Annotated in this window: 49 protein-coding genes and 1 pseudogene (1 of these 50 running past the window's edge); 30 read left to right on the forward strand and 20 right to left on the reverse strand. The window is 68.3% G+C overall.

All coding sequences use genetic code 11. The features are described from left to right. The 5 genes from QCD75_RS11950 to QCD75_RS11970 all read right to left on the reverse strand — a co-directional run. Window positions 1-316 (reverse strand): hypothetical protein (locus QCD75_RS11950; protein ID WP_301228952.1); only part of this gene is annotated, 316 nt, incomplete at its 3' end. A gap of 255 nt (window positions 317-571) precedes the next feature. Further along, the gene (locus tag QCD75_RS11955) at window positions 572-1,918 is read right to left on the reverse strand and encodes an adenylate/guanylate cyclase domain-containing protein (RefSeq protein ID WP_301228849.1); all 1,347 of its coding nucleotides are present in this window, start codon (window positions 1,916-1,918) and stop codon (window positions 572-574) included. Next, entirely contained in the window at window positions 1,908-2,516 is a 609-nt protein-coding gene (locus QCD75_RS11960) for a PH domain-containing protein (RefSeq protein ID WP_301228850.1), read from the reverse strand. The genes QCD75_RS11955 and QCD75_RS11960 overlap by 11 nt, the downstream gene beginning before the upstream one ends. Next, window positions 2,509-3,501, reverse strand: coding sequence for a biotin--[acetyl-CoA-carboxylase] ligase (locus QCD75_RS11965; protein WP_301228851.1), 993 nt, complete (start codon window positions 3,499-3,501; stop codon window positions 2,509-2,511). Before QCD75_RS11965 ends, QCD75_RS11960 begins: the two co-directional genes overlap by 8 nt. 73 nt (window positions 3,502-3,574) lie before the next feature. Next, the gene (locus QCD75_RS11970) at window positions 3,575-4,465 is read right to left on the reverse strand and encodes an SDR family oxidoreductase (RefSeq protein ID WP_301228852.1); all 891 of its coding nucleotides are present in this window, start codon (window positions 4,463-4,465) and stop codon (window positions 3,575-3,577) included. Between the two features lie 274 nt (window positions 4,466-4,739). Between QCD75_RS11970 and QCD75_RS11975 the strand changes: the two genes are divergently transcribed. The 4 genes and pseudogenes from QCD75_RS11975 (at window position 4,740) to QCD75_RS11990 (ending at window position 10,225) form a co-directional block, all read left to right on the forward strand. Further along, window positions 4,740-6,323 (forward strand): acyl-CoA carboxylase subunit beta, encoded by a 1,584-nt coding sequence (locus QCD75_RS11975; RefSeq protein ID WP_301228853.1) that lies wholly within the window; start codon window positions 4,740-4,742, stop codon window positions 6,321-6,323. Between the two features lie 104 nt (window positions 6,324-6,427). Beyond that, complete coding sequence (locus QCD75_RS22370; protein ID WP_226759944.1) at window positions 6,428-6,616, forward strand: acyl-CoA carboxylase subunit epsilon; 189 nt, start codon at window positions 6,428-6,430, stop codon at window positions 6,614-6,616. A 98-nt stretch (window positions 6,617-6,714) separates the two neighbouring features. Continuing rightward, a pseudogene (locus QCD75_RS11985) lies at window positions 6,715-8,408 on the forward strand (DUF885 domain-containing protein). 353 nt (window positions 8,409-8,761) lie between these two features. Then, window positions 8,762-10,225, forward strand: coding sequence for a dicarboxylate/amino acid:cation symporter (locus QCD75_RS11990; protein ID WP_301228854.1), 1,464 nt, complete (start codon window positions 8,762-8,764; stop codon window positions 10,223-10,225). Between the two features lie 94 nt (window positions 10,226-10,319). Here QCD75_RS11990 and QCD75_RS11995 read toward each other — a convergent pair whose 3' ends face one another. Next, window positions 10,320-10,898, reverse strand: coding sequence for a hypothetical protein (locus QCD75_RS11995; RefSeq protein WP_301228855.1), 579 nt, complete (start codon window positions 10,896-10,898; stop codon window positions 10,320-10,322). A gap of 212 nt (window positions 10,899-11,110) precedes the next feature. Between QCD75_RS11995 and QCD75_RS12000 the strand changes: the two genes are divergently transcribed. The 3 genes from QCD75_RS12000 to QCD75_RS12010 are packed head-to-tail and all read left to right on the forward strand — an operon-like array spanning window position 11,111 to window position 14,822. Continuing rightward, on the forward strand, window positions 11,111-11,503 hold the full coding sequence (locus tag QCD75_RS12000; protein ID WP_301228856.1) for a YbjQ family protein: 393 nt from the start codon (window positions 11,111-11,113) through the stop codon (window positions 11,501-11,503). Between the two features lie 27 nt (window positions 11,504-11,530). After that, on the forward strand, window positions 11,531-12,277 hold the full coding sequence (locus QCD75_RS12005) for a TetR/AcrR family transcriptional regulator (RefSeq protein ID WP_441005476.1): 747 nt from the start codon (window positions 11,531-11,533) through the stop codon (window positions 12,275-12,277). A gap of 1 nt (window position 12,278) precedes the next feature. Continuing rightward, entirely contained in the window at window positions 12,279-14,822 is a 2,544-nt protein-coding gene (locus tag QCD75_RS12010; RefSeq protein WP_301228858.1) for an MMPL family transporter, read from the forward strand. An 83-nt stretch (window positions 14,823-14,905) separates the two neighbouring features. On the opposite strand, the gene QCD75_RS12015 is transcribed toward QCD75_RS12010, so the two are convergent. The 3 genes from QCD75_RS12015 to QCD75_RS12025 are packed head-to-tail and all read right to left on the reverse strand — an operon-like array spanning window position 14,906 to window position 16,763. Continuing rightward, on the reverse strand, window positions 14,906-15,859 hold the full coding sequence (locus tag QCD75_RS12015; protein WP_301228860.1) for a hypothetical protein: 954 nt from the start codon (window positions 15,857-15,859) through the stop codon (window positions 14,906-14,908). Next, window positions 15,856-16,599: a cytochrome b N-terminal domain-containing protein gene (locus tag QCD75_RS12020; protein WP_301228862.1), complete on the reverse strand. Its 744-nt coding sequence runs from the start codon at window positions 16,597-16,599 to the stop codon at window positions 15,856-15,858. Before QCD75_RS12020 ends, QCD75_RS12015 begins: the two co-directional genes overlap by 4 nt. Next, window positions 16,596-16,763, reverse strand: coding sequence for a hypothetical protein (locus QCD75_RS12025; RefSeq protein ID WP_301228864.1), 168 nt, complete (start codon window positions 16,761-16,763; stop codon window positions 16,596-16,598). The genes QCD75_RS12020 and QCD75_RS12025 overlap by 4 nt, the downstream gene beginning before the upstream one ends. A gap of 555 nt (window positions 16,764-17,318) precedes the next feature. Between QCD75_RS12025 and QCD75_RS12030 the strand changes: the two genes are divergently transcribed. The 4 genes from QCD75_RS12030 to QCD75_RS12045 all read left to right on the forward strand — a co-directional run bounded on the left by QCD75_RS12030 (window position 17,319) and on the right by QCD75_RS12045 (window position 22,240). Further along, a complete protein-coding gene (locus QCD75_RS12030) occupies window positions 17,319-18,614 on the forward strand; it encodes an alpha/beta hydrolase (RefSeq protein WP_301228866.1) in 1,296 nt (431 codons plus the stop codon). A gap of 159 nt (window positions 18,615-18,773) precedes the next feature. Further along, complete coding sequence (locus QCD75_RS12035; protein ID WP_301228868.1) at window positions 18,774-19,451, forward strand: Maf family protein; 678 nt, start codon at window positions 18,774-18,776, stop codon at window positions 19,449-19,451. A 157-nt stretch (window positions 19,452-19,608) separates the two neighbouring features. Next, window positions 19,609-21,441, forward strand: a complete 1,833-nt coding sequence (locus QCD75_RS12040; RefSeq protein ID WP_301228957.1) for an acetyl/propionyl/methylcrotonyl-CoA carboxylase subunit alpha — start codon at window positions 19,609-19,611, stop codon at window positions 21,439-21,441. A gap of 67 nt (window positions 21,442-21,508) precedes the next feature. Next, window positions 21,509-22,240 (forward strand): glutamine amidotransferase, encoded by a 732-nt coding sequence (locus QCD75_RS12045; protein ID WP_301228870.1) that lies wholly within the window; start codon window positions 21,509-21,511, stop codon window positions 22,238-22,240. 81 nt (window positions 22,241-22,321) lie between these two features. Here QCD75_RS12045 and QCD75_RS12050 read toward each other — a convergent pair whose 3' ends face one another. Beyond that, window positions 22,322-23,734, reverse strand: coding sequence for an MFS transporter (locus QCD75_RS12050; RefSeq protein WP_301228872.1), 1,413 nt, complete (start codon window positions 23,732-23,734; stop codon window positions 22,322-22,324). Window positions 23,735-24,021: 287 nt separating this feature from the next. Here QCD75_RS12050 and QCD75_RS12055 point away from each other — a divergent pair, with 287 nt between their 5' ends. From QCD75_RS12055 to QCD75_RS12075, 5 genes are all read left to right on the forward strand, one after another. Further along, window positions 24,022-25,458 carry an MFS transporter gene (locus QCD75_RS12055; protein ID WP_441005477.1) on the forward strand — a complete coding sequence of 479 codons (1,437 nt, stop codon included), beginning with the start codon at window positions 24,022-24,024 and terminating at the stop codon, window positions 25,456-25,458. A gap of 1 nt (window position 25,459) precedes the next feature. After that, on the forward strand, window positions 25,460-27,706 hold the full coding sequence (locus QCD75_RS12060) for a molybdopterin oxidoreductase family protein (protein ID WP_301228874.1): 2,247 nt from the start codon (window positions 25,460-25,462) through the stop codon (window positions 27,704-27,706). Then, window positions 27,703-29,259 (forward strand): FAD-dependent oxidoreductase, encoded by a 1,557-nt coding sequence (locus tag QCD75_RS12065; RefSeq protein ID WP_301228876.1) that lies wholly within the window; start codon window positions 27,703-27,705, stop codon window positions 29,257-29,259. The genes QCD75_RS12060 and QCD75_RS12065 overlap by 4 nt, the downstream gene beginning before the upstream one ends. A gap of 137 nt (window positions 29,260-29,396) precedes the next feature. After that, window positions 29,397-29,960, forward strand: a complete 564-nt coding sequence (locus tag QCD75_RS12070) for a hypothetical protein (RefSeq protein WP_301228878.1) — start codon at window positions 29,397-29,399, stop codon at window positions 29,958-29,960. A 64-nt stretch (window positions 29,961-30,024) separates the two neighbouring features. Beyond that, window positions 30,025-30,153 (forward strand): hypothetical protein, encoded by a 129-nt coding sequence (locus tag QCD75_RS12075; protein WP_301228880.1) that lies wholly within the window; start codon window positions 30,025-30,027, stop codon window positions 30,151-30,153. Window positions 30,154-30,279: 126 nt separating this feature from the next. Here QCD75_RS12075 and QCD75_RS12080 read toward each other — a convergent pair whose 3' ends face one another. Continuing rightward, window positions 30,280-30,762 carry a DUF805 domain-containing protein gene (locus QCD75_RS12080; RefSeq protein WP_301228882.1) on the reverse strand — a complete coding sequence of 161 codons (483 nt, stop codon included), beginning with the start codon at window positions 30,760-30,762 and terminating at the stop codon, window positions 30,280-30,282. Window positions 30,763-31,149: 387 nt separating this feature from the next. On the opposite strand from QCD75_RS12080, the gene QCD75_RS12085 reads away from it, so the two are divergent. Continuing rightward, the gene (locus QCD75_RS12085; RefSeq protein WP_301228883.1) at window positions 31,150-31,788 is read left to right on the forward strand and encodes a hypothetical protein; all 639 of its coding nucleotides are present in this window, start codon (window positions 31,150-31,152) and stop codon (window positions 31,786-31,788) included. A gap of 65 nt (window positions 31,789-31,853) precedes the next feature. Beyond that, window positions 31,854-32,546 (forward strand): hypothetical protein, encoded by a 693-nt coding sequence (locus QCD75_RS12090; RefSeq protein WP_301228884.1) that lies wholly within the window; start codon window positions 31,854-31,856, stop codon window positions 32,544-32,546. Between the two features lie 42 nt (window positions 32,547-32,588). On the opposite strand, the gene QCD75_RS12095 is transcribed toward QCD75_RS12090, so the two are convergent. Then, window positions 32,589-33,128 (reverse strand): flavodoxin domain-containing protein, encoded by a 540-nt coding sequence (locus tag QCD75_RS12095; RefSeq protein ID WP_301228886.1) that lies wholly within the window; start codon window positions 33,126-33,128, stop codon window positions 32,589-32,591. 180 nt (window positions 33,129-33,308) lie between these two features. Between QCD75_RS12095 and QCD75_RS12100 the strand changes: the two genes are divergently transcribed. Next, on the forward strand, window positions 33,309-34,766 hold the full coding sequence (locus tag QCD75_RS12100; protein WP_301228888.1) for an aldehyde dehydrogenase family protein: 1,458 nt from the start codon (window positions 33,309-33,311) through the stop codon (window positions 34,764-34,766). A gap of 217 nt (window positions 34,767-34,983) precedes the next feature. Here the strand turns inward: QCD75_RS12100 and QCD75_RS12105 are convergent, their stop codons facing one another. Continuing rightward, a complete protein-coding gene (locus QCD75_RS12105) occupies window positions 34,984-36,399 on the reverse strand; it encodes an NAD(P)H-quinone dehydrogenase (protein WP_301228890.1) in 1,416 nt (471 codons plus the stop codon). Window positions 36,400-36,542: 143 nt separating this feature from the next. Here QCD75_RS12105 and QCD75_RS12110 point away from each other — a divergent pair, with 143 nt between their 5' ends. Further along, the gene (locus QCD75_RS12110; RefSeq protein WP_301228892.1) at window positions 36,543-37,361 is read left to right on the forward strand and encodes a purine-nucleoside phosphorylase; all 819 of its coding nucleotides are present in this window, start codon (window positions 36,543-36,545) and stop codon (window positions 37,359-37,361) included. A 16-nt stretch (window positions 37,362-37,377) separates the two neighbouring features. On the opposite strand, the gene QCD75_RS12115 is transcribed toward QCD75_RS12110, so the two are convergent. Continuing rightward, a complete protein-coding gene (locus QCD75_RS12115) occupies window positions 37,378-37,860 on the reverse strand; it encodes an RrF2 family transcriptional regulator (protein WP_301228894.1) in 483 nt (160 codons plus the stop codon). A 131-nt stretch (window positions 37,861-37,991) separates the two neighbouring features. On the opposite strand from QCD75_RS12115, the gene QCD75_RS12120 reads away from it, so the two are divergent. Continuing rightward, window positions 37,992-39,740 (forward strand): phospho-sugar mutase, encoded by a 1,749-nt coding sequence (locus tag QCD75_RS12120; protein WP_301228896.1) that lies wholly within the window; start codon window positions 37,992-37,994, stop codon window positions 39,738-39,740. A gap of 18 nt (window positions 39,741-39,758) precedes the next feature. Here QCD75_RS12120 and nirD read toward each other — a convergent pair whose 3' ends face one another. Next, window positions 39,759-40,136, reverse strand: coding sequence for a nitrite reductase small subunit NirD (gene nirD, locus QCD75_RS12125; protein WP_301228898.1), 378 nt, complete (start codon window positions 40,134-40,136; stop codon window positions 39,759-39,761). A gap of 270 nt (window positions 40,137-40,406) precedes the next feature. Between nirD and nirB the strand changes: the two genes are divergently transcribed. The 6 genes from nirB (at window position 40,407) to QCD75_RS12155 (ending at window position 47,588) form a co-directional block, all read left to right on the forward strand. Next, entirely contained in the window at window positions 40,407-43,130 is a 2,724-nt protein-coding gene (gene nirB, locus QCD75_RS12130; protein WP_301228900.1) for a nitrite reductase large subunit NirB, read from the forward strand. Between the two features lie 2 nt (window positions 43,131-43,132). Then, window positions 43,133-44,167, forward strand: a complete 1,035-nt coding sequence (cobA, locus tag QCD75_RS12135; RefSeq protein WP_301228902.1) for a uroporphyrinogen-III C-methyltransferase — start codon at window positions 43,133-43,135, stop codon at window positions 44,165-44,167. A gap of 5 nt (window positions 44,168-44,172) precedes the next feature. Beyond that, window positions 44,173-45,372 (forward strand): uroporphyrinogen-III synthase, encoded by a 1,200-nt coding sequence (locus QCD75_RS12140; protein WP_441005479.1) that lies wholly within the window; start codon window positions 44,173-44,175, stop codon window positions 45,370-45,372. Between the two features lie 149 nt (window positions 45,373-45,521). Beyond that, window positions 45,522-46,382 carry an FAD-dependent oxidoreductase gene (locus tag QCD75_RS12145; RefSeq protein WP_301228903.1) on the forward strand — a complete coding sequence of 287 codons (861 nt, stop codon included), beginning with the start codon at window positions 45,522-45,524 and terminating at the stop codon, window positions 46,380-46,382. 168 nt (window positions 46,383-46,550) lie between these two features. Beyond that, window positions 46,551-47,291: a deoxyribose-phosphate aldolase gene (deoC, locus tag QCD75_RS12150; RefSeq protein WP_301228905.1), complete on the forward strand. Its 741-nt coding sequence runs from the start codon at window positions 46,551-46,553 to the stop codon at window positions 47,289-47,291. A 63-nt stretch (window positions 47,292-47,354) separates the two neighbouring features. Further along, entirely contained in the window at window positions 47,355-47,588 is a 234-nt protein-coding gene (locus tag QCD75_RS12155; protein ID WP_301228907.1) for a hypothetical protein, read from the forward strand. A 77-nt stretch (window positions 47,589-47,665) separates the two neighbouring features. On the opposite strand, the gene QCD75_RS12160 is transcribed toward QCD75_RS12155, so the two are convergent. Continuing rightward, window positions 47,666-48,499 carry a metal-dependent hydrolase gene (locus tag QCD75_RS12160; RefSeq protein ID WP_301228909.1) on the reverse strand — a complete coding sequence of 278 codons (834 nt, stop codon included), beginning with the start codon at window positions 48,497-48,499 and terminating at the stop codon, window positions 47,666-47,668. A gap of 3 nt (window positions 48,500-48,502) precedes the next feature. Further along, the gene (gene mfd / locus QCD75_RS12165) at window positions 48,503-52,195 is read right to left on the reverse strand and encodes a transcription-repair coupling factor (RefSeq protein ID WP_301228911.1); all 3,693 of its coding nucleotides are present in this window, start codon (window positions 52,193-52,195) and stop codon (window positions 48,503-48,505) included. A gap of 341 nt (window positions 52,196-52,536) precedes the next feature. On the opposite strand from mfd, the gene QCD75_RS12170 reads away from it, so the two are divergent. The 3 genes from QCD75_RS12170 to QCD75_RS12180 are packed head-to-tail and all read left to right on the forward strand — an operon-like array spanning window position 52,537 to window position 54,843. Beyond that, window positions 52,537-54,072 carry an SDR family oxidoreductase gene (locus QCD75_RS12170; RefSeq protein WP_301228913.1) on the forward strand — a complete coding sequence of 512 codons (1,536 nt, stop codon included), beginning with the start codon at window positions 52,537-52,539 and terminating at the stop codon, window positions 54,070-54,072. A gap of 48 nt (window positions 54,073-54,120) precedes the next feature. Then, on the forward strand, window positions 54,121-54,618 hold the full coding sequence (locus QCD75_RS12175; RefSeq protein WP_301228915.1) for a DUF2505 domain-containing protein: 498 nt from the start codon (window positions 54,121-54,123) through the stop codon (window positions 54,616-54,618). Window positions 54,619-54,621: 3 nt separating this feature from the next. Next, entirely contained in the window at window positions 54,622-54,843 is a 222-nt protein-coding gene (locus tag QCD75_RS12180; protein WP_301228917.1) for an SCO4848 family membrane protein, read from the forward strand. An 18-nt stretch (window positions 54,844-54,861) separates the two neighbouring features. Here QCD75_RS12180 and sufU read toward each other — a convergent pair whose 3' ends face one another. The 3 genes from sufU to QCD75_RS12195 form a co-directional block, all read right to left on the reverse strand. Beyond that, the gene (gene sufU / locus QCD75_RS12185; protein WP_301228919.1) at window positions 54,862-55,332 is read right to left on the reverse strand and encodes a Fe-S cluster assembly sulfur transfer protein SufU; all 471 of its coding nucleotides are present in this window, start codon (window positions 55,330-55,332) and stop codon (window positions 54,862-54,864) included. Window positions 55,333-55,344: 12 nt separating this feature from the next. Next, entirely contained in the window at window positions 55,345-56,658 is a 1,314-nt protein-coding gene (locus tag QCD75_RS12190) for a SufS family cysteine desulfurase (RefSeq protein ID WP_301228921.1), read from the reverse strand. A gap of 204 nt (window positions 56,659-56,862) precedes the next feature. Further along, window positions 56,863-57,671: the 3' portion of a helix-turn-helix transcriptional regulator gene (locus QCD75_RS12195; protein ID WP_301228923.1), read on the reverse strand. 1,906 nt of this gene lie beyond the right edge of the window; only the last 809 of its 2,715 coding nucleotides appear in the window; its start codon lies beyond the right edge, outside the window — the gene reads right to left on this strand; its stop codon occupies window positions 56,863-56,865.

A 57,671-nucleotide genomic window follows, 5' to 3' on the forward strand; every position in this document is an offset into this window, starting at 1 on the left:
CCGCCGCACCCGGCAGCTTCTTATCCCCGCCCAGGCGCAACTGAGCCGCCGACACCTGATTCAACGTCGAGCCCGCACTGTCATCAACAAACACCGTCCCGGCATCCTGCAACACATCAAACGTCGCCGACGCCGGCGTCACCGCCCCATCCAACACCCGCGACGGATAATTCAACCGCCCCACCGCATTCTTCGACTTCGACACCACCCACACCCCGCCATCATTCAACTCCACCTCAGTGGTCTTAAACCCCGGATAAATGATGGCGCCGGTGATGAGGACGGCGGAGGCAGCAACAATGCCGGTTCCGGCCATCAGGTGTTTGCGGCGGGCGGTCAGCGGGCGTGCCGGGACCGCGCGGCGCGTTTTTGGCCGCAGGGCTGCCAGGAAGGTCTTCATGTGTGCGGTATCCCCCAAAGTCACGGCAGCCAAAGCATGGGGCATCGCCCGCTGCTGGTGCCAGATAGCTCGACTATCCCATATTAGCTATCGATTAGAGAAACCCTGCCGGGGTCGTCACCCGCGGTGCCGGCATCGGTGCAGGTCAGGATGCCTTCGGTCCGGGACCAGCTAGTCCAGCACCAGCCCGTGGCCGCTGCCGCGTTGCAGCTCCACCGGGTGGATTTCGCCGAAGCCGCGGACGTCCTCGGCGGGGCGCGGAAGCAGCACAAACCGTTCGTCCTGTTCGAGTGCGGACGCGGTCATGGAATCCACCAGCACGGTTCCGGGATCGGCCAGCGCGGTGAGCCGCGCCGCCAGGTTCACGGTCGGACCGTAGATATCGCCCAGCCGGGAGAGGATGCGGCCCCACACCATGGCCACGCGGGCCTGGGGCAGAATCTCATCCTCTGTGAAGGCCTGGCACAGCGCGAGGGAGATTTCGGCGCCCGCTGCCGGGGTCTCGGCGATGTACAGTACTTCGTCGCCGACCGTCTTGACCAGCCGCCCGCCGCCCACCGAGATGATTTCGGCGCACTTGTTCTCAAAGCGCTGGACCAGCTGGGCGAGGGTTTTTTCGTTCATCCTGCGGGACAGGCTGGTGTAGGAGACGAGGTCAGCGAAGCCGACCGCCCGTGCCAGCGGCAGCGGGGCGTCGTCCTCATCGCCTTCGCGGCCTTCCTCGCTGGACGCGAGCCCGGCCTCGGCGCGCACGGCCAGGCGCTGGACGCCGGCGTTGAGCTGGCGGCGCCAGGAGTAGACCAGCATTTCCTCCAGGGCGTCCACGAGGGACGGCAGTTCACTGACCAGGCGTTTGCGGGCCACAGCGTCGGTGACGCCCTGCTGGTGGACCATGTCCTCGACGAGGGCTTCGATCTGCCAGACCACCATGCGGTCCGTCATCTGGCCGATGGCGCGGGTGACGGAAATCGCGGCTTCCTCGGTGAGCTTGCCGGCGCGGACCAGGTCCACGATGGTGTTCAGCGCCGACTGGTCGCGCTCCGTGAAGGCAACGTCCTCGTCGCCGATGTTGGGGAAGCCCAGGGCGCGCCAGAGTTTGCGGGCGGACAGCAGGGACAGTCCGGCGCCGGAGGCGACTTCACGGCGGCGGAGCTTGCGTTCCCCGCCGAGCAGGCGCTGCTCCAGGGCCTTCAGTGCGATGCGTTCCGTGGACATGGTGCCGGTGGGGGGCACGACGGCGGCTGCCGCTTCCGCGCCGGCCGATTCGGCGGCGTCGTCGGCGTCGTCGGCGGCGTCGTCGGCGTCCGCCTGGGGCTCCACCGTGACATCGGTGTCCGCGGAGTCCGGGAGCCAGGCCTCGGCGTTCGCGGCAGCTTCCTCGGCGTCCGCATCAATCTGTTCTGCCACGGAATCGAGGACGACTTCCTGGAGGTTGGCGGTCTCGACGACGGCATCCGGAACCTGTGACGGTTCTTCGTCCAGGAGCCCGGTGTCCTGGTGGACGTTCTCAGCGCTCATCTCTTCCACCTTCTCTCGTCTCCCACGGCCACGCCGCATCGGGGTTGTGCATCATGCCCTCGGAGCCCCAGCCCTCCTCCTGCGGGAGATCGTTGATGGCGTCGAGGATAAAGTTTCGGAACGTCGCGACCTCCGGGACGTCGGGCACCACCATGCTGGTGGGGTGTCCGGTCTCCAAGGATATATTCCCGGAGCGCAATACGCGTTGGAGCAACGACTGATGGATGACCACATTACGGACAGTGCCGAGGGGAACCTGCTCATCGCGCCGCCGCAACATGCCGTAACGGGCAACCAGGCGCTGGCTCGTCAGGACGTATTTCGTGGCGTGCCAGCCCATGACCCGCGGCAGGCAGTAGCCCACCAGCACCCAGGCCGCGAGTGCAATGCAGGCCCCGATCAGCCACGGCGTCCACTCCCTGGCGGAGTCCCTGGCCAGCGGGACCAGCTGTGCCGGCCCGCCCTTGATGATCAAGGCGCTGGCGTAGGCGGCGAGCGCCGGGACCAGGATAAACAGGAGCGCCGGGACAATCAGGGTCCTGGGCTGCGGGCGGGACACCACAATCACTTGCTCGCCCGGGTAGAGCTCTTTACGCATAACCGCTTTCGTGGCCCGGATGCCGGCCGGCACCGCCGGAAGCACCGCCGGGCTGGTCCTCGCCGCTTTCGGTGCCGCTTTCCGTGCCGTTTCCGGTGCCCGGTGGGGTCCAGGGGCGCAGGTGCACCACGTCGCCGGCCGTCACCACATGCTCGTGTCCCCTGGAGTCCACCACCAGGAGTGAGCCGTACTCGTCCAGGCGGGTGGCGTGGCCGATGATTTCGTGGTCGCCGGGCAGTTGGGCGCGGACCTGCTTGCCGAGCGTGGTCAGCAGGTGCTCCACCCGCTTGTGCAGGGAGTGGCCGCCGGCCATCCCGGCGGTGGGGTCGCCGTCGGCGTTGCAGAAGCTGCGGTAGAGGGTGGCGAACCGGGACAGGAAGCTCTTCAGCAGCTCGGTCCGGTCCACCGTGGACGGGTGTTCCAGCAGGACGGAGGTGGCGGTGGGCACCGGGAGCTCGGCTTCGGTGAGGGTGACGTTCAGCCCGGTCCCCAGGACGACGGGCGGCACGGCGCCGCCCTCCATCGGGCCCAGCTGGGCGAGGATGCCGGCGATCTTCCGGCCACGGACCAGGACGTCGTTGGGCCATTTGAGTTCGGCCGGGATTCCCGCGGTTTCCAGCAGCGCCTCGCGCAGGGCAAGGGCCGCGAGCAGCGAGAGCCAGGAGTAGCTCTGCGTGGGCAGCGGGCGTCCCTCGGCGTTGACCGGGCGTAGCACCAGCGACACGGAAACCGAACTGCGGGCAGGAGCTTCCCAGCGGCGGTCAAGGCGGCCGCGGGCGGCGCTCTGGTATTCGGCGGTGAGCACGGTGAGATCCGGGTATGCCCCGGGATCCTCGGTGACGCCGCGGATCAGGTCGGCGTTGGTGGAGCCGGTGGAGTCCACCACCGTGAGCCGCGGAATGCCGTTGGCGGAGAGGAACGCCTCATCGCTGAGGGCGTTCAGATCGAGGGGCGGACGTTCCGGGGCTTCCTGCGCGGCTTCCATGCTTTGAATCCTACCGAGTCATGGCGCTGCCGGCTCGGTTCCGGACCGCCGGCGCCACCGAAGCTCAGGAAACTCAGAGGAAGATGTCAGGGATCAGCCGGTCCTCGGGGGCGCCGAGGCTGTACGGGGTGAAGTCCGTGACGCCGGCGGCGGCGAGCACCTGCTCGTCCGTGTAGAAGTTGCCGCTCCAGCTGCCGGATTCCGGGATCGCGTTGCTGCTGGTCAGGACCGCGTGGGCGGCGTCCGCCATGATTTCGGGGCCGCGGGCGCCCAGGACGATCTTGTCGCCGCCGGGCATGTTGCGGATGGCGGCCGTGTTGATCAGGGTGCAGGGCCAGAGCGAGTTGACGTTGATGCCGTCGATCTTCAGTTCCTCGGCCAGTCCCAGGGTCGTCAGGCTCATGCCGTACTTCGCCATCGTGTATGCCAGGTGAACGCCGGCCCATTTGGGGTCCAGGTTCAGGGGCGGGGACAGCGTCAGGATCTGGCCGGCGTCGGAGTCCCGCAGCGCGGGCAGGGCGAGTTTGGAGAGCAGGAAGGTGCCGCGGACGTTGATGTCCTGCATCAGGTCATAGCGTTTCATATCGACGTCGTCCGTCTTCGACAGGTCGATCGCGGAGGCGTTGTTGATGACGATGTCGATCCCGCCGAAGCGTTCGACCGCGGACGCCACCGCGCCGGCGACGTCGCTGTCGTTGCGGACATCCCCGACCAGCGGCAGGGCCTGGCCGCCGGCTGCCTCGATCTGTTCGGCGGCAGAGTAGACCGTGCCTTCCAGCTTGGCGTGCGGCTGGCCGGTCTTGGCCATCAGGACGATGTTGGCGCCGTCGCGCGCGGCGCGGGTGGCGATGGCCAGGCCGATGCCGCGGCTTCCCCCGGAGATGAGGATGGTGCGGCCCTGGAGGGAACCGGCGGCCTGGTAGGGCCCTGCAGCGGTGCCCGAAGCATCATTGCTCGAAGTCATGAGGACACTCTAGCGGAGTCATGTTACTGACGAGTAACTACGACGCGCCCGGCCGGCGCCCCGCGCCGGCAAGGTGGTCCCGGTGAGAGTTGGGGCGAATATTGTAGGTTTTCTACAGCGGCACGGGCCAGTAGCGTCACTAGACTTGCCATCAAGGCCCGGCCTTTGTGGAGACCAGCTAAAGCGCCACACGGGACAGGGCCGGCGAAGCACAGCAGCAGCACACGCAGCACACGATTCAGCAGAACATCAGCTACAGAGCCGGAGACACTTGATGAGCCACGATCTGACCACGACCGCGGGAAAGATTGCCGACTTCCGCGACCGCCAGGCCCGTGCTGAACAGCCCTCCGGCCCGGAAGCGGTCGAGAAGCAGCATGCCCGCGGCAAGAACACGGCCCGGGAGCGCATCGACCTGCTGCTGGATGCCGGCTCGTTCGTCGAGTTCGATGCCCTGGCCGTGCACCGCTCCACCGCCTTCGGCATGGAGAAGAAAAAGCCGCTGGGCGACGGCCTGGTCTCCGGCTACGGCACCGTGGACGGCCGCCCCGTCGCCGTGTACAGCCAGGACTTTTCCGTCTACGGCGGTTCGCTGAGCCAGGTCAACGGCGAGAAGATCGTCAAGGTCCAGGAATTCGCGCTCCGCAACGGCTGCCCCGTCGTCGGCATCCTCGACGGCGGCGGTGCCCGCATCCAGGAGGGCGTAGCCTCGCTGGCCATGTTCGCGGACATCTTCCGCAACAACGTGCACGCCTCCGGGGTGGTCCCGCAGATCTCCCTCATCATGGGTCCGTCCGCCGGCGGCGCGGCCTACTCCCCCGCCCTGACCGACTACGTGGTCATGGTGGACAAGACCTCGCACATGTTCATCACCGGCCCTGACGTGATCAAGACCGTCACCGGCGAAGACGTGGACATGGAAACCCTCGGCGGCGCCCGCCAGCATAACGCCAACACGGGAACATCCACCTACCTCGCCTCCGACGAGGCCGACGCCATCGAGTTCGTCCGCGAGCTCCTGGACTTCCTGCCCTCCAACAACCTCGCCGAGGCCCCGGTGCTGGAGCACTCCCAGGAGCTGGAGATCGACGAGGAGGACCTCGCCCTGGACGCGCTGATCCCCGATTCGGCCAACCAGCCGTACGACATGCGCAAGCTCATCGGGCAGCTCGTGGACGACGGGCACTTCCTGGAGATGCAGTCCCTCTACGCGCCGAACGTGATGATCGGCTACGGCCGGATCGAGGGCCACACCGTGGGCATCGTGGCCAACCAGCCGATGCAGTTCGCCGGCACCCTGGACATCGCCGCCTCGGAGAAGGCCGCCCGCTTCGTCCGGCACTGCGACGCCTTCAACATCCCGATCATCACCCTGGTGGACGTGCCGGGCTTCCTGCCGGGCAAGGACCAGGAGTTCCAGGGCATCATCCGCCGCGGCGCCAAGCTGCTCTACGCCTACGCCGAGGCCACCGTGCCGAAGCTGACCGTCATCACCCGCAAGGCCTACGGCGGGGCGTACATCGTGATGGGCTCCAAGAAGCTCGGCGCGGACCTCAACCTCGCCTGGCCCACCGCCCAGATCGGCGTCATGGGCGCCCAGGGCGCCGTCAACATCCTCTACCGCCGCGAACTCGCCGCCGTTGCGGAGGCCGGCGGCGACGTCGAGGCCAAGCGCGCCGAGGTCATCCGGCAGTACGAGGAAGAGCTGCTCAACCCGTACCAGGCCGCCCAGCTCGGCTATGTCGATGCGGTCATCGCCCCGTCCGAGACACGCGTGCAGATCATCAAGGGCCTGCGTGCCCTGCGGGACAAGCGCGCCAGCCTGCCCGCCAAGAAGCACGGGAACATCCCGCTGTGAGCCCCACCCACCCCCTATCCCCGCAAGTCCCCCCCGGCTCCCAGCCTTCGCAAGCCCCGGGCGCGGCCGAGCCTGAGGCGACGACGCCGCCCGCCGAGCAGCCCCTGCTCGCCGTCGTCAAGGGCGAGCCGACGCCGGAGGAGCTCGCGGCGCTCACCGCCGTCGTGCTGTCCCTGGGCAGCGGCGAAGCTGCCGCACCGGAAAAGCCGAGCGCCCGGCACTGGATCCGCCGGCAGCAGCTGCAGCTGGCACCGAAGCCGGGGCCCGGCTCCTGGAAGCGCAGCCGCGGCTAAGCCCTCTGCGGGGAAGTGTGAAGTCCTCGGGAAGAAGTCCCTCGGGAAAAGTGCAGCAACCCTTTCATAACAGCCGGAGCCGGGCTAGTGTCTTTCGGGTGACTATCGAAACCACTGGAAATACTGCCCCCGGGCGCCCGCACACCGCCATCGATGCCGTCGCCGATGCCTTCACGGACACCCTGATCCGGCTTAACCCGAGCTTCGCCACCGAGCTCGGGCTCCCCGGTCACGAGACCGAGTACCAGGACTTCTCGCCCGCCGGGATCGAGGAGTTCGCGGTTGCCGCTCGGGAGACGCTCGCCGCGCTGGACGGCCTGGAGGCGGCGGACGACGTCGACGCCGTGACCCTGGATGCCATGCGCGAGCGCCTGGGCCTGCAGCTGGAACTCCACGAATCCGGCTGGGACCTTGCCGAGCTGAACAACATCGCCTCCCCCTCGCAGGAGATCCGGGCGATCTTCGACCTCATGCCGATGGATACCGCGGCGCAGTGGGACCACATCGCGGGCCGCGCGCACAACGTCCCCGCCGCACTGGACGGCTACATCGTGTCGCTGCGCGCAGCCAAGGAGGACGGCAAGGTTTCCGCCGCGCGCCAGGTGAAGATCGTGATCGAACAGACCACCAAGCACGCCGCCGAGGACGGCTTCTTCGCGAAGCTGGCTGCCGAAGCCCGGACCGCGGAGGGCCCGCTGCCCGAGGACGTGCAGGCCCGGCTCGACGCCGGATCTGCCGCGGCGCGCGTGGCATACTCCCGGCTGGCCGGCTTCCTGGAGTCCGAGCTGCTTCCCGTCGCCCCGGCGAAGGACGCGGTGGGCGTCGAGCGCTACTCGCTGGCGTCCCGCGTCTTCCTTGGCGCCGCGGTGGACCTGGAGGAAACGTACGCCTGGGGCGTGCAGGAACTGGACCGCCTGATTGCCGAGCAGGAGCGTGTGGCCGAGGAGATCCGGCCCGGCGCCACGATCGAGGAGGCCAAGGAGGTCCTCAACAACGACCCCGCCCGGCAGCTGAAGGGCACCGACGCCCTCCGGGCCTGGATGCAGGAGCTCTCCGACAAGGCCGTGGCCGACCTCGCGGGCGTGCACTTCGACATCCCGGACGTCATGAAGACCCTGGAGTGCAGGATTGCCCCGACCGATGAGGGCGGCATCTACTACACGGGGCCGTCGGACGACTTCAGCCGCCCGGGCCGCATGTGGTGGTCGGTGCCGCCGGGAGAGGACACGTTCACCACCTGGGCCGAGACCACGACGGTCTACCACGAGGGCGTCCCGGGCCACCACCTGCAGGTGGCGACCGCCACCTACCGCCGCGAGCTGCTCAACAAGTGGCGCCGGAACGTCTGCTGGACCTCCGGCCACGGTGAGGGCTGGGCACTCTACGCCGAGAAGCTGATGCAGGAACTGGGCTACCTCAAGGACCCGGGTGACCACATGGCATGCTGGACATGCAGCGCATGCGGGCAGCCCGGGTGGTCTTCGACATCGGCGTCCACCTGGAGCTGGAGATGCCCGAGCGCTGGGGCTCCGGCACCTGGACTCCGGACAAGGGGTACGGGTTTCTCCAGCAGAACCTCGCGATCAGCGAAGGCCAGCTCAACTTCGAGTTCACCCGCTACCTCGGCTGGCCGGGCCAGGCGCCGTCGTACAAGGTGGGCCAGCGGCTCTGGGAGCAGATCCGCACCGAGCTCGAATCCCGTCCGGGTTTCGAACTCAGGGCCTTCCACACCAAGGCGCTGAACATCGGCTCCGTCGGCCTCGACACCCTCAAGCGCGCTCTGCTGGAGTAAGCCCCTCCAAACTTGACTGCCACCGCCCCCGCCGTCGCCACCTCCACCGCGCAACCGCCCCGCCGCGCAACCGCCCCGCCGAGGTGACACTTGGCGCCCATTGCGGAGCGGCGCATGGGCGCGAAGTCTCACCTCGAGGCGGCCGACGGCGGACGCGCACTCCCCGGCGGGAATCCGGGCCCCCAGGCTCCCTAGCGGGAGACAATCGCCACACCGGGGACCGGAATAACTTCACAAACGGGTAGTCTTCCGGCGTATTCCCAGGGATTCCCCGGCCGGACCCAGAAAACTGCCACGTAACATTTCTCAACATCCGTTCGCCGTGATAAGTGCCCCGGCCCTAGCGTGGTCCGGTGAGCACTCAGACAAGCACCCCCGCACCCGCCGGAAAGACCGGCTTCCAGCTGCCCAAGTGGGCCGGCTCGTTCGGCTTCCAGATCATCGCCGCCCTGATCGTCGGGCTGGGCCTGGGCCTCCTGGCCAAGTACACGGGCAGCACCAAGGCGAGCCCGAACGCCCTCGGCGCCACGCTGCAGACCATCGGCTCGAGCTACGTCTCGCTGCTGCAGACCGCCGTCGTGCCCCTCATCTTCACCGCCGTCGTCAGCTCCATCTCCAACCTGCGCGCCGTCTCCAACGCCGCCCGGCTGGCCTGGAACACGCTGCTCTGGTTCGCCATCACGGCGCTGATCTCCGTGCTGATCGGCATCGGACTGGGCGTGTTCCTGCAGCCCGGCGCCAACACCGGCATCACCCAGGAGGCCAAGTACGCCGGCAAGTCCGGCGACTGGTGGGCCTTCCTGACGGGCCTGTTCCCGAAGAACTTCCTCGGCCTTGGCGCCAGCACCACCGTCACCGAGGGCGTCGCCAGCACCACGGTGAGCTTCAACGTCCTGCAGATCCTGGTGATCGCGGTCGCCGTCGGCATCGCGGCACTGAAGGTGGGCAAGGCCGCCGAGCCGTTCCTGAGCCTCAACGCCTCCGCCCTTGCCGTGATCCAGAAGGTCCTTTGGTGGATCATCCGGATCGCCCCGATCGGCACCGTCGGCCTGATCGGCAACGCTGTGGCCATCTACGGCTGGGACACCATCGGCTCCCTGGGCAAATTCACCTTCGCGGTCTATGTGGGTCTGGCACTCGTGCTGTTCGTCGTCTATCCGGTCCTGGTCCGCACCCACGGCCTGTCCGTCAAGCAGTACTTCTCGGGCGTCTGGCCGGCGGTGCAGCTGGCCTTCGTCTCCCGCTCCTCGGTGGGCACCCTGCCGCTGACCCAGCGCGTGACCGAACGCAGCCTGGGCGTCCCCCGCGCCTACGCCTCGTTCGCCGTGCCGCTGGGCGCCACCACCAAGATGGATGGCTGCGCCGCGATCTACCCGGCCATCTCGGCGATCTTCGTCGCCCAGTTCTTCGGCATCCAGCTCGACTTCACCCAGTACCTGCTGATCGCCCTCGTCTCCGTGCTCGGCTCCGCCGCGACCGCCGGCACCACCGGCGCCGTCGTGATGCTGACCCTGACCCTCTCCACTTTGGGACTGCCGCTGGCCGGCGTCGGGCTGCTGCTGGCAATCGACCCGATCCTGGACATGGGCCGCACCGCCGTCAACGTGGCCGGGCAGGCACTCATCCCCACCATCGTGGCCAAGCGCCAGGGCATCCTCGACGAGACACTGTACAACGCACCGCGCACCGGTGACCCGTTCTCCGACGAAGTCGACGGCACAGTCGACGACGCCGGCACGGCCGCCGTCGACCCCTCCGCTGCCGCTGCTCCCGCGGCGTCGCCGGAAGGCCGCGAGCTGGCCGGCGCCAAGGCGTAACCGCTGCACCAGGCACGAGCAAAAAGAAGTCCCCGGGAACCTCCCGGGGACTTCTTTGGTTGTGCCGCGTCAGGATCGGCGGCTAAGCGGGGGCCTAGTGTCCGCCTCCGCCAATCACGCCCTTCTCGACGGCCTTCGTGACGGCGTCCGCCTCGGCCTGGGTCAGCGTGCCGTCGGTGACGGCTTTGTCCAGCCTGGTCGTCAGTTCCGCAGCACGGTCGGCCTGGGCCGCGGTCCGCAGCTCCTCCAGGGCTGTCGTGACCTTCGCTTCGTCAATCCCCAGCGACGCCGCCAGCGACTTCGCCAGGGCCGCGTCCATCGCGGCGCGATCCGGCTTGGTGCCTTCGGCCGGCGGGGTAGTGGGCTTGTTGGCCTCGCGGAAGGCCTGCAGGGCCTCAGTCACCTTGGCCTCGTCAACGCCGAGCTTGGCAGCCAGTGCGGCAGCCTGGGCGCCGCCGCGCTCTCCGCCGCGGCCGGGTCCGTGGCCGGGTCCGTGGCCGCCGCGCATGCCCTGACCGTCGGTGCTGCCGGGCGTCGCGTTCGCCGAGGCGTTGGAGCTGGGGGCTGGGGTCGGAGTGGTGGCTGCCGACGCCATCCCGGTAACTCCAAGGCCTGCGCCCAGAGCGAGAGCCCCGGCCGAAATGGCGAGCGTAATTCTCTTCGTACGTGTCATGTGCTGTCTCCTGGTCTGCAGCATGGTGCCCGCTGCCATTGGCTACTGTCTCTTCCAAGACGTAGTTCAAGTGTCCGCCAGCCGCATCTGCGGGAGCTGTCCGGAACCTTTCATCTTCCTGTGAACGTTTCCAAGGGGCTCCGGGCGAATCATTCGGCCGGGCTCCCGCGGCTGTCCCGGTCCGCGCGTCCCGAGGTGGGTAGGCTCGGGGCATGCTGATCGTGACTTCCAGTGACATCCCGGGCCATCGTATCGACGCCGTTTTCGGCGAGGTGATGGGGCTTACCGTCCGCGCCCGGGATATCGGCAACCAGATGCTGGCCGGCTTCCGCTCAATCGGCGGCGGGGAACTGCCCGAAATGACGCGCATGCTCTACGAGAGCAGGCAGCAGGTCATGGCCCGAATGGTGACCGAGGCAGAGCAACGCGGTGCCAATGCCATTGTTGCCATGCGCTTCGACAACTCCCAGCTGGGGACCACCTGGACCGAGGTCTGCGCCTACGGCACGGCCGTGTTCGCCATCCCCATCCCGGCGGGGGAGCCGGGCGCCACGGGCCAGTCCATTTTTCTGACGAAGTCCGAGCCGGAGAAAAACTTGCCCTGAGTGCAAACATGCACGTAGTGTAAGTGCGTGTCCGCTTCCAGTTATCTCCGCGCAGCCGCGCCTCCGGCGTCCGGCACCCCGCCTGAGGCGCCGTCGCGCCGTGAGCTGAACAAGGCGGCCACCCGCCAGGCGATCACCGCCGCCGCCTTGGCGCTCCTCCGCTCCAGCGGCCCCGGCAACTTCACGGTCGAGGACATCGCCGACGCCGCCGGCATATCCCGCCGCACCTTCTTCAACTACTTCGGCAGCACCGAAGCCGCCATCGCCGCCGTCACGTTCGGCTTCCTGGACACGGCGCTTCAGCAGTTCCGGCTGCGGCCGGTCGGGGAACCCTTCCTGGAATCCGCCCGGGCCGCCCTCGTGGAACTCGCAGATCCGATGACCGTCGCTCCCCTGGCCGAGCTGTACAGCCTTGGCCAGGCCAACCCGCAACTGAGCAGGTCCGAGCTGGAAGCCTGGGACCACTGCACCGCCCAAATCATCTCCGCGGCCCGCGAGCGCTTCAGCGCCGGCGGCGGCGTCGAACTCGATGAGCTGTACCTCCGCGCACTGGCCGGCTCTGTCATTTCCTGCGGCAAAGCCGCGATGGACGTCTGGTTCGCCCGATGCGGCGGATCCCTGACGCCGGAATCCCTGTCCACCCTCCGGCACCTCCTGATCAATTCCATGAGCCTGCTGGGCTCCGGGTTCGCCCGCCCCGACACCGTCCAGCCCACCCTGACAGCCACCCCGGCCGCCAACTCCACCGACTCCCCTTCCCCAGATCGGCACTGACATGGCCCTACTGCTCTACCGCCTCGGCAAGTTCTCCTACCGCCACCGCTGGCTCGTCATCTCCGTCTGGCTTGCCGTCATGGTCGCCGTCGGTGGCGCGGCAGCCGCCTTCCACGGCACCCTGTCCAACAACTTCCAGATCCCGGGCACCGAAACCCAGCAGATGGCAGACAAGTTGAAGAAGGAGCTTCCCTCATCCTCCGGCGGTTCCGCCAGCGTGGTGTTCGAAGCCAACGACGCCCGGTTCAGCCCGGCCGGCCAGGAAGCCGTGACGGCTGCCCTCGCCAAGCTCAAGTCCCTTCCGGACGTCCAGGGCACGGTTGATCCCTTCGCCACGCAGGCCCAGCTGGACAAGGCCGCCACAGACCTCGCCGCAGGTAAGGAGCAGTCCGCTGCCGGCAAGGCCCAGCTGGAGACGGCCGCCGCCGAACTCGCTGCAGGAAAGGCCAAGCTGGACGCTGCCGAACAGCAGATGACGGCCGCCGGACTGCCGCCCGCTGCGATTGAGGCCCAGCTCGGCCAGCAGAAGGCAGCCCTCACGGCAGGTCAGGCCAAGATCGACGCCGGCACCACGGAACTGGAAGCCGGCGTAGTCAAGCTGGCCCTTGGCACCCGGCAGTTGGAGGCTTCCAAGGGCCTCCGCTTCGTCTCCGCGGACGGCAAGGCCGCGATCGCGCAGATCCAGTTCAAGACCTCCATCAACGGGCTCAAGCCCGAGGTCCGCCAGGAAGTCCAGGACATCGTCAAGGAGGTTTCCGCCGCCAACGTGACCGCGCTGCCGAGCAAGGAAATCAGCGAGGACATCTCCGAGCTCTTTGGCACCGCCGAGATCCTCGGCATCGCGGTGGCAGCCCTGGTCCTGATCATCATGCTCGGGACCCTGGTCGCGGCCGGGCTTCCGCTGCTGATGGCCGTGGTCGGCGTCGCCGTCGGTGTGGGTGCCACCTTCGCCCTGAGCGGGGCCTTCGACATGAGTTCCATCTCCCCGATGCTGGCGCTGATGCTGGGCCTCGCCGTGGGGATCGACTACTCCCTGTTTATCGTCAACCGGCACCGCGGGCAGCTGCTCTCCGGCATGGACCCCGAGGAGTCCGTGGCCCTGGCCACCGGCACCTCCGGCAATGCTGTGCTTTTCGCCGGCCTGACCGTCATCATCGCCCTCGCAGCCCTCGTTGTCCCGGGTCTTCCGTTCCTGGCCGTCATGGGCCTCTCCGCCGCCGCCACGGTGGCCGTCGCCGTCGTCGTCGCCCTGACCCTGACGCCGGCTGTGCTCTCCCTCGTGGGCCGGAAACTGATCTCCAAGCGGGCCTGGGCCAAGGCGGACAAGCACAATGCCGCTCCGGGCCACGAAACCGAGGACCGCGCCAAGGACGAATACCGCAGCAGCCACGGCTGGGGCGGCATCGTCACCAAGCACCCGTGGCTGGCCCTGCTGGCCGGTGTGGTGCTGCTCGGTGTCCTGGCGCTGCCGGCCAGCCAGCTCCGGCTCGCCTTGCCGGACGCCAGCTCCGAGCCGGTCTCCTCGCAGGCCTTCAAGGCCTACGACGTCACCAAGCGGAGCTTCGGCGAAGGGATGACCGGCCCGATCATCGTGGTGGGCGACCTCCCCGCCGGACTCAGCGAAGCCGACGCGAAGGCCAAGCAGTTCGACGTCGCGGACATCCTGCGCGGGACCCAGAATGTCAGCGCCGCCGTGCCGCTGGCCCTGAGCGAGGACCGCCGCACTGCCGTGTTCCAGGTCATCCCGAACGAAGGCCCGGCCAGCGCCAGCACCGTGCAGGTGGTCTCCGAACTCCGCGCCGAAAAGGGCCAGATCAAGGACAGCACCGGCGTCAGCATCGGGCTCACCGGACAGACCGCCGGAAACGTCGATGTGTCCACCAAACTCGGTGACGCACTGCCGCCGTACCTGGCGATCGTGGTGGGCCTCTCGCTGATCCTGCTGCTGCTCGTGTTCCGCTCCATCTGGGTGCCGCTGCTGGCCACCGGCGGATTCCTGCTCTCGCTCGCCGCCGCGTTCGGCGCCGTCGTCGCGGTCTACCAGTGGGGCTGGCTGGGGACCATCTTCGGCGTCGAGAACCCGGGCGCCGTGCTGAGCTTCCTGCCGATTATCCTGATCGGTGTGCTGTTCGGCCTGGCCATGGACTACCAGGTGTTTATCGCCTCGGGAATGCGCGAGTCCTACATGCACGGCGAACCGGCCAAGCATGCGGTCCGCTCGGGCTTCAGCCACGCGGCCGCCGTGGTCACCGCGGCCGCGATCATCATGGTCAGCGTGTTCTCGGGCTTCATCTTCTCGCACCTGAACATGGTCCGGCCGTTGGGCTTCGCGATGGCCTTCGGTGTCCTGATCGACGCGTTCGTGGTCCGGATGACGATCGTCCCGGCGGTGATGTACCTGCTTGGTGAGAGGGCCTGGTGGCTCCCGCGCTGGCTGGACCGCATCCTGCCGGACGTGGACGTTGAAGGCGCCAAGCTGCGCAAGCCGGCCCGCGCCGCAGCGGCCTCACCCGAGGCTGAGCCTGTAACGGTCGCCGCACGGTAGCGTCCGCCGTCGACACGCAACTGCCCGCTGATCACACGATCGGCGGGCAGTCTCGTATCCGGCCCCCTGGCCTGGAGGCAGACTCAGCGATTGCGGTAGTAGTCCTTCCAGACCAAACGATGAAGAGGGATCTTCCGTGGCAGCGACCTCAGACCGGGGATGAACGGCAGGAAGGCCAGCAATGCCGTGAGCACGAGCATCGTGATGACGACCAGGGCATCGGCATTGGGAGCGGACTTGAACGGTTCCACCTGGTAAAGGAGCGAGAAGAGCCACAGCCAGGACTGCCCCGGAGTATCGCCGGTTTCGTTCATCACACCCCACTGATCCCCGGAGAGGTGCTGGCTTGCCGCAAGACCCGGGAAGTAGCCTCCGTCTCCCAGAAACAGGAGGCTTCGGGTGTAGTCCATGTTGTAGAAATTTCCGCCGCTCTGCAGTACGCCGTCCAGACTGCCCTGGCGCGCCATGTCCAGCAATGCGCCGGTCAGCGCCGGGACCGGGCCGTAGTCGCCATCGGCCACCTTGGCCGGGTCGTTGTCCGGCGCAGCGGCGAGGGCGATGGAATAGGCAGCTGCCCAGTCCGAGCGCTGCTGGTCGGTGCCGGCCGTCCAAAGTGCAAGGTCAGCTGGCGGCGACGGCAGCGTCGCCAGCGGGGCGGTCACGAAGTCGCTGGCGTTATCGACCGGAAGGCGGACACCGGAGAGGCTTTGAAGGTCCACGGGGCCGACCTTCTGCGTTGCGTCCGGCGTCGAGTTGTAGGGCGGCCCGTAGCCCGCACTATCGCTGGTTCCGGCAAGTTCCTTTGTTGCGGTGGCAACGAAATCCGCCGGGGCGGCCGTGGCCCACGCTTTGAGGCTGACGCTGGGCTCATCAGGGGACCCGAAGATGGCGGAAACGCCAAGCACGAGCAGGCCGACAACCACGACACCGATGATCAGTTCCTTGATCAGGTCATATTCGCGGACGCTGCCCGTCCAGGGCCGGCTGGCAAGGTCGTCCGTCTTCCGCCAGGAGATGCTGCTGCTTTTCCTGGTCATCGCACTGCGTCCCGGGATTCGGTGGACTCCGGAGGTTGGGTGTACCCGGGAGGTTGGGTGGACTCCCGGCGATTGTGAAGCAGTTGGGCATCGGACTCCGCCGCCTCAAGCGGCGGTGCAACGCCGTGGACCCGGACCAGCAGTACATGCAGGACCACCACCGCACCCACGGCCAGGGGCAACAGCGTGATATGCCAGGTGAAGAGTTGCCCGACGTTGGCCGCATTGAACCAGGCACCCACTCCGACCGCGTTCAGCGCATCCTTCGCTTCAAACGCAATCCACTGGGAATCGAAGTTCGTCTGGAGCAGGTACCCGGTGAAGGCCGCCACGATGGAAACGACGAAGGAGAGCACTCCGGTGATCCAGGTCAGGGCCCGGCCCCCGCGCCACGCCGCCATCCAGAATTTCAGCCACAGGTGCACCACCATGAAGATGAAGAAGAATTCCACACTCCACAAATGGGTGCTGTTGACGAAGCTCCCCAGCGAGGACACGTGATACCACTGGGGTCCGTTCAGTCCCAGGACGATTCCGGAGATGACGATCCACAGCAGGGAAGCGATGGCCCCCATGCCGAAGACGTACGACCAGGACGCCACGTAGCTTGGCTGATCCTCGGGCAAGAGCTTGTCCGGAGGAAGCTTCTTCAGGAGCCACCGGCGGGCCCTGCCGGTCCAGGTGTGGGCGTCAGTTTCATCGGCCGGCGTACCGGGCCGCGGTGTCGCATGGGCGCTCATTTCCGCCGCTTCCCGCCGGGAAAGGGAAGGACCAAGGCCAGAACGAACAGGATGATCATCACGACGATCACTATCAGGTTTCCGGACTGGATGGTGAAGCCGTCCCAGCCAAAATAAGTTCCCTCACCAACCGTGCCAACGCTTGCCACTAGCCATCCAGTCATGGAACGCTCGATTCTCCGTAGGATCCCCGTTCAACTCCACCACGGGCAAACATCCGCTGACAGGGTCTTCCGCCCCCGGGCAAGCCTCCGTTTGGGACTCCCGGGCCGGTCGGCGCGGGACCGGAAGGTCAGCCCCTCGGACACCTACGGGAGACTCGGCTGGCTTTCCCAGCGAACGTCAAGGTTCACCCACTCATAATGGACCGAAGCTCCGGTCAACCGCTATTTGACCGGAGCTTCGCCATTTCGCCTGCCACCGCGCCACCGGCCACCCCCGCGGCGGCGGTGGTAATCCATGAGCGGCGTCCTGGCCGGCGCTTGGGACAGAAAGCACGGCGGTTGCCAGCAGCAGCGGCTGCTCGGGCTTTGATAGCACGCCGGTCACCACGGACCCCGGGGATCTGGATTCCCAGCCGGCCGCAATCTTCAGCCGCTATGATCAGCGGCGGGGACCGGACGGGAAGTCCGGGATTGGTACAGCGGTATCGCCGCCCGGCACTCCGGAGGACGCAATTCCGGCGGGACGGCAGCCGCGCAATGTGGGCGGGAGGTGCCATGGGGAAATTCATTCTGGCTCTCAACATCATTGACGGGCCCTTGATCGTCGCGTCATACGTTCTCAGCATCGCCCTCTGCGCCACTCTTCTGATGCGACGCGCGCCAAGGACGCTGGCCATGACGGCACTCTCGGGCGCAGCCGGCGCCGCGGCCGGGGCCGTCATCGTGCTGGTGGCGGAGCAGATCATGCACGCATTCGGCGGTCCCCTCGGGTGGGCCGTTCGCATCTGGGTCATAGCGTTCTTCGCCGGCTTAGGCCTCTGCGGCGCAAACCTCCGGGCCTCCGGCCCCTGGCGCAAGGTGCTCGCATCCGTCGCAGTTCTCAGCTTCGCTGCCAGCGCGGCCTTAGGTATCAATGCATATTACGGACTGAACGCGACCCTGGCCTCATTCCTGGGGGTCTCCCTCGCCCCGAGGATTGACCTGGGACCGGCCGCACACCATGCCGCCGCACCGCAGAAGCCCCTGTGGGAAACCTGGAAGGCACCTGCAGGAATGCCCTCCGAGGGTTCAACCGCCCAAGTCCTCATCCCGCCGCAAATATCCGGGTTTCCCTCCCGCCCGGCGGGCCTGTACTTGCCCCCGGCAGCACGGGTCCCCAACCCTCCGGCGTTGCCACTGGTGGTTCTGATGATGGGACAGCCCGGAGATCCGGACCCCCAGCATGCCGCCGAAGTCCTCAACGACTACGCCGCACACCATGACGGACTGGCGCCGATCGTCATCGTTGCAGACCAGCTTGGCGACCCCCTGGTCGACAATCTGTGCCTCGACTCACCGCTTTACGGACGTCCGGAAACCTTCATCAACCGCGACGTGGTCGACTGGGCACGCATCCACCTGAACATCATTGACAACCCGAAATACTGGACCATTGCGGGCTATTCCCATGGCGGCCAGTGCGCCATTTCCTTCGCCGCCAAATACCCCTCGATCTGGGGCAACGTTGTGGACATCTCCGGGGAAGAATTCCCCGGAGCCGAGAACCCCGAGACCAACCTCCGCGAAGTGTTCGGCGGCAACCAGGCAGCCTACGACGCCGAAAAGCCGGTCAACATCATGAAACAACAGAGGTACCCCAACACCCAGGGCATCTTCACGGCCTCAACCGACGACCCCGTCTACCTCGAGGCTGCCCGTCATGTCTCGGCGGCAGCAGCAGCCGCGGGAATGACCGTCACCTACTACGAGGTCCCTGACGGGGGACACGGAATCGCGGCGCTGAACGGCGGCCTGAACAAGGGATTCGAACTCCTCTTCCCCCGGCTCGGGCTCTCCCAGCCCTCCTCCTAGGCGCGGGCCAGCGAGCGACGGCGAGAACCGGCGCCGTCACGTTCGACAAGCTCAAGCCCTGAGCACGGCAACGCGGGGTCACCTAGCGCCCATAATCCGCCGCCGGATGGGCCGAAAGTGACCCCGCGTTGCTGTGCCGCGGTGAACTAGGCTGGAACGGTGACCCGCCTCATTCTTGCTTCCCAGTCCCCCGCCCGCACCAAGCTGCTGACCGACGCCGGCATCCGGCACGAGATCCTCGTCTCCGATGTGGACGAGGATGCCGTCCAGGCCCGCTACGGCGTGACCGACCCGCACGACACCGCCCTGCTCCTGGCCCGGGCCAAGGCCGAGGCCGTCGCCTCCCTGCCCGAAGCCGACGGCGCGCTGGTGATCGGCTGCGATTCGGTCTTTGAATTCGACGGCGAGGCGCACGGCAAGCCGTACACCGCCGAGGTTGCCCGGGAGCGGATGCTCCGGATGAGCGGCAGCAAAGGTGTGCTGCACACCGGGCACTGGCTCGTCGACTGCCGCGACACCGAGGAGTCCGATGAATCCGGGGCGGCAGGTTCCGGCGCGACCCTCGGGCACGTCTCCTCCGCCGAGGTCCACTTCATGGAGATGAGCGCCGAGGAAATCGACACCTACATCGCGACCGGGGAGCCGCTGCAGTGCGCCGGCTCCTTCACGATCGACGGCTACGGCGGGGCGTTCATCCGCAAGGTCGACGGCGACCCCCACGCCGTCGTCGGGCTTTCCATTTCCACCCTCCGCGGGCTGCTGGGCAAAGCGCAGGTGGGCATCACCGAACTGTGGACCACCGGTGCCGCGGATCCCGCACTGCTCCGGGCTGAGTGAGCTAATTTGCAGACCTTTGTAGCAACCCTACAAAGGCTGGGCGCTTTACGCGCGGAATCCGCAAGTAATATCGGCGGAACCCACAAAACCGCGCTAGGCTCCCTGAAGGAAAGAAGGAGACGCCTTGTCAGCAAATTCGGAGCAGTCCGCAAATCCCGTGCCGCGCCCAGCCCACGAGGGCACCGCCGTAGCCACCCCGCCGGGCACACATCCTCTGAGCAAGGTGCTGATCGCCAACCGCGGCGAAATCGCTGTGCGCATCATCCGCGCCGCACGCGATGAAGGCATCGCCTCCGTGGCGGTCTACGCGGAACCGGACCGCGACGCACTGCACGTCAAGCTCGCCGACGAGGCCTACGCCCTGGGCGGCAACACCGCCGCCGAGTCGTACCTCGTGATGGACAAGCTGATCGAGGTGGCCCACCGCTCCGGCGCCGACGCCATCCACCCCGGCTACGGCTTCCTGGCCGAGAACGCCGAGTTCGCCGCGAAGGTGATCGACGCCGGCATCACCTGGATCGGGCCCTCCCCCGCCGCAATCTCCGCCCTGGGCGACAAGGTCCAGGCCCGCCACATCGCCGAAAAGGTCGGCGCCCCCCAGGTCCCCGGCACCGCCGACCCGGTGGAGACCGCCGAGGAAATCCTCGAGTTCGTGGACAAGTTCGGCCTGCCGGTCGCCATCAAGGCAGCCTTCGGCGGCGGCGGACGCGGCATCAAGGTAGCCCGCACCCGCGAGGAAATCCCCGAACTGTTCGAGTCCGCCGTGCGCGAGGCTGTCGCTGCCTTCGGCCGCGGCGAGTGCTTCATCGAGCGCTTCCTGGATGCCCCGCGGCACGTCGAGACCCAGTGCCTTGCCGATGCGTACGGCAATGTGGTGGTCGTCTCCACCCGCGACTGCTCACTGCAGCGCCGCAACCAGAAGCTCGTCGAGGAAGCACCGGCCCCGTTCCTCACCGAGGAGCAGAACCGCCAGCTGTACGAATCCTCCAAGGCCATCCTCAAGGAGGCCGGCTACCTCGGCGCCGGCACCTGCGAGTTCCTCGTCGGCCAGGACGGCACCATCTCCTTCCTCGAGGTCAACACCCGCCTCCAGGTGGAGCACTGCGTCTCCGAGGAAGTCACCGGTATCGACCTCGTCCGCGAGCAGTTCCGGCTGGCCCGCGGCGAGGAACTCGGCTACGGGGACCCCGAAGTCCGCGGCCACTCGATCGAGTTCCGCATCACCGGCGAGGACCCGGGCCGGAACTTCATGCCCGCCCCGGGCACCATCACCCGGCTGTTGAACCCCACCGGCCCCGGCGTCCGGATCGACTCCGGCGTCGAGCAGGGCGACGTCATCAGCGGCAACTTCGACTCGATGCTCTCCAAGCTCATCGTCACTGGCGCCACCCGCCCGCAGGCCCTCCAGCGCGCCCGCCGCGCGCTCCAGGAGATGGTGGTCGAGGGCATCCCCACCGTCATTCCGTTCGACCTCGCCGTGGTCACCAACCCTGATTTCGCCCCCGCCGTGGGCCCGTTCAAGGTCCACACCCGCTGGATCGAGACAGCCTTCGTCAACGACATCCCCGCCTGGACCCCGACCGGCACCGAGGCTGAAACGCCTGCCGCCGGCGAACGCCAGCGCGTCGTCGTCGAGGTCGGCGGCAAGCGCCTGGAGGTCGTCCTCCCGGCGTCGCTGGGCACCGGAGGCGGAGCGGGCGCCGCCAAGCCGGCCAAAGCCAAGAAGCGTTCCCGCAGCGGCGGCGCCGTGGCGGCAGCCAGCGGCAACGCCCTGACCTCCCCCATGCAGGGCACCATCGTGAAGGTGGCCGTCGTCGAGGGCGACCTCGTTGCCGAGGGCGACCTCGTGGTGGTGCTGGAGGCCATGAAGATGGAACAGCCGCTTACCGCCCACCGCGCCGGAATCGTGATCGGCCTGTCCGCCGCCGCCGGCGAGACCGTCTCCGCGGGAGCCATCATCGCCCTGATCGAGGACGCGGCCGCCGAATAGCAGCCCGAAGGGCGGGACGCAGGCGCGCCTCTGGCGCCCCCGTGTCCCGCCCGTGCAGACTTGGTCTGTGAAGCCATTCCTGCTCCTTGCCTCCCGGGCCGAGGACGCCGCCGCCGAGGACGAATACGAGGCCTACCTCCGCTACGGCGGACTCGATCCCTCACAGCTGAGGCGCATCCGGATGGAAGCCGCTCCGCTGCCCCCGCTGGACCTCTCCGAATACTCCGGCGTGATTGTGGGCGGCAGCCCGTTCACCTCCAGCGACCCTGCCGAGCAGAAAAGCGACGTCCAGCACCGGGTGGAGCATGAGCTTGCTGCCCTGCTCGACCGGATCGTGCCTGCTGACTTCCCCTTCCTCGGCGCCTGCTACGGGGTCGGCACGCTGGGCCGGCACCAGGGCGCCGTGATCGACCGGACCTACGGCGAGGGGCTTGGCGGGGTGACCATCAAGCTGACCAAGGAGGGGCTGGTGGACCCGCTACTGCGCGGGATGCCGGAGAGCTTCACGGCTTTCAGCGGCCACAAGGAGGCCTGCAGCCTCCTCCCGTCCCACGCAGTGCTCCTGGCCGGCTCCGCAGCCTGCCCGGTGCACATGTTCCGGATCAAAACCAACCTGTACGCCACCCAGTTCCACCCGGAGCTCGATGCGCTGGGTCTGGTCACGAGGATCGACATCTACCGCCATGCCGGATATTTCCCGCCGGAATCTGCAGAGATGCTGATGGTGGAGGCCCGGCGGTTCACGGCCAGCGAACCGATGAAAATCCTGCGGAACTTCGTGGAGCTGTACGCGCGCTGACCAGGCCGGCAGCCGGCATGGAAATGCCCGGTGTGTTCAGTGAACACACCGGGCATTTCCGTCAGTGACTGGGCCGGAGCGTCAGGCCACGTTGTTGGTGTAGTCCAGGTCGCGGGTTTCCTTGCTGAGGAACAGTGCGATCAGCGTCAGCACCGACATGGCGGCGAGGTAGACGCCGACCAGCACGGGGCTGCCCTTCGCCATCTCCCAGAGCCAGACGGCGATGAACGGGGCCACTGCCGCACCGAGGATGCTGGAGAAGTTGTAGCTGATGGCGGAGCCGGTGTACCGGACGTTCGTCGGGAACAGCTCCGGCAGCAGCGCGCCCATCGGACCGAAAGTCAGCCCCATCAGGGAGAAACCGATGATCAGCAGGGCCATCGTGCCGACAAAGCCGGCGCTGAACAGCGGGACGAAGAGCAGGCCGAAGGCGAAGATGCCGATGGTCACGGCGATCAGCATCTTGCGGCGGCCGTACTTCTCAGCCAGCGGTCCGGAGACCAGGGTAAAGATGCCGAAGAACACGACGCCGGCAATCAGCATCCAGAGGAAGTCGTTGCGGCTGTAGCCCAGGCCGGGGACGAACGCGGCCGCGGCGGCCTCGGTCATCGGCTTGCCGGCCTTCTCGGCGGCGGCCTTGGCGGCGTCCAGGCTGGCGGCGCGGGTGCCGTAGGTCAGCGTGAACGTGGTCATCAGGTAGAACAGCACATAGGTGGCGAGCATGATGAACGTGCCCAGGATCAGCTGGCGCCAGCTGGTCTTGAAGACCCGGGCCAGCGGCAGCTTGGCGACCTCGTTGGACTCCAGGACCTTAGTGAAGGCGGGGGTTTCGATCAGCTTGAGCCGGACGTACAGGCCGATGATGACCATCACGGCACTCAGCAGGAACGGCACGCGCCAGCCCCAGTCCATGAAGGCCTCGGGCGTCAGGGTGTAGCTGAAGACCAGGAAGATCACGTTGGCGATGATGAAGCCGATCGGCGCACCCAGCTGCGGGAACGTGCCGTAGATGGCTCGCTTGTTCGCCGGGGCGTTCTCGGTGGCCAGCAGCGCCGCGCCGCTCCATTCCCCGCCGAGGGCAAGGCCTTGGGCAAAGCGCAGGACAACCAGCAGCGCCGGTGCCCAGAAGGTCCAGCCGGGTACGGTCGCCGTCGGCAGGCAGCCGATCAGGAAGGTGGCAATACCCATGGTCAGCAGCGACGCGACCAGGGTGCCCTTGCGGCCGAACTTGTCACCGAAGTGTCCGAAGACAACGGAGCCGAGCGGCCGGGCGATGAAGGCGACGCCGAACACAGCGAAGGAGGCCAGCAGCTGCGTGGTCTCGTTCTGGCCGGGGAAGAAGAGCTTCGGGAAGACGAGCACGGCGGCGGTGGCGTACACGTAGAAGTCGTAGAACTCAACGGTGGTGCCGATCAGGCTGGCGACGATGACGCGGCCGCGCGAGTTCACCTGTTTGGCGGACCCCTGCTCTGCGGAAGTGGCAGTGGATGACATGTAGTAGCGCTTTCATAAAGGCCGGACCGGTGCTGCTCGAGACCGCCCGGAAAAGGATTCGTATGCTTACATAATAAGTTCTGACGTCCAGTCAGTGGACAAATGTTCCACTATTTGGACATAGAGATTCGTCTCACGTGGTGGTCATCACACTACGCCTCACTGCACCCCTCACGCCGCCACAAACGCGCCGATAGGCAAACGTCACAGCACGTTAACAAACGGCGAGGGTCCCGGAAACGCGGCTTCCCTACTTTGGAAGGACAACATCCCCAAAGGAGGTCCCCGTGACTGCTGAACGAACTGCGAGCGCCGAAGCCGGCGTTTCCCCCGGCCTTTCCCCCCGAATCGACGCCGGCACCACCCTCGGCGGCACCGCCCTGGAGTTCCGTCCCGGCCGCTGGATCGCCCACTGGGATGCCGAGAACAAGGACCAGTGGGAGTCCCAGGGCCGCTCCATTGCCAAGCGCAACCTGAACTGGTCCATCTTCGCGGAGTTCCTGGGATTCGTGGTCTGGCAGCTGTGGTCGATTGTGGTCGTCCAGCTTCCCGCGGCCGGCTTCACCTTCACCACCTCGGAAATCTTCTGGCTGATCTCGATGCCCAGCCTGGTCGGCGCCACGCTGCGCATTCCCTACACCTTTATGGTCCCCCGCTTCGGCGGCCGCAACTGGACCATCGTCTCGGCCCTGCTGCTGCTGATCCCCTCGACCGGGCTGGCCATGTGCGTCTCCAACCCGGAGACCCGGTTCGGCACCATGCTGTTCGTGGCGGCGCTGGCGGGCTTCGGCGGCGGCAACTTCGCCAGCTCGATGGCCAACATCACCTTCTTCTACCCGGCCCGTGAAAAGGGCTGGGCGCTGGGCCTGAACGCCGCCGGCGGAAACCTCGGCGCCGCCGTCGCACAGCTTGCCGTTCCGATTGCGATCACCCTGTTGGCCGCCGGCACCGTGAACCTGCCGGTCGCCGGACTCATGTGGGTCCCGCTGATCCTGCTCGCCGCGTTCGGCGCCTGGAAGTACATGGACAACCTCACCAGCGCCAAGGGCGACGTCGCGGGCTCACTCGCCGCGCTCAAGGAACCGCACCTGTGGATCATGGCACTGCTGTACATCGGCACCTTCGGCTCGTTCATCGGCTTCGCCGGCGTGTTCCCCAAGCTCATCAAGGACTACTTCCCGGCGTTCTCCTCCATCGGCGTCGGCACCGTGGCCCTGTCCCTCGCATTCCTGGGCCCGCTGGTCGGCTCGCTGGCCCGCCCCTACGGCGGACGCATGGCGGACCGCATGGGCGGCGCCCGGATGACCGTCGCAGCGTTCGGCGCGATGGCCGTCATCACCCTCACCATGGTCTGGACCCTGCCGCTGAAGAACTTCTGGCTCTTCCTGGGCCTGTTCCTGCTGCTCTTCACCGCCAGCGGCTTTGGCAACGGTGCAACGTACCGGATGATCCCGATCATCTTCGCCACCTCCAGCCGGGCAGCAAGGGCGGGCGCCAGCACCGTGGCCACCCAGCGGCTGGCCTCCTCGGCACTGGGCCTGATCTCGGCCATCGGCGCCTACGGCGGCTTCGTCATCCCCCAGGTACTCAACGCCTCGAATACCGCCAGCGGCTCGTACGCCCCCGCGTTCTACGGCTTCGTCGGATCCTATGTCCTGATGCTGGCCGTGTGCTGGTTCTGCTATATCCGCAACGCCAACCGAAACGCGATGGGACACGTCTAACATGACCAACGGCGCCGCCACGCACTGCCCCTACTGCGCCCTGCAGTGCGCCATGACGCTCAGCACCCCAGCGGCTTTGAGCCCGGCTCCGCGGCCGGGGTCGGGCCCCGTGCCGGAGCAGCCGGCCGCCGGCACCGGCCTCCCTGACGCGCTTCTCGCGGTGTCCGGCCGCGACTTCCCCACCAACCGCGGCGGGCTCTGCCGCAAAGGCTGGACCTCGGCGTCGCTGTTGAACCACCCCGGCCGCGTGACCGAACCTCTATTCAAAGGCGCCGACGGCGTCCACCGCCCGATCGGCTGGGAGGAGGCCCTGGCGCTGGTGACCAGCGCGGTGACGTCCACCCGCACCCGCTACGGGGCGGACGCCGTCGGAGTCTTCGGCGGCGGCGGTCTCACCAACGAGAAGGCCTACCAGCTGGGCAAGTTCGCCCGGCTGGCCCTGGGCACGTCGCGGATCGACTACAACGGCCGGTTCTGCATGTCCTCCGCCGCGGCCGCCGGGATGCGCGCCTTCGGACTGGACCGCGGCCTGCCGTTCCCGCTGGAGGACCTGGATTCCGCCAGCACCATCCTGATGCTCGGCTCCAACGTCGCCGACACCATGCCGCCGTTTGTGCAGCACCTGCAGGGCGCCCGCGACGCCGGCGGACTGATCGTGGTGGACCCCCGCCGTTCAGCCACCGCGGCGTTCACCTCCGACGGCGGCGGCCTGCATCTGCAGCCGCTGCCCGGCACCGACCTCGCCCTGCTGCTGGGCCTCGCCCATGTCGTGATCCACGAGGGCCTGGCCGACGCCGGCTATATCGCGGCCCGCACCGTCGGCTACGACTCCCTGGTCCGCAGCGTTGCCTCGTACTGGCCCGAACGCGTGCAGTCCCTCACCGGCGTCCCGGCCGGACTGATCCGCGACACGGCGCGCCGGCTCGCCGACGGCTCCCGAAACGGCGGCAGCTACATCCTCACCGGCCGCGGCGTGGAACAGCACGTCGACGGCACGGACACCGCCACCGCCGCCATCAACCTCTCGCTGCTGCTGGGCCTGCCCGGATCCCCCCGCAGCGGCTACGGCACGCTCACCGGCCAGGGCAACGGCCAGGGCGGCCGCGAACACGGCCAGAAGGCGGACCAGCTCCCCGGCTACCGCAAGATCACCGACCCCGCCGCCCGCGCCCACATGGCCTCCGTCTGGGGCGTCCCGGAATCGCTCATTCCCGGCCCGGGCCTGCCCGCCGTGCAGCTCCTGAAATCCCTGGGACAGCCCGGCGGCGTCCGCTGCCTCTTCGTACACGGCGCCAATGTGGCGGTGTCCGCGCCGGACGCCAACGCCGTGATCGCCGGCCTGCGGAGCCTGGACTTCCTGGTGGTCTGCGACTTCTTCCTCTCCGAGACCGCCGCGGAGGCGGACCTGGTCCTGCCGGTTACCCAGTGGGCCGAGGAGGAAGGGACCCTGACCAACCTGGAGGGCCGGGTGCTCCGCCGCCGCCGGGCGATCGCTCCCCCGCCCGGGGTGCGCAGCGAACTGTGGATCATGACCCGGCTGGCCGAACTGCTGGATGCACCCTCGACGTTCAGCGAAGACCCGGAGACCGTCTTCGAGGAACTGCGGCTCGCGTCCTCCGGCGGCCTGGCCGATTACTCCGGGATCGACTACGCCATGCTGGACCGCGGCGAAGCCGCCTACTGGCCCTACCCCGCCGGCAGCACCGGGACCCCGCGGCTCTTCCTGGACTCCTTTGCCCACACGGACGGGCGGGCTGTGTTCACCCCGGTGACACCCCGCCGTCGTGCTGTTTCTTCGGCTTCCGCCGACGCTGTGTCCACTGCGTACCCGGCCGGCACCGGTCATGACGGCAGGGCCATGACACTGATTACCGGGCGGCTGATGGAGCACTACCAGTCCGGCGCCCAGACCCGGCGGGTGGCCGCGCTGGCCGAGGCCCAGCCGGAGGCCCGGCTGCAGATCCACCCGGCGGCGGCCGCTGCTCAGGGCATCGCCGAGGGCGACGCCGTCTCCATTTCCAACGGGCGCGGCGAGGTGTCCTGCCGTGCCGAGCTGAGCACGGACATCCGGCCCGAAACGGTGTTCCTGCCGTTCCACTTCCCGGAGCTGGAGAGCGCCAACCGTCTCACGGAGGCGGCCACCGACCCGATCTCCGGGATGCCGGAGTTCAAGTTCACCCAGGTCTGGGTCCGGCCCGGCGCTGCCAATCTCCGCGCCAAAGAACTGCAGAAGGAAGGTGCGTCATGACTGAACGCATTGTTGTGGTGGGCTTCGGGCCGGTCGCCGCGCGGCTGGTCGACGAACTGCTGCCGGCAGTCCGCACAGGACTCGCGCACCTGACGGTGATCGGGGAGGAGCCCGAGGCCGCGTACAACCGAGTGCTCGTGGCGGATCTCGGCGTCGGCCGGACCACGGCGCCGGCCCTGGCACTGTCCGACGCCGCCGCGCTGATTGCCGACGGCGTCGACGTCCGGCTGGGAGTCCGCGTCCGCCGTGTGGACCGCGCCCGGCAGCAGCTGATCCTCAGCGACGGCGGCTCCCCCGGCTACGACCGGCTGGTCTTCGCCACCGGCTCCCGCCCGGTGATCCCCAACCTGACCGGGCTCAACCCGGACCCGGCCGCGCCCGTGCTGCCCTTGGGTGTCACCGCGCTCCGGGACCTGCGCGATGCCTCGGTGCTGCAGGCAGCAGTGGCCGGCGGCAAGCGCGTGGTGGTGCTGGGCGGCGGCGTGCTGGGCCTGGAGACGGCCCTCGCCGCGGCGGAGGAAGGCGCCACGGTCACGGTGGTGCACAACGGTCCGCATCCGCTGGGCCGCAACATCGACCGTGGCGGCGGCGCAGTGCTCGCGGCGTCGTTGCGGAACTGCGGCGTGCGGGTGGCCGGCAACGCGCGCTCGACTGGTGTGGAACACAACGCTCTCGGCGGCGGCTTCTCGGCGCTGCTGCTGGACGACGGGTCCGCGATCGACGGCGACCTGCTGGTGCTCTCCTGCGGCGTCCGGCCGCGGACCGAGCTCGCCGAAGGCTGCGGCCTGTCGACAGCGGCCGGGATCCTGGTGGACCACAAGCTCCGGGCGCACCACGAGCCGCACATCTTTGCAATCGGCGACTGCGCCGAGGTCCGCTGCCCCGACCCGGAATGCCTTCAGTGCCGCACGGCACGCGGCCCGTCCGGACTGGTCGGCCCGGGCTGGCGGCAGGCCGAATGGCTCGCCGGGTACCTGACGCTGCTGGCGTCCGGGACGCAGGAGGCTGAGGCTCTTCCGGCGCTGCCGGCCGAACTTCCCGGTGTAGTGGTGCTCAAGGCCCGCGGCATGAACATGGCCGTGGCCGGGGATGTTTCTGCCGACCCGTGGGATGAGGAGGCCCTGACCGCCGGGGCCGTGAACGGCCGGGCCCGGCTGCAGATCGCGCAGTGGGCCGATCCCGAGCACGGCCGGTACGTGAAGATGACCACCCGGGCCGGAGTGCTCGAAGGCCTCGTGGCGGTGGGCATGCCCCGCACCGCGGCCGAACTGGTGCAGCTTTTCGAGCGGGGCGCCGAGCTCCCCGCGGACAGGTCCCTGCTGCTGCGCCTTGACGGACCGGACCAGGCGGCCGCAGCCGGGGCTGTTGATCCCGAGCGGACCGTCTGCCGGTGCGCCGGCGTGAGCGGGACGAGGATTGCTGCTGCGGTGGCTGGCGGCTGCGGGACGGTGGCCGAGGTCTCCGGCGCCACCCGAGCCGGGACAGGATGCGGCGGCTGCCATGACGACATTAAAGGACTCATTGAAAAGCACTTTCAGGGGGCCGTGGCCTGACGTTGGCGTGGCGTGAAACGTCCGTTCTACGGCTACCGTTCGGCCGATAACTTCACCTGCCGCCCGCGACTGCCCGTCCCCTGCCCCGCCAGGTCGGGATGACTTGCCATTCCGGGGACGGGCCGTAGACTCGGCCCATGTCTGGTCCTGGGGGAACAAGAACGGTCCGCTGTGCTGCGGCGCTTATGGTTGGAATGGTGTTGGCCGTCGGTGTGGCCGCCTGCGCCTATGAGGGCAGCGGGGATCCTGAGGGCAGCGGGGATCCGCAGCCGACGGCGGCCGGGCAAAGCCGCCGGCCCGCGCCTTCCGTCCCGTCCAAGGGCCCGGACATCCTGGCCGCGGAAACCCGGAACTATGCCGAACTCGAAAAGCGCCTTTCGGGGGCCCCAGGGTCTGTGCTGCTCGCCGACTCCGGCCCGGCCGACGGGCCCGGGGTGGGCTTCAGCAAAGCGGCAACCGTCATGACTGCCGGTCCCCACACTGTCACCACGGCGTGCGTGGGCACCCCTGATGCCCAGATGTCCCTCTCCCAGGACACCAAGGGCGGCACTGAGCACGTGGTGTTCGACGTCGATTGCTCAGGTGCCCAGTCGCGCGTCGTCCAACTGCAGAAGGGGTACGTCAGCGCCCACCTGACCCGCCACGACCCCACCGGTGCCTGGACCGGGGCGGTCGCAGGAATCAAGATCACCGTCCAGTAAGAGCAATAATGCTCAAAGGCATCCGAACGGGAATGGGGAACCGATGAGGCTTGAGGGATGGCACGTGATGGTACTCCTGGCGATGCTGGTGATGACCGCCGTCATCGTTGTCATAAGGACGCTTATCGTCCTCTGGACGGTGCGCCGGACCCGGCGGAGGAACGACGGCACGGGGCCGCGGCCCTCACCGTAGCTGTCGGCAGAGACTCTGCGTGGACACCGGACGGGATTCCGGCAAAGAAAGAAGGCCCCGCTGTCACTACAGCGGGGCCTTCTTGTTGGTGGTTCGTGCCGGTTCAGGGTGCGTCCGGCAGCCGGTCTACAGGCCGGGTGCGTCGAAGCGCTGGCCGGCCGGCTTGGACTCCATGACGGTGAAGACGATCAGGATAATGCCGCCGACGAACGGGACGAGGCCGAGCAGTGCCATCCAGCCACTGAAGTTCGCATCATGGAGCCGCCTGACCATCAGGGCCAGGGACGGGACGATGACCGCGGCAAACCAGATGACTGCCAGGATCAACACGATGATGTAGCCGGGGCCGGGCACGCTGGTGCCGTCGGCGGCGATTTTCGCGCCGGGCACGCCTGCGGCGAGCATGCCGAAGTTCAGGATCATCGATACCAGGCCGGAGACGAGCGCCCACCACCAGTACTCACTACGGCTGGCCCGGCCCGTGAACGTCGAGTACTTCTTAAAGAACCTGGACACTGCCTCCCCGAAGGATGCGCCGTACAGGGGCGCCGACAGGGGCACCGGTCCGGCGGGATGGGCGGCGTACTGCTGTTGCGGTGCGTAGGACATGTGGATCTCCTTGAGGTTTGGGACGTTGAGCCGGCTGCAAGGTCAGCAGCCGTCATGCAGGGTGAAGGTCAGCGCGGGCCGAACTGGACCGCGCCGTCGTCACCGGTGAACTGCGGGGCTGGGGCCGCAGCGCAGGCCTGGACGCCTTCCGTTTTGGAAGCCTGTCCCCGGTGGATATTGGCCGATGAGACGGCTCGGCCGAAGCGTCATGGTTCCCCCCAATGATGCCGCCCCCAGTAGGCGTCGCTCGTCATAGTACCGGTGTTTATCCATCAACGGCAGTAATTGGCTCCTATGCCGACAATTCCCGGGCCTTTCTCCCCTTGGCCCGCCCCTCCTGCCGGCGTGTACTGAAACCAGAACCGGCACATCCGCAGGAGGCACCCCGTGAACATCCCCATCATCCTTGCCCTCGGCGCGATCATTGTGGTCGCCGTCGTGCTGGGAATTGTCTTCGCACGAGAGAAGGATCCGCTGCGCCGGGCCACAGCGCTGAAATGGACCGGTGCGGCCATCATGGCGGTGTTCACCGTGCTCGGGGGAGTCTTCATCGGGGGCTACGCGATGTCGGATCCGGGAGGAAATACCGGCCTGTTGATGACCCTCGCCTGGGTGCTGCCGATGCTCGTCCTTGCGGTCGCGGCCTGGTTCTGGCCGGCCCCGACCGCTCCCCTGCTGATCGCCCTCACGTCTGCCTTTATCGCAGCCTGCGTCTGGCTCGCCTTCGATCCCGCAGCCCTGCGCAGCTTCATCAGCGACAACGGACCCGTGATCGCCGTCAGCGTCGTCGCCCTGGCGTTCCCGGCCGCCGTGCTCGGTCTGAAACGGACCGCCGTGGCCGGCTGGCTGCTCGTGTCACTCGGTGTGCTGCCGCTGCTCATCACGGTCATCGGCAGGTCGGGGCCGGTCGCGTCCCTCACCGCCGCCAGCGTGGTCCCCTTGATCGCCGGGATCGTCTATCTCGTGTCCGCCCGGATGGCGCGGGGCAGTTCGGCGTCGGGGAATATCCGGGCGGCCGCGGCCTGATCCGGCCGCACACGTGTGCGTAACGCGAATCGGGCCGGGAGCGGATGGCGGGTAGCATCGGGGCCATGAGCGCCGACGACGACGACATCACTGAAGAACTCCTGGCTGACGCCGGCAAGCTGACCGGGCTGAGCCTCGAACTGCTGGGCCTCGATCCCCACCCGGATGACATGACCCCGGATCAGCGGCTCCAGTTCGATCCGGAAGACCTGGCGGAAATGGCCGCCGTCTCGCCGAAGGAACGCCAAAAAGCGGTGAGCCAGACGCGCCTGCTGGCCGGGCTGTTGTGGAATTCATCGAGCATCCTCATCGACCAGCTTTTCCGCGATCTGGGAACCCTGAGCCGGCTGGAGTCCACCACCCCGACCGACATCGCCGGGACCTCGGTGCTGTCCTCACTGCCGCCCCAGTTCGCGTCCAGCTACGACCCGAAATTCACCCAGAAACTCATCGTGGTCGCCTCCGACGTCACCGCGTCCCTGGCGCGCGGCTGGGCGGCCCCCGGATGCCTCGCCGCCGAACTCGCCGTCCGCTGCCTGCTCGATCAGGCGGAGATCACCGAGGACATCTACGAACTCGACCTCCCGGAGAACTGGCGGGCACAGGTGGAGGAAGTCCTGCTGGAGGACGCCGACAGTGAAGCCCTCTACTCGGACAGCCTCGACGTGCTCGAGGACGACGCCGACAGGCTGGGCTTCGAGCACTGGTTCACGCCGTTCGGCGCCGGGGACACGGTCCCGCCCTACGCCTGCTCCTGAGCCGTATGCCTGTTCCTGACTGGACTGCCGCTGTTCCTGTTCCTAACTGGACGGGGCAGCCAGTCCGGCCAGGAAGTCCTCGGCGAACCGCTGGACGCCGTCCCACTCGGTGTAGACGTAATCGCGGGACGTATCCAGGTCAGGGGACCCCTTGTCCCTGGTGATCTTCTTCATCAGCTGGCGTTTGAGGAAGTTGTAGTGGGTGTACAGCAGCGCGCCGCCGAACATCCCGACATGGTCAGGATGCCAGCCGGTCTCCTCCTCGAACTTCGCGACGTAGCTCTCGGCGTTTTCCCCGTCCCCGTGGGCGGCCAGGCTGACCGAGATGAGGGCGGACGGGAGACGCTCAAGCTCCCCGCGGTTCTTCTTCACGAAGTCCGTGACGTAGCCCTCATGCTTCCCCATGTGCACCGACGCCGCCACGATGACGCCGTCGCAGCCGCCCGGCAGGGTGGGCCCGGAGTGTTTGAGGTCCGCCGTTTCTGCCTGGTGGCCGTGGGCCCGGATCAGCTCGGAAATGTACTCCGCGATCTGGGCTGTCTGTCCTTCAATGGTTCCGTAGGGGATGTAGATCCTGGCCATGTCCCAGTGTGTGCGCGCGGCGGGGTGGAGAGGTAGGGCCGAACGCCCCGCCGTCTCGAAACGGCACCGCTCTCTTGACGGCCCGGGCCCAGCGGCATGTGATATACAAAGGCCCCGGTCCGGTTCACAGTCGGCTGGTCGGTGCGGTACGACGTTTCCCCCACGATGAAAGGACAGGACATGTCCCTGCTTGACGCCTCCCTCTGGGAGGGCAAGATCTACCTCAACGGCTGGCGCCCGGGAGGCGGCGGGACGGCCGACGCCGTCGAGCCCGCCACCGGCCAATCGCTGGGCAGCTACGGCCTCGCCTCCGTCGACGACGTCCGCGAAGCCGCCACAACAGCGGCCGCCGCCCAAAAGGCCTGGGCGAAACTCAACCCCGAGGACCGCGCCGCCGTGCTGCGCCGCGCCGGGATGCTCTGGGAGGAGCACGCCGCCGAGATCCAGGACTGGATCGTGCGCGAGTCCGGCGGCATTGGGCCCAAGGCAGGCCTGGAAACGCACATTGCGGCCAACGAATGCTACGACGCCTCGGCTTTGCCCTCCCTCCCGGCCGGGGACGTCCTCACCTCGAACGAAAACCGCTGGTCCTTCGCCCGCCGGCGTCCGGTCGGCGTCGTGTCCGTGATTGCGCCGTTCAACTTCCCGCTGATCCTCTCCATCCGGGCCGTCGCCCCGGCACTGGCCCTCGGCAACGCCGTGCTGCTTAAGCCGGATCCCCGCACCGCCGTCTGCGGCGGGGTCACCCTGGTCCGGATCTTCGAGGAGGCCGGACTGCCTCCCGGGCTCCTCGCGCTGCTGCCCGGCGGAGCCGACATCGGCGCCGCCGTCGTCGAGGCCCCCGAGGTCGCCGTCATCGCCTTCACCGGCTCGACGGCGGCCGGGCGGAAGATCGGCGAGGCCGCCGGGCGGCTGCTCAAACGCGCGCACCTGGAACTCGGCGGCAACAACGCGCTCATTGTGCTGCCGGGCGCGGACCTGCCCAAGGCCGCCTCCGCCGCGGCGTTCGGCTCCTTCATGCACCAGGGCCAGATCTGCATGGCCGCCGGGCGCCACATCGTCCATGAGGACATCTATGACGACTATGTCAGCGCCCTGGCGGAGAAGGCCGCGCATCTTCCCGTCGGAGATCCGAAGAGCGGAACCGTGGCGCTGGGCCCGATCATCGACGAGAAGCAGCTGCACCGGGTCGATTCGATCGTCCAGGACGCCTTGCAGGGCGGGGCCCGGCTGGCCGCCGGCGGAACCCACGACGGCAGGTTCTACCAGCCCACCGTGCTCGCCGACCTCGACGCGGCCAGCCCCGCGTGGAAGGACGAGATCTTCGGCCCCGTGGCCCCGGTGATGAAGTTCTCCACCGTGGAGGAAGCCGTGGCCCTCGCCAACGGCAATGAATACGGGCTCTCGATCGGCATCCTGGGCGATGTGGGCATGGCCATGACCATCGCCGACCAGCTGGACTCAGGGAAGGTCCACATCAACGAACAAACAGTGTCCGACGAGGCGAACTCACCGTTCGGCGGCACCAAGAACTCCGGCAACGGCTCCCGGATCGGCGGGCACCACGCCAACATGGAGTCCTTCACGGAAATCCAGTGGCTCACGGTGCGCCCGGACATCGCCCCGTACCCGTTCTAAGCTGAAGACGGTAGGCAGGAACGGGCAGAAGCCTCCGCCGGTTCCTGCCTTCCTCTCCCCCGGCGGAACCTCCGGCGGCCAGGCCGGCGCATCGGGGGCAGATCCGGGCGAATGTTCGGCGGACATTCGCCCGGATCTGCCCGCGACAAGCAAAAGGGTCCAACGGCGATGGCTGTTGGACCCTTTTGCTGCGCGGCTTTGGTGTGCGGCGCCCGGGCTACATGTGGACGTGCAGGCGCCGGGCCGCTTCGGAAATCGAGCCGCTCAGTGACGGGTACACCGTGAAGGTGCTGGCGACGTCGTCGACGTGCAGTTTCTGGGTGACCGCGAGGGAGATGGCGAAGATCAGCTCGGAAGCGTTCGGACCCACCACAACACCGCCGATCACGGTGCCGGAGCCCTTGCGGGCGAAGATCTTGACGAAGCCGTCCCGGTGGTTGCGCATCTTGGCGCGGGCGTTGCTGCGCAGGGACAGCTTGATGACGTCCGCCTGGTACTTGCCGGACTCGATCTCGGCCTCGGAGACGCCCACGTTCGCGATCTCGGGCGAGGTGAAGATGTTGGACGCGACCTGGTGCAGCTTCAGCGGCATCACACTGTCACCGAGGAAGTGGGCGATCGCGATCCGGCCCTGCATCGCGGCCACCGACGCGAGCGCCAGCACCCCGGTGCAGTCACCGGCGGCGTAGATGTTCGGCGCGGTGGTGCGGGAGACGCCGTCGACCTTGATGTGGCCGCTCTCGGTGAGTGCCACGCCGGCCTCCTCGAGGCCGATTCCGGCGGTGTTCGGGATGGAGCCGACGGCGACCAGGCAGTGGCTGCCGGTGACCTTGGAGCCGTCGCCGAGGGTGACGATGACGCCGTCCTCGGTGCGCTCCACGGTCTCGGCGCGGGCGCGGGACAACACCTTGACGCCGCGGCGTTCGAAGACGCCCTCCAGGACCTCGGCGGCATCGGCATCCGAGCCGGGCAGCACGCGGTCGCGGCTGGAAATCAGGGTGACTTTGGACCCGAGGCCGTTGTAGGCGGAGGCGAACTCGGCGCCGGTCACGCCGGAGCCCACCACGATCAGGTCCTCGGGGAGCTCGTCCATGTTGTAGATCTGCGCCCAGTTCAGGATCCGGATGCCGTCCGGGCGGGCGGTGGGCAGCTCGCGCGGGTGGGCACCGACGGCCAGCAGGATCGCGTCCGCCTCGACGATTTCGGTGCCGTCCGCGGTGAGGACCTCGATGGTGTGGCTGTCCAGCATTTTTCCGGAGCCGAGGATGATCCGGACGCCCTGGTTCTCGAGGCCCTTCTGGATGTCGGAGGACTGCTGCCGGGCCAGCCGCAGCAGACGGTCGTTGATGTGTTTGAGGTCCGCGCGCATCGTCGGGGTGCAGTCGCCGCCGTCGAGGTCGAACTTGACGCCAAGCTCGCCGGCCTCGCCGACGCGGGTCATCAGATCCGCCGTCGCGATCAGGGTCTTGGAGGGCACGACGTCGGTCAGCACCGCGGAGCCGCCGAGCCCCGCCCGCTCGATGATGGTGACCGTCGCGCCCAGGGAGGCGGCGACCATGGCAGCTTCGTAGCCGCCGGGCCCTCCGCCCAGGATTGCGATGCGGGGTGAGCTGAAATCGGGATGCGTAGTCACAATCAGCCATTGTCCACCATTCGGACCGGCACCACCAAGAATCAGGGCCCGCATCACACCGGGCAGAATGCAGGAACAGGTGGCAGGACCCGTTGCCCGGCACGGTGCTGGGCAGCACGCCGCCGGCAAGATAACTTGTACCGGTGAGTACAACAGAATTCCTGAACACGGACCCCTTCGACGCCGCCCGCGCCGCCGCCGACTACATCGCCGAGGAGACGGGAATCGACGCGCACGACGTCGCCCTCGTGCTCGGCTCCGGCTGGGCCGACGCCGCCGACCTGATCGGCGAGACCACGGCCACCCTGTCCGCGGACGAGGTCCCGGGCTTCTCCTCCCCCTCCGTGGTGGGCCATGTCGGCACCATCCGCTCCGTGCTGACCACGGAGGGCAGGCGCGCCCTCGTCCTGGGCGCCCGCACGCACTACTACGAGGGCAAAGGCGTGCGCGCCGTCGTCCACGGTGTACGCACCGCCGCGGCGGCCGGCTGCAAGACCCTGGTCCTGACCAACGGCTGCGGCGGCCTCAACGAGGACTGGACGCCCGGCACCCCTGTCCTGATCAGCGACCACATCAACCTCACCGCCACCTCACCGCTTGAGGGCGCCACCTTCGTGGACCTCACCGACCTGTACTCCCCACGGATCCGCGGCCTCGCCCGCGAAGTCGATCCCTCGCTGGACGAAGGCATCTACGCCCAGTTCACCGGCCCGCACTACGAAACCCCCGCCGAGGTGCAGTACGCCAAGCGGATCGGCGCGTCCCTGGTGGGCATGTCCACCGCGCTCGAGGCCATCGCCGGCCGCCACGCGGGCATGGAGGTCTTCGGCATTTCGCTCGTGACCAACCTTGCCGCGGGCATCAGCCCTGTGCCGCTGAGCCATGAGGAAGTCCTTGAGGCCGGCCAGGCCGCGGGCCCGCGGATCTCCAAGCTGCTCGCGGAGATCATCGCGAAGCTCTGAGCCCAGGTTCGGGCGCTCAGCTCCCTGACGCCAGGTAGCGCACGGCCTTCACCTTGTCCTGCGGGAAGCGCCGTTCCATCGAATCGGCGATCCCGGCGATGGTCTGCCGGGCCAGCGCCTGCCGCCAGGCGAGTTCGGCCTGGCGCATGGTCTGGGAGATCAGGCAGGTCCGGACGAAGTTGTGTTCAGTGTCGGCATCCGGGACATTGCCCAGGACGCCCTCGCAGCGGAACACCGGCTCGGAGCCTTCCAGTGCGAGGACGATGTCCAGCACCGTAACGTTTTCGGGCCTGCGGGCCAGGTGGAACCCGCCGCGCGGGCCTGAGACGGAGCCCAGGACGCCCGCGCGGACCAGCGCCTGGAGCTGCTTGTTCAGATAGGCGCCCGGTAGCTTGTAGTACTCCGCCAGCCGGGCACTGTTGACAGCCTCACCGGCCGGTGTCCACGCCATGTTGACGCAACTGTGCACAGCCCATTCCACCCCACGGCCCATCTTCATATTCCAGACGCTACGTGTCCGGAAAATTGCCTGTCAAGGGCTGGCATGCGGGACGGCTGTGATCGATCCGTAAGCCGGGCTCTCGCTTGTCGGGGGAGGCATCCACCGCGATTGGCACTAGTTTGGTTCCTATGACGTCTCCCGATGCCGAACTCACCCGCCTGCTGAGCGAAGCCCGGACCTGGGCCGCCCAGGACCCGGATCCCGCCACCGCCGCCACCCTCACCGAACTGGTCCGGCTCGCCGGCGACGGCACGGCGTCGGCCCGGCAGGAACTCACCGACAGCTTCAACGGCACCCTGCAGTTCGGCACTGCGGGCCTGCGGGCGCCCCTCGGCCCCGGTCCGAACCGGATGAACCGCGTGGTGGTCCGCCGCGCCGCCGCCGGCTTCACGGCGTTCCTGACCGGCGCCGTCGCGCAGGCCGCGCCTGGAATCCGGCCGCGCGCCGTCGTGGGCTACGACGCCCGCCACAACTCGGCGATCTTCGCGGAAGAAACCGCCGCTGTCCTCACCGCTGGCGGCGTCGAGACCTTCCTGATGCCGGCCGCCCTGCCGACCCCGCTGCTCGCCTACGCGGTGCGGGCACTGGAGTGCGACGGCGGCGTGATGGTCACCGCCAGCCACAATCCGCCGCAGGACAACGGCTACAAGGTTTACCTGGGCCGGCACGCCGTCGAGGAGAACGGGCGCGGCGCGCAGATCGTGGCGCCCTACGACGGGCTGATCGCGGCGAAGATCGGCGCCGTCGGCGAGCTGTCCGGCGTCGCCCTGGCCCTGGAGGGCTGGACCGTGCTGGACCCGTCCATCGCCGCCGGCTACGAAGCCGCCGTCGCCGCCCTGGCCGACCCGGAGCACTTCCCGGCCCGCGACCTCAAGATTGTCCTGACCCCCATGCACGGCGTGGGCGGCGGGACCGCCGTGGCGGTCCTGCACGCAGCGGGCTTCGCCGACATCACGCTGGTCAGCGAGCAGGCCGAGCCGGACCCCGACTTCCCCACGGTGAACTTCCCGAACCCCGAGGAGCCCGGCGCCCTGGACCTGGCCCTCGAAACCGCCGCCCGGGTGAATGCGGACATTGTGATCGCCAACGATCCCGATGCCGACCGCGCGGCGGTTGCTGCGAAGGATCCCGACACCGGCGCCTGGCGCATGCTGCGCGGCGACGAGGTCGGTGCCCTGCTCGGCGCGCACGTCGTGGCGCGGCTGGGCAGCGGCAGCGGCAGCGGCGAAACCACAGCCGGGGTGTTCGCGAATTCGATCGTGTCCTCGCGGCTGCTGGCCCGGATCGCGGCGGCGGCGGGCTACGCCCATGAGGAGACCCTCACCGGGTTCAAGTGGATCGCCCGCGTTCCCGGTCTCCTCTACGGCTACGAGGAGGCGCTGGGTTACTGCGTCGCGCCCGCACTGGTCCGGGACAAAGACGGGATCTCCGCGGCGGTGCTGATCGCCGAATTCGCGGCAGCTGCGAAGGCCGCAGGCAAGACCATCTTTGACACGCTCGACGAGCTGTACCTGGTGCACGGCCTGCATGCGAGCGACCAGCTCAGCATCCGCGTCGCTGACCTGGGCCTGCTGGATGCCATGATGAACCGGCTGCGCGTCAGCCCGCCGGAATCCTTTGGCGGCTCCGCCGTCGAAACCATCACCGACCTCGCCGTGGGCACGGCACAGCTGCCGCCCACCGACGGCCTGCTGTACCTGACCCGGGACCTCAGCCGCATCATCATCCGGCCCAGCGGAACCGAGCCCAAGCTCAAGTGCTACCTGGAGGTCATCCGCAGCGTTGACTCCGCCGCCGAACTGCCCGCGGCGCGGCACGAGGCGCGTGCCGCGCTCGACGGCGTCCTCGCGGACGTCCGCGAGGCGCTGGGGCTCTAGCGCCTCGCGGCTCAGCCCCTAGAGCTCGACCTCAATGTACCCGCCCACAATCCGGGTACCGAAGGTCGGGAGGCGGAGTTCCGGCGAGCCCAGGCACTCCCCCGTTCCGAGGTCGTAGACCTCTTTGTGCAGCGGCGAGGCAAGCGTCGGGCGCGAGCCGCGGGACCCGGTGATACCCCGGGCCATCACGTGCGCCCCGGTCGCCGGATCCTCCTGGGCGACGGCAAAAACCTCACCGGACCCTGTGCGGAACAACGCCACCTGGCGCCCCGCAATGAGTGCGGCCTCGCCCCAGGCGGGTTCCAGGTCCTCCACTGCGCACACGCGGTGCCAGCCGGTCCCATAGCTGGGGTGTTCAACAAAGCTCCGTGCTGCGCTCTCAAGTACGGCAGTCATTCCGGCCCCTCTCTGGTACATCTCTCCCGGGCTCAGCCGCAACTGCGGCCACATACCCAAGCTAGGTCCGGGGTGTAACAGCAGCGTGCAATTAATATGTCCGGCGGGTAAAAGAGACCTCACACCGCCGGAAACGCGTCCGTGATGCAGAAGTTAAGATCACGAAACATAAGGGAAACTGAAGCGAAACTGCGCTTGCCTAGTCTGGATGAACACCTCGATTTGAGAAGGCCGCAGTGCATTAACTGCGGTCCCTGCGAAAGGCCCACCGTGACCGGACAGACTTCAAGCCCCCAGAACCAGGATGCTGAGCGCAGCACAGCTACGCGCCGCATCGTGGTTGCCGGCGGCGGCCCTGCCGCCCACCGTTTCGCCGACGCGATGCACGCCCGGGGCCTCGACGGCTGGAACGTCACCGTCCTCACCGAGGAAGCGCACCTCCCCTACGACCGCGTCGCGCTGAGCAAGGCCCTCACCGACTCCGGCGTCGACCTCACCCTGGGTGCCGCCTCGATGTGGGACCACGAGGCGCTGACGCTGCAGACCGGCGAGCGCGTCACCGGCATCGACATCGCGGGCAAAGCCGTGACCACCGCGGCCGGCACCGTGTACCCCTATGACGAGCTGGTCGTCGCCACCGGCTCCGACGCCGCCCGCCTGCCGATCCCTGGATCCGAACTGACCCACGTCTACCGCACGCTGGAAGATGTCTGGGCCATCAACAAGGCCATCGCCGAACTGACGGAGAAGCTGGGCCGCAGGGTCAACGCCGTCACCATCGGCGGCGGCCTGCTGGGCCTGGAATCCGCGGCCGGTACCGAACAGCTCGGCGCCACCCCGATCGTCATCAACGGCTCCCCCTGGCTGATGAACACCCAGCTGGACCAGGGCGCCGGGCAGGCCCTGGGCCGCCTGATCGAAGCCAAGGGCTTCACCGTCCACGGCGGAGTGTTCCCCTCTGAAGTCCTGTCCGACGACGACGGCCAGGTCACCGGCGTGCTGATGGCCGACGGCCGCATCATCGACGCCGACCTCGTGATCGTCGCGATCGGCGTGAAGCCCCGCGACGAGCTGTTCCGCGCCGCCAACGGCACCGCCGAAGGCACGGCACCGGAGGGCACGGCGCCGGAGGACACAGCTCCGCTGTTCCAGCTCGGCCCGCGCGGCGGCGTCGTGATTACCGAGGGCTGCGAAACACAGGTCCCCGGCATCTGGGCGATCGGCGAGGTCGCCAACTTCGGCGGCATGTGCCTGGGCCTGGTGGCGCCCGCCAACACCATGGCGGAGATCGTTGCGGACCGGCTGCACGGCGGCGACGCGACCTTCCCTGGCTTTGATACCGCCACCAAGCTCAAGCTCTCCGGCGTCGACGTCGCCAGCTTCGGCGACGCGTTCGCCCGGACCGAGCACGCGCTGGAAATCGTCTACGCCGACCCGGCCCGCGGCGTGTACCAGAAGATCGTCACCACGGACGATGCCAAAACCCTGCTGGGAGGCATCTTCGTCGGCGACGCCGCCCCGTACACCTCCCTGCGCCCCATGCTGGGCCGCGAACTGGCCGCCGAACCCGGCGCCTACCTCACCGCGGCCGGCGGCGGCGACGCCGGGGACGAAGTCTTGGAGACCCAACTCCCGGACGACGCCATCCTGTGCTCCTGCAACAACGTGTCCGCCGGAACCATCCGTGACACCGTCAACGGCTGCGGGGCCTGCGACGGCAACGCCCCCGTCCAGGAGCTCGGCGAACTGAAGGGCTGCACCCGCGCCGGGACCAGCTGCGGTTCCTGTGTGCCGATGCTCAAGAAGCTGCTCGAAACCGAACTGACCAAGTCCGGCGTCGCGGTCTCCAAGGCCCTCTGCGAGCACATCGAGCTGTCACGCCAGGAACTTTTCGAGACCATCCGGGTCCTCGAGCTGACCTCCTTCGAGGAGGTGATGGCCAAATACGGCACCGGCGCAGGCTGCGACATCTGCAAGCCGACCATCGCCAACATCCTGGCCAGCCAGAACAGCGCCTACGTCCTGGACGCCGGCCGCGGCACCCTGCAGGATACCAACGACCGCGCGCTGGCCAACATGCAAAAGGACGGCACCTACTCGGTGGTCCCGCGGATCGCGGGCGGCGAGATCACCCCGAAGAAGCTCGGTGTGATCGCCGCCGTCGCCGAGAAGTACGGCCTCTACACCAAGATCACCGGCGGCCAGCGGATCGACATGTTCGGCGCCCGGCTGGAGCAGCTCCCGGAAATCTGGAAGGAACTGGTCGACGCCGGGTTCGAGTCCGGCCAAGCCTACGGCAAGTCGCTGCGCACGGTGAAGTCCTGCGTCGGGTCCACCTGGTGCCGCTTCGGGGTCCAGGACGCCGTCGCCATGGCCATCAACCTGGAGCTGCGCTACCGCGGCCTCCGCAGCCCGCACAAGCTCAAGATGGGTGTCTCCGGCTGCGCCCGGGAATGCGCCGAAGCCCGCGGAAAGGACGTCGGCGTCATCGCCACCGCGGACGGCTGGAACCTTTACGTCGGCGGCAACGGCGGTGCCACCCCGGCACATGCCCAGCTGCTGGCCAAGGACCTCGACGACGACACCCTGCTCAAGTACATCGACCGCTACCTGATGTACTACATCCGCACGGCGGACCGGCTGCAGCGCACCGCACGCTGGCAGGAGGAGCTCGACGGCGGCCTGAAGCACGTCGAGGAGGTGGTGGTGAAGGATTCGCTCGGCATCGCCGCGGAACTCGAGGCCGCCATGGCCAAGCACGTCGACACGTACGTGGACGAGTGGGCCGAGACGTTGAAGGACCCCGAGCGCCTGCGCCGGTTCCGCTCGTTCGTCAACGCCCCGGACCAGAGGGACGATTCCATCACCTTCGTCCCCGACGAGCGCGGCCAGATGCGCCCCGCCACAGCGGCGGAGAAGGCGCTGGCCGGCAGGCAGCCGGTGGTCATCGGTTCTTCCATCCCGGTCCGTGCAAGCGACAAGAACGAGGTATAATCATGCAGCTCAGCATCGATCTCAATGGACGCGAAGTCCTTGTCACCGGTTCGGACACCGCCGCACGGCAGGCCGTCCGCCGCTACCGGGCCGCCGGCGCCGTCGTTTCGCGGCTGAGCAGCCCCGGTGGTGCCCGCCACGACGGACCCCTGCCCGAGCGCCCCTTCCTGGTCGCCGCCGTCGACGACGGCCAGCCCGGCTGGGCGGCGCTGCTGGACCGCTGCCGGGAAACCGGCATCCCGGTCGCGGTGGAACCCGCCGCCGGCACTGCCGGCCACGTCACGCTGGTCGGGGGCGGCCCCGGAACCACCGAGCTGCTGACCGTCGCCGCCATCGGGGCCCTGCGGGACGCCGACGTCGTCTTCTACGACCGGCTGGCCCCTTATCAGGAACTGCCGGCACTGAGCACGGCCGACCTGGTGGACGTGGGCAAGCGCCCCGGCCACCACAAGGTCAGCCAGTCCGGCATCGAGGAGCTGATGGTGGAAGCGGCCCTGGCCGGGAAAAACGTGGTGCGGCTCAAGGGCGGCGACCCCTACGTGTTCGGCCGCGGCGGCGAGGAAGTCGCCTCCTGCGTGAAGGCCGGTGTCCCGGTCCGCGTGATCTCCGGTGTCACGAGCGCCATTTCCGTTCCGGCCGCGGCCGGGATCCCGGTCACGCACCGCGAGGTCAGCCACATGTTCACCGTCGTCTCCGGCCACGCCCCGCTGACCGAAAAGGAGCACATGCACCTGGCCGGGCTGGGCGGGACCATCGTGGTGCTGATGGGCATCGGCACGCTGCACCAGCTCGCCGCCGGGCTGCGCCGGGCGGGGATGCGCGCGGACATGCCGATGGCCGTCGTCGAGCGCGGCTGCCGCCCCGGCCAGCGGACCACCATCGCCGAGCTGGGCACCATCACCACGGCTGCTGCGGGCTGCAGCAACCCGGCCGTACTGGTGATCGGCGACGTCGTCCGGGTGGCCGAGGCCAACCGCGGCTGCGCGGAAGCCGAAGCCGAACTGGACCGCCTCGCCGCGTCCCTGATGGGGGCGTGAAAGCCGTGAGCGCGCTCAACGCCATCGCCCCTGCCGGGCTGCCCGGCGCCGGTCCGGAACCGGAAACCGCGGAGCAGGCCGTGGCCGGGGCCGGGGCCGGGGCACAGACCGTGGAGCTGCCGCTGGAGGGCTTCCGGATCGGCGTGACCTCGCACCGCCGTTCCCAGGACCTGATCGAGGCCCTGGAGCGGCGCGGCGCCGAGGTGCTGCACGCGCCGGCCCTGAAGATCGCCCCCGTGCAGGAGGACCTGAGCCTGATCGAGGACACCCGCACCATCATCGCCGCACGCCCCGAACTGTGCATCGCCACCACCGCCTACGGCATGCGGCGCTGGTGCGAGGCCGCGGACACCTTCGGAATCGGCGAGCAGCTGCTGGAAACCCTCGGCAACACCCGGATGTTCGTCCGCGGGCCCAAGGCCCGCGGCGCCGTCCGCGCGGCCGGACTCGCCGACGTCGGGATCAGCAGCGACGAAACCACTGCCACCCTGGTGGACATGCTCCTGGCCGAGGGGGTGCGCGGCAAAACCGTCGCGGTGCAGCTGCACGGCTACACCGACGTCCGCCAGCTCGAACGCCTCCGGATGTCCGGGGCCACGGTCCTGACGGTCACCCCGTACCGCTGGGTCAAGCCCGACGGCGCCGACCGGCTGCCGCGGCTCATCGAGGCTGCCTGCAGCGGCAACCTGGACGTACTGACCTTCACCAGCGCCCCCGCGGTGGACGCGATGTGGAGCACCGCCCACGAGATGGGCCTGTACAAGCAGCTCGTGGAGAGCCTGAAGACCACGGTGGCCACCGCCGTCGTCGGCCCGATCACCGCGCAGCCGCTCATCGATGCCGGACTGCAGCCGCTGATCCCGGAGCGGTTCCGGATGGGTGCCCTGATCCGGCTCGTGGTGGAGCACCTCGCCCTCAACCACGTCCGCCGCCTGGACACCGTGTCCGGCCGGGTGGAACTCCGCGGCCGCTCGCTGCGGATCGACGGCGAGTCCGTGGAGCTGGCCCCCGCACCGCTGCTGCTGCTGCGGGCACTGCTGGGCGCCGGCGGCGCCGTGCTGTCCCGGGAGTCGCTGTCCGAACTGCTGGAACTCCGCGGGTCCGTCCATGCCCTGGACATGACGGTCAGCAGGCTGCGCTCCGCACTGCCGGACGGCCGGCTGGTGGAAACCGTAGTGAAGCGCGGCTACCGGATCCGGGTGTGACCCACGACATTACTGGCCGGTAAACATTGGCGAACGGGCCGTGGAAGTACGGCAACACCGGGGAAACACGCCGGAAAAATCGGCCGCCTACGCTGGGGACCAACAAGCAGTCAGGCCACACCACCGGCCACCAGCGAAAGGGACCCACCATGTCCGCCACCCCCACCGTTTCCGCCGATTCCCAGACCCGGCCCAGGATTGTCATCGCCGGGGCCGGCCCCGCCGCGCAGGCCCTCGTCCGCCAGCTCACGCGGACCCCGTTCGCCGGCGGCATCACGGTGCTCAGCAACCGGGATGACGCCCCGGAGGAACTCCTGGAACTCGCCGCCCTCCCGCAGGTCTCGGTCCGCTTCGGCCAGCCGGCCAGCTACGTCGACCCGGACAGCCGCTATGTCACCACGGCGGACGGCCTGGAGTTCAGCTACGACCAGCTGGTCATCGCAACCGGGTCCTCCCCCGCGGGCGCACCGCTGGCAGGGGAAGGCCGGTGCCTGAACTACTCCACGATCGACGACGCCGCCGGACTGGGCGAGGCCGTCAGGGACGTCACGCGGGTCCTTGGCCGGCGGCCGCTGGGCATCCTGGTCGGCACCGGAACGGCCGCGGGCCAGGCCGAGGCCGTGCTGCGCGCCCGCGGTGTCCGCCCCATCCGCACGACCCAGCGGCCGGCCGCCGTCGTTCCCACCCTCGCCGGGTCGGCCCTTACGGCTGCCGGGATTGTGTTCGAGGACGGTTCCAGCATGGCCGGGGACCTCGTGGTCCTGGCCGAGGAACCGGTGGCCCGTGACGCCCTCTCGGTCAGCGCCGGGCTAAAGACAGCCCGCCAGGGCGGGATCGTCATCGGCCGTGACTTCCGCACCTCCGTCCCGGGAATCTGGGCCATTGGGGATGCCGCCGTGTTCGACGGCGTGCGTCTGGGCCTGCTGGTGGCCGCCTCCTTAGCCGCGTCCCTCTGCGCCTCCCAGCTGCTCCAGGCCGGCATGGCGGAGCCCCTGGCGAAAGCCGCCTGAACGCCTGCGCGCATGCCCTCCGGCGGGAGGACCTGTTATGGCAAGATGGACACCTGAGAAGCCACGAAGAATGCGGTGTCTGCAGGCCCATACGGCCCCCAGAGGGACAACCACGGGGACAACCACCGGGGGCAATACAGTCCCAGGCCCGCCAGGAAAGGGACCACCATGAGCAACGAAGCCGCGACTGCCGGAAAGGCTGCCGCCGCTGCCGGGGAAGCCGTTACGTCCGGAACCTCGGGAAATATCGCCTCCTACATCGACCACACGCTGCTCAAGCCGGAGGCCAGCGAGGCTGAGATCCTCAAGGTCTGTGCCGAGGCTGCGGACTACCGGTTCAAGTCAGTGTGCGTCAACCCGGTCTGGGTCAAAACGGTCAAGAAGGCCCTGAAGGGCTCCGGTGTACTGACCTGCTCCGTAGTCGGCTTCCCGCTCGGCGCCACGCCGAGTGACGTCAAGGCTTTTGAGGCCCGCGGTGCCGTGCTGGACGGCGCCGAGGAAGTCGACATGGTGATCAACATCGCCGCGGCCCGGGCCAATGACAAGGGCGCCCTGGTCGATGACATCACGGCCGTCGCGGAAGCCGTCCACGAAGGTGGCGCCGTCCTGAAGGTCATCATCGAGACGGCGCTGCTGGACGACGCCCAGAAGGTGCTGGCCTGCGAGGCCGCCGTCGAGGCGGGCGCCGATTTTGTGAAGACGTCCACCGGCTTCAACGGCGGCGGGGCCACCGCCGCCGACGTCGCGCTGATGCGCCGCACGGTGGGCCCGGACCTCGGTGTCAAGGCCTCGGGCGGGGTGCGTTCGCTCGCCGATGCACAGGCTATGATTGCTGCAGGTGCAACACGTATTGGCGCCAGCTCCGGCATCGCGATCGTCAAGGGTGAACAGGGTTCCTCCGCGTACTGACTGCTATCCGATAACAACCGAAGCCGCCACAGTTTTGAGCCCCACGGGGCCGAGGAGGAACGAATGTCCAGCAACACCGCGAAGACCCAGCAGACCCCGCAGAACGAGAACGGCCTCGGCTCCAGCATCGTCCTGTTTGTCCTGATGATGGTCCTCTTCGGCGCTTCCCTTTACTCGCTGAGCTTCCTGTCGCTGGGCAACCCGTGGCCGATGGCCGCCTGCCTCGTCCTGTTCGCCCTGGCATTCTGGATACCGCAGACCATCACCGGCCGCTCGGATTCCGCGGGCGAAAGCTAACGCACCAGATACTTAAATGACTGAAGCTCCGGATCTTTCGGAGCTTCAGTCATTTAACCAAGGACACCTGGCCGGCCCTACGCGGCGGCGAGCAGCCCGAACAGGCTTTGGACCAGCCCGGTCCCGATGGCCACCGCGGCGGGCCAGTGCACCTTGGCCACGGCCAGCACCGCGCCGAACATGCCGATCATGGCGTAGGCACTGACCGGGATCAGCACGAACCACTCCCGCCGTGACCCGGCCCGGCCCAGCAGCGGGACCGAGAACGCCCCGTTGGCCTTCCAGACGTCCTTCAGCAGCGGCAGCTTCCGCAGGACTTTCGGCGGCTTGATCACCAGCGGCCAGAGCAGCGGAACTCCCCCGGTGGTGATCATGTCCCCCACAATGTGCACCAGCACGCCGGTCAGCATGGAGACCGGCAGCCAGGTCCACTGGTGCGGCGCGAACCAGGTCACCAGCCCGGCCATGGTGAGGGCCAGGACCCAGTTGCTGATCCAGCCGTACTTCGGGAAGAGCTTCAGGGCTTTCGCGGCGATGTTGATCATGAACATGCACAGCAGCCCGGCGCCTACCGACAGCAGGCCCCAGTCCGTCTGCAGCTGCAACTGCCCCGCGAGCGCCGCGAGCAGCACAAAGAACGCGGCGCCGAGCAAGGAATGCGTGCCCTGGCGGTGCCCGCCGGAGACGTTCTCGATGCCGACAGCGATCACGTTCGACAGCGGCGGCAGCGAGTGCGCCACCGTGCTGGAGCGGTGGTCCCAGTCGCAGACCAGCGCCGTCCCCGCCGTCGCCATCCCGCCGATCACAATCCCGGTCGCGTCCAGCGGATACCAGCCCAGCGTGTACGGACCGGTCGAGGCGATGGCCACCCACGCCGCGGCTCCCGACGCGGCGTGGTGTCCTCCCATCATTCTTTACTTCACCGCAAGCGGGGCGTCGGAGAAGATGTTGCGGATGACGCCGTTGGCCCATTCGAGGATCTCTGCGTCCTGCAGGTCGCGGCCGCCGATCCGGGCGGTCTTGGGCTTGGGGATAAGCACCGCGTCCAGGGCAGGTTTGGACTGCGATCCGGGGTACATCCGGGTGAGCCGCATCAGCTTGGACTCCGGCAGCTGCGCCGGGGAGAACTTGATGAAGTTGCCCTGGAGGGCAATATCGCTGAGCCCGGCTTCGCGGGCGCCGACCCGGAAGCGGGCGACCTCGATCAGGTTCGCCGCGGGCAGCGGCAGCTCACCGTAGCGGTCCACGAGCTCCGCGAGCACTTCCTCGATCGCCTCGTAGGTGATCGCCCCGGCAAGTTTGCGGTACGCCTCGAGGCGCAGCCGTTCGCCCGGCACGTAGTCGTGCGGCAGGTGCGCGTTGACCGGCAGCTCGATCTTCATCTCAGCGGCCTTCTCCTCGGCCTCGCCCCGGTATTCGGCCACGGCCTCGCCGACCAGTCGGATGTAGAGGTCGAAACCCACGCCCTGGATGTGGCCGGACTGCTCGCCGCCGAGCAGGTTGCCGGCGCCGCGGATCTCGAGGTCCTTCATGGCCAGCTGCATGCCGGCGCCGAGCTCGTTGTGGGTAGCCACGGCCTTGAGCCGCTCCAGCGCCACTTCGCCCAGCGGCTTTTCGGACGGATACAGGAAATAGGCGTACGCGCGTTCGCGGCCGCGGCCCACCCGACCGCGCAGCTGGTGCAGCTGCGAGAGCCCGTATTTGTCGGCCCCGTCCACGATCAGGGTGTTCGCGTTGGAGATGTCCAGCCCGGTTTCGATGATGGTGGTGCAGACCAGCACGTCGAAGCGCTTCTCCCAGAAGTCCACGATGATCTGTTCGAGCCGGCTCTCGGACATCTGCCCGTGCGCCACTTCGACCCGGGCTTCCGGGACAAGTTCGCGGATCTTCGCCGCGGTGCGGTCGATCGTGGACACCCGGTTGTGCACGAAGAACACCTGGCCTTCGCGCATGAGTTCGCGGCGGATCGCCGCGGAGGTCTGCTTGTCCGTGTACGGGCCCACGTAGGTCAGCACCGGGTGGCGTTCCTCCGGCGGGGTGGCCAGGGTGGAGGTCTCGCGGATGCCGGTCAGGGACATTTCCAGGGTCCGGGGAATCGGGGTGGCGCTCATGGCGAGGACGTCCACGTTGGTGCGCATCTTCTTCAGCGCCTCCTTGTGTTCGACGCCGAACCGCTGCTCCTCGTCCACGATCACCAGGCCGAGGTCCTTGAACGCGAAGTCCTTGGACAGCAGCCGGTGGGTGCCGATCACCACGTCCACGGACCCGGCCTTGACGCCCTCGGCGGTCTCTTTTGCCTCCTTGGCGCCCTGGAAGCGGGACAGCGGCTTGACCACCAGCGGGAAGCCGGAGAACCGTTCGGTGAAGGTTTCATAGTGCTGCTGGGCGAGCAGTGTGGTGGGCACCAGCACGGCGACCTGTTTGCCGTCCTGGACGGCTTTGAACGCGGCGCGGACCGCGATCTCGGTCTTGCCGTAGCCCACGTCGCCGGAGATCAGCCGGTCCATCGGGATCTCCCGCTCCATGTCCGCCTTGACCTCGTTGATGGTGGTCAGCTGGTCCGGGGTCTCCACGTACGGGAAGGCTTCCTCGAGCTCGCGCTGCCAGGGGGTGTCGGGGCCGAAGGCGTAGCCGCGGGAGGCCATCCGGGCCGAGTAGAGCCGGATCAGTTCGCCGGCGATTTCCTTGACCGCCTTGCGGGCCCGGGACTTGGTGCTGGCCCAGTCAGCGCCGCCCATTTTGCTCAGCGCGGGGGTGTCCCCGCCGACGTAGCGGGTGACCTGGTCCAGCTGGTCGGTGGGCACGAAGAGCCGGTCGCCGGGGGCGCCGCGCTTGGACGGCGCGTATTCCAGCACGAGGTATTCGCGCACCCCGTCGCCTCCCCCGGCCACCTTGCGCTGGATCAGTTCCACGAACCGGCCGATGCCGTGCTGTTCGTGCACCACGGAGTCGCCGGCCACGAGCTGCAGCGGGTCCACGGCGTTCCGCCGCTTGGACGGCATCCGGCGCATGTCCTTGGTGGAACCGGCGGAGGTCCGTCCCAGCAGATCCGCCTCGGTCAGCAGTGCGAGCTTGAGCGGCTCCAGGACAAAACCGCGTCCGACGGCGGCTGTCGTCACCTCGATCAGCCCGGCCTGCGGTTCGTCGTCGAGGGAGTCGACCCGGGCGCAGGGGATGTCGTTGTCGTGGAAGAGTTCGGCGAGCCGCTGCGCCGGGCCGGGACCTTCGGTGACGACCACGATGCGCCACTGCTCGCGGACGTGGGAGCCAATGAAGTCCATCATTTCGGCGACGTCGCCCTGGTAGCCGCGCGGTTCGCGGGCGTGCAGGTTCAGGACGTCGACGTCGGGCAGCAGTTCCTCGTCGGTGGCCAGCGAGGTGATGGACCACCAGGACACCTCGTGCCCGAGGGCCGCGGAGCGGGTATCGGTGAGGGAGCGGAAGCTGGCCGAGTGCAGGGCCTCAGACGCGGCGGAACTCAAATCCAGGGGTGCGGTGCCGCCGTCGGACGCCGTCGACCACGCAGCCTCAAGGAATTCCTCGTTGGTGGCGGCGAGGTCGTGGGCGCGGGTCCGGACCTTTTCCGGTTCGATCACCACGGCCATCGAGCCGGCCGGGAACTGGTCCAGGAACGGCACCATGGCGTCCACGAGCACCGGGGCCAGTGACTCCATGCCTTCGACGGCGATGCCGCCGGCGATCTTCTCCAGCATGTCCGCGGCGGCCGGCAGCTGTGATTTCAGTGTCGCGGCGCGGGACATCACCGAGGGAGTGATCAGGATTTCGCGGCACGGCGGGGCGTGCAGTTCGGTGGGGTGGTGCACCCCCGGCGCGCTCAGCGAGCGCTGGTCCGCGACGGCGAACCAGCGCATCTGGTCCACTTCGTCGCCAAAGAACTCCACCCGGATAGGGTGGTCCTCGGTGGGCGGGAAGACATCCAGCATCCCGCCGCGGACGGCGAATTCACCGCGCCGGGTGACCATGTCCACGCGGGCGTAGGCGGCGTCGGCCAGGCTCCGCACGACGCTGCTGAACGGGGCCTCCTGGCCCACCTTCAGGGTGACCGGCACCAGCTCGCCGAGGCCGGCGACGATCGGCTGCACGACCGCCCGGAGCGGGGCGACGACGACGCGCAGGGCGCCGGCGGGCGAGGTTTCCGGGTGCGCGAGCCGGCGCAGCACGGACAGGCGCCGGCCCACCGTGTCCGAGCGCGGTGACAGCCGTTCGTGCGGGAGCGTTTCCCAGCTGGGGAACTCGGCGACGGCGTCGGCCGGCAGGAAGGCGCGCAACGCTTCGGTCAGGTCCTCGGCTTCACGGCCGGTGGCGGTGATGGCCAGGACGACCGGCGCGAGGCTGCCGCCGCTGCCTTTCGCCGCATCTGCCGCGGTGTCTGCTGCGGTGGCATCCGCGGTGTCTGCCGCTAGGGCGGAGAGCCCGTCGGCCATTTCCGCCAGCAGGGCCGAGCGCAGGCCGGCGGGGGCGCTGATCTGGTAGTCCTCGCTGCGGTCCGCGAACCCGCGGGCCGCTTCGGCCCGGACGCGGGCGTAGTTCCGGTCTTCGGCGAGGACACGGCGCAGACCGGTGAGTGAGGGGCCGTTGAGGCTCATGACGGTAGCTCCTGAAGGGATCACGGGGGACGCAGGCAACACGAATAGCCGGAATTCGCGAGAATCCCGGGTACCCCCAGCCTACCGCGCGGCCCGGAGGCACCGGATCCAGCGCGCCACCGGAACAACGCGGGGTCACGTAGCGCCCGTCCGGAGGGCAATTATGGGCGCTACGTGACCCCGCGTTGCTAGGGGGAGGGAGGGCGGCCGGCTCAGGATCCTTCCAGCAGGTGCGGCCGCCGGCCTGCGGGCACCAACGGCCCCCGGGCTAGGCTGGCAGGATACGCGGCCGTCCGAACGGCCTGGCGCTCCGAATGCTTTGTAGACGACAAGGAGTCACCATGACCGGCACCCCCGAATCAGCACAGACCCCGACCGCACGCACCGGCAAACCGAAGACGGTGCTTGTCACCGGCGCCACCGGCTATATCGGCGGCCGGCTGGTTCCCCGCCTGCTGGAAGCCGGGCACAAGGTGAAGGTCCTGGTCCGCACGCCCGCGAAGATCGCCGGGGTGCCGTGGCTAGAGGACGTCGAAGTCATCCAGAGCAGCCTCGACGACGGCGAGACCCTCCGCACGGCGCTGGAGAGCGTCGACGTTCTCTACTACCTGGTCCATTCCATGGCGGCCGGGGCGGGCTTCGAATCCAAGGAAAAGGAAATGGCGCAGATCGCGGCACAGGCGGCAGCCGGCGCCGGGGTGGCCCGGATTGTCTATCTGGGCGGCCTGCACCCCGCGAACGCTGAACTGTCCACCCATATGCGGTCCCGCGAAGCCGTCGGCAGGGTCTTCCTCGACAGCGCTGTGGACGCGATCGTCTTCCAGGCCGGCGTCGTGATCGGCTCGGGCTCGGCGTCGTTCGAGATGATCCGGCACCTGTCCGAGACGCTCCCCTTAATGCCGGCCCCCAGCTGGGTCCGCAACAAGATCGAGGCAATTGCCGTGCGCGATGTGCTGCACTACCTCGTGGGGGCCGCGTCGCTCGAAGGCCCGATCAACCGCACGTTCGACATCGGCTGCCGCCAGGTCCTCAGCTACGCGGGGATGATGCAGGAATACGCTGCGGAGGCCGGGCTCCCGCACCGGGTGGTGCTGGCGCTCCCCATTCCCGCGCCCAAGCTGGCGGGCATGTGGGTGGCGTTGACCACGCCGATCCCGCTGTCGATGTCCCTGCCGCTCGTGGAGTCCCTCCAGCACGATGCAGTCTCCCGGGAACACGACATCGACGCGTACATCCCACCGCCCGAGGGCGGCCTGACCCCCTACCGTGGCGCGGTCGCGCTTGCCCTGGGCAAGGAGCGCGACGGCCAGGTCGAGACGACCTGGGCCAGCGCCGGGGCCGACGCCGATCCCCTTCCCAGCGACCCGGACTGGGCCGGGCACCGGGTGTATCTGGACGAACGCACCTACTCCAGCCCGGTGGATCCGAAGTACGTCTGGACCATCATTGAAGGCATCGGCGGCCGCAACGGCTGGTACTCGCTCCCGCTGGCGTGGCGCGTCCGCGGCTGGCTGGACAAGCTCACCGGCGGCGCCGGGCTGCTGCGCGGGCGGCGGCACCCGCACCTGCTGGCCGAAGGCGAAGTGGTGGACTGGTGGCGGGCGGAGCGGATCGACCGCGGCCGGCTGCTCCGGCTGCGCGCCGAAATGCGGGCGCCGGGCCGGGCCTGGCTGGAGCTGTCCGTGGAGCCGGAGGGAACCGGCAGCCGCTACCGGCAGCGGGCAATCTTCTTCCCGAAAGGCCTCAGCGGGCGCCTGTATTGGCTGGCGGTGCTGCCGTTCCACAGTCTGATCTTCCCGGCGATGTCCCGGAATATCACGGCCGCGGCCAAGGATCTCCAGGACCTCGAATCGGAGCCGGCCCGGCACACCGCGTAGGATGTTTGGAGCCCGAAACGACCAGTTCCACCCCACGGAGGACCCCCAATGGCATTGAGTGCATCCACCAACCTTCCGCACAGCGTTGACCGCGTGACCGCGGTTTTCGTGAACGAGGACTTCCTGCGCCACACCAGCGAACTCGTTGGCGGCACCCTTGAGTCCTTCGTCGTCGACGGCGACACGGCCGGCGCGTTCAGCACCACGACCGTGCGGACCATCCCGACCAACCGGATGCCGGATATCGCCCGGAAGTTCGTCGGCGAGAGCCTGAAGGTGACGCAGCTGGACAGCTGGGACGCCCCCGCCGCAGACGGCTCGCGGCTGAGCAACATCACCCTGAAGGTGTCCGGCGCGCCCCTGGACGTCAACGCCGTCCAGCGCCTGGTCTCCGACGGCGGCAGCACCCGGATCGAGCTGGAGGGCACCGTCACGTCCTCGGTGCCGTTCCTGGGCGGGAAGATCGCCGAAGCGGCCGAACCAATGGTGGGCAAGGCCCTGAACATCCAGTCCACCCAGGCCCAGGCCTGGCTCGAAAGCCACTAGCGCATGGAGATGCCGGCAATCCTGGCCGTCGTCCTGATCGTGGCGGGCCTCTGGTCCCTCGCCGTCTGGCCGCAGTTTCTGCGCCGGGTCATGAAGGATGAACGGTCCCGCGACGCGAACGGTAAAGCCACCCGCTTCCTCACGGTCCACGTCGTCCTGGTCAGCATTTCCATGCTGCTCGGGGCGGCGACGGCGGCCATCGGGATTGCCGGCCTGCTCGGCTAGCGAACCGGGCGGCAGCTGCTAGGGTGCCGCGGGGCTTGGTGCCAGTGCCTGGGCAAGGGCGTCTTCGGCCGCCACCCAGGAGATCATCGCGCACTTGACCCGGGCGGCGTATTTCGAAACGCCTTCAAAGGCTGAGGCGTCGCCCAGGATTTCGGGATCCGCGGCCAGTTTCCCCCGGGACCGCAGGACCTCCCGGAAGTTGTCGATGACCTTCGTGAAGCTGCCGACGTCCATTCCTTCGGCGAGGTCCGCGAGCACCGAGGCTGAAGCCATGGAAATCGAACAGCCCGCGCCGTCCCAGCGCAGCTGGGCGACCTTCCCCTCAGACACCGCCACCCGGACAGTGATCTCATCCCCGCAGACGGGATTGAGCTGGTGCGACTGCCCCGACGACGCCCCCGCCGGAACCGGAGTCTCCGCGAGTCCACTGCCGGTTCTCAGTTTCGCGTGTTCCAGAATGATCTGCTGGTACAGCTGTTCAAGGCTCATGCGGAAAAATCCTTAGGCTCCAAAGTAGGCTCGGACCTCGGCGACAGCTGCGAGGAAAGCGTCCACATCAGACGTTGTGTTGTACAGGTAGGTGCTGGCCCGGGTAGTGGCTGTCAGGCCCAGACGGCGGTGGAGCGGCTGCGCGCAGTGGTGGCCGACCCGGACCGCGATCCCCTTGCTGTCGAGGAACTGTCCGACGTCGTGCGCGTGCACACCGGCGACGTCGAAGGAGGCGAGGCCGATCCGGTCCTGTCCCGGGGCCGGACCGAGGACCCGGATGCCGGGAATCGATGCGAGACCCTCCACGAGGCGCTGCCCGAGCAGGGATTCCCAGGCATGGACGCGGCCCATCCCGGTCTCGGTGAGGTAGTTCGCCGCCGCGGCGAGCGCGATGGCCTGGGAGACTTTCTGGGTGCCTGCCTCGAAGCGTTGCGGTGCAGGCAGGAACGCGGCACGCTCCATCGTCACCGTGGTGATCATCGATCCGCCGGTGAGGAACGGCGGCATCGCGTTCAACAGTTCAGACCGGCCGTACAGCACGCCGATGCCGGTGGGCCCCAGCATCTTGTGTCCCGACAGGACCGCGAAGTCCACCCCGAGGTCCTTCACGTCCAGCGGCAGGTGCGGCGCGGACTGGCAGGCATCCAGCACGGTGAGGGCGCCCACCTGGCGAGCCATCGCCACGAGCGTCTTGACCGGGTTGATGGTGCCCAGGACGTTTGAGGCGTGGCTGAAGGCTAGGACCCGGGTGGCGGCGTTGATGATGCGGGCGGCGGCCTCGAGGTCCAGGACGCCCGCATCATCGACGGGGATGAACCGGAGGGTCGCGCCGGTCCGCTCCGCGAGCTGCTGCCACGGGATGAGGTTTGCGTGGTGCTCCATCTCGGTGACCACAATCTCGTCGCCAGCGCCCAGGGCGAATCGTGCCGCCGGCGCACCGGCGCCCGGCAGGGAAGCGTTCAGGAACGAGTAGCTGAGCAGGTTCAGGCCCTCGGTGGCGTTGGAGGTCCAGATGATCTCATCGGCCCCGGCGCCCAGGAAGGCAGCAAGAGTTTCGCGGGCGTCCTCGAAGGACTCCGTGGCTTCGACCGCCAACAGGTGTGCCCCACGGTGAACGGCGGCGTTCCGCTGCTCATAGAATTCCTGCTCGGCCTCGATCACGCTGACCGGGTTCTGCGAGGTGGCCCCGGAATCCAGGTAGATCAGGCGGTGCCCGCCCATGGACCTTGAAAGGATGGGGAAGTCGTTGCGGATCCGCAACACCTCGTCGTCGCCCAGGGCGGGCGTGAGCAGGGCCTGGGACTCTGACGTCGCCGCAAATGCCACGCTTGGTCTCCTCGGATCGGGTGAAATGGACTAATGTCCATTATCCCACGGAACGGCACCCCCTGATTTGGCAGCTCGTCCCGCGGCCGGCCGGGCCGGTTGATCCGGCCGGGACCCCGCGCCTCCGGGTTGTCCGGGCTTGTCCAAGGTTGTCCCGTGCTGTCCAGTGTTGTCCCGGGTTGTCCCGCTGGGGGTGCACGGGCCTCAGGGCCGGTGGGAATCGCCGCCCGTGTCGATCAGGTCAACCCGCCGGCTGACGCCCAGTTTGGCGAAGACCCGGTAAAGGTGTCCTTCCACTGTCCGCTGGGACACGCAGAGCCGGCTGGCGATCTCGGCGTTTGTGGCACCGCCGGACACCAGGTCCAGGATTTCGGTCTCCCGGGCGGTGAGTTCCGCGTCCTGTTCCGCACGGACCAGGTCAATGTGGGCGGCCATCCCGGCAGCCGTCATCCGGTTCTGGATCTTGCGCTGGACCGCCAGCAGTTTGCGCTTGTCCGTGGTCTCGGCCAGGCACCGCTCCGCCTGCTGCGCCGCCTCCAGCGCCAGCAACACGTAGCCGGCACGCAGCGCCTTGTCACTGATCCGGACGAGTTCGGCGTCGTCGGCATGCAACACGGCGATCGCATAGTCGTGCAGCATGCCGGCCTCCCGCCCCTCGACCGCGAGGCTGCTGAGGGCAAGGCCGTCCGCGGCTTCGGTGTCCCCGCGGCGCACGGCAAGCCGCCTGATGTCCGTCTCCACCGCCCGCAATCCCTGCCGTTTAGCCTCCGCTGCCAGGCCGGTGAGTCTCCTGCTGACGTCACCGACCCCGCATGGTGCTCCGCTGGCAGCGGTGGAATACGCCTCGGCGAGCAGCGGGACCGCCCCCGGCCCCCGGTATCGGGACTGCCGGAAGGCGGTCGCATGCTCCTGAGCCTCCCGCATGTGTCCCACCACGGACGCGGCATAGGCTGCCACGGCATGGGCCAGGGGCAGGAGCTCCCAGAGGTCGGCAATTGTGAGTTCCTCGACGC

Origin of the sequence: Arthrobacter sp. PsM3, assembly GCF_030433895.1 — a bacterium.
Classification (GTDB): Bacteria; Actinomycetota; Actinomycetes; order Actinomycetales; family Micrococcaceae; genus Arthrobacter.

Coding starts and splice junctions, on each gene's coding strand:
- QCD75_RS12180 (WP_301228917.1), top strand. CDS start 54,622: ATGGAGATGCCGGCAATCCTGGCCGTCGTCCTGATCGTGGCGGGCCTC.
- QCD75_RS12000 (WP_301228856.1), top strand. CDS start 11,111: ATGCTGATCGTGACTTCCAGTGACATCCCGGGCCATCGTATCGACGCC.
- QCD75_RS12090 (WP_301228884.1), top strand. CDS start 31,854: ATGAGCGCCGACGACGACGACATCACTGAAGAACTCCTGGCTGACGCC.
- QCD75_RS12155 (WP_301228907.1), top strand. CDS start 47,355: ATGTCCAGCAACACCGCGAAGACCCAGCAGACCCCGCAGAACGAGAAC.
- QCD75_RS12160 (WP_301228909.1), bottom strand. CDS start 48,499: ATGATGGGAGGACACCACGCCGCGTCGGGAGCCGCGGCGTGGGTGGCC.
- QCD75_RS11965 (WP_301228851.1), bottom strand. CDS start 3,501: ATGGAAGCCGCGCAGGAAGCCCCGGAACGTCCGCCCCTCGATCTGAAC.
- cobA (WP_301228902.1), top strand. CDS start 43,133: ATGCAGCTCAGCATCGATCTCAATGGACGCGAAGTCCTTGTCACCGGT.
- QCD75_RS11995 (WP_301228855.1), bottom strand. CDS start 10,898: ATGACACGTACGAAGAGAATTACGCTCGCCATTTCGGCCGGGGCTCTC.
- QCD75_RS12030 (WP_301228866.1), top strand. CDS start 17,319: ATGGGGAAATTCATTCTGGCTCTCAACATCATTGACGGGCCCTTGATC.
- QCD75_RS11975 (WP_301228853.1), top strand. CDS start 4,740: ATGAGCCACGATCTGACCACGACCGCGGGAAAGATTGCCGACTTCCGC.
- QCD75_RS12115 (WP_301228894.1), bottom strand. CDS start 37,860: ATGAAGATGGGCCGTGGGGTGGAATGGGCTGTGCACAGTTGCGTCAAC.
- QCD75_RS12015 (WP_301228860.1), bottom strand. CDS start 15,859: ATGACCAGGAAAAGCAGCAGCATCTCCTGGCGGAAGACGGACGACCTT.
- QCD75_RS12070 (WP_301228878.1), top strand. CDS start 29,397: ATGTCTGGTCCTGGGGGAACAAGAACGGTCCGCTGTGCTGCGGCGCTT.
- sufU (WP_301228919.1), bottom strand. CDS start 55,332: ATGAGCCTTGAACAGCTGTACCAGCAGATCATTCTGGAACACGCGAAA.
- QCD75_RS11960 (WP_301228850.1), bottom strand. CDS start 2,516: ATGCGTAAAGAGCTCTACCCGGGCGAGCAAGTGATTGTGGTGTCCCGC.
- QCD75_RS12170 (WP_301228913.1), top strand. CDS start 52,537: ATGACCGGCACCCCCGAATCAGCACAGACCCCGACCGCACGCACCGGC.
- QCD75_RS12010 (WP_301228858.1), top strand. CDS start 12,279: ATGGCCCTACTGCTCTACCGCCTCGGCAAGTTCTCCTACCGCCACCGC.
- mfd (WP_301228911.1), bottom strand. CDS start 52,195: ATGAGCCTCAACGGCCCCTCACTCACCGGTCTGCGCCGTGTCCTCGCC.
- QCD75_RS12175 (WP_301228915.1), top strand. CDS start 54,121: ATGGCATTGAGTGCATCCACCAACCTTCCGCACAGCGTTGACCGCGTG.
- QCD75_RS12145 (WP_301228903.1), top strand. CDS start 45,522: ATGTCCGCCACCCCCACCGTTTCCGCCGATTCCCAGACCCGGCCCAGG.
- QCD75_RS12080 (WP_301228882.1), bottom strand. CDS start 30,762: ATGTCCTACGCACCGCAACAGCAGTACGCCGCCCATCCCGCCGGACCG.
- QCD75_RS12050 (WP_301228872.1), bottom strand. CDS start 23,734: ATGTCATCCACTGCCACTTCCGCAGAGCAGGGGTCCGCCAAACAGGTG.
- deoC (WP_301228905.1), top strand. CDS start 46,551: ATGAGCAACGAAGCCGCGACTGCCGGAAAGGCTGCCGCCGCTGCCGGG.
- QCD75_RS12065 (WP_301228876.1), top strand. CDS start 27,703: ATGACTGAACGCATTGTTGTGGTGGGCTTCGGGCCGGTCGCCGCGCGG.
- nirD (WP_301228898.1), bottom strand. CDS start 40,136: ATGACTGCCGTACTTGAGAGCGCAGCACGGAGCTTTGTTGAACACCCC.
- QCD75_RS12060 (WP_301228874.1), top strand. CDS start 25,460: ATGACCAACGGCGCCGCCACGCACTGCCCCTACTGCGCCCTGCAGTGC.
- QCD75_RS12120 (WP_301228896.1), top strand. CDS start 37,992: ATGACGTCTCCCGATGCCGAACTCACCCGCCTGCTGAGCGAAGCCCGG.
- QCD75_RS12095 (WP_301228886.1), bottom strand. CDS start 33,128: ATGGCCAGGATCTACATCCCCTACGGAACCATTGAAGGACAGACAGCC.
- QCD75_RS12020 (WP_301228862.1), bottom strand. CDS start 16,599: ATGAGCGCCCATGCGACACCGCGGCCCGGTACGCCGGCCGATGAAACT.
- QCD75_RS11970 (WP_301228852.1), bottom strand. CDS start 4,465: ATGACTTCGAGCAATGATGCTTCGGGCACCGCTGCAGGGCCCTACCAG.
- QCD75_RS12025 (WP_301228864.1), bottom strand. CDS start 16,763: ATGACTGGATGGCTAGTGGCAAGCGTTGGCACGGTTGGTGAGGGAACT.
- QCD75_RS12100 (WP_301228888.1), top strand. CDS start 33,309: ATGTCCCTGCTTGACGCCTCCCTCTGGGAGGGCAAGATCTACCTCAAC.
- QCD75_RS11955 (WP_301228849.1), bottom strand. CDS start 1,918: ATGAGCGCTGAGAACGTCCACCAGGACACCGGGCTCCTGGACGAAGAA.